The 55,399-nt window shown below is 49.1% G+C and carries 36 protein-coding genes, 3 tRNA genes, 2 pseudogenes and 1 riboswitch; of the genes and pseudogenes, 18 read left to right on the top strand and 23 right to left on the bottom strand.

Annotation, left to right across the window (positions count from 1 at the left end):
- The 5 genes from GMA8713_RS28145 to GMA8713_RS16840 form a co-directional block, all read right to left on the bottom strand.
- On the bottom strand, nt 1-3,428 hold a 3,428-nt coding region (locus GMA8713_RS28145; RefSeq protein ID WP_062712433.1), incomplete at its 3' end, for a calcium-binding protein.
- A gap of 1,415 nt (nt 3,429-4,843) precedes the next feature.
- Nucleotides 4,844-5,329: an acyl-CoA thioesterase gene (locus GMA8713_RS16825; RefSeq protein WP_062712436.1), complete on the bottom strand. Its 486-nt coding sequence runs from the start codon at nt 5,327-5,329 to the stop codon at nt 4,844-4,846.
- A 104-nt stretch (nt 5,330-5,433) separates the two neighbouring features.
- Nucleotides 5,434-6,684, bottom strand: coding sequence for an ABC transporter substrate-binding protein (locus GMA8713_RS16830; RefSeq protein WP_062712439.1), 1,251 nt, complete (start codon nt 6,682-6,684; stop codon nt 5,434-5,436).
- 2 nt (nt 6,685-6,686) lie between these two features.
- Entirely contained in the window at nt 6,687-8,201 is a 1,515-nt protein-coding gene (locus GMA8713_RS16835; protein WP_062712441.1) for an ATP-binding protein, read from the bottom strand.
- Entirely contained in the window at nt 8,191-8,898 is a 708-nt protein-coding gene (locus GMA8713_RS16840; protein ID WP_062712444.1) for a response regulator, read from the bottom strand. The genes GMA8713_RS16835 and GMA8713_RS16840 overlap by 11 nt, the downstream gene beginning before the upstream one ends.
- A 237-nt stretch (nt 8,899-9,135) precedes the next feature.
- Between GMA8713_RS16840 and ptsG the strand changes: the two genes are divergently transcribed.
- The 3 genes from ptsG to GMA8713_RS16855 all read left to right on the top strand — a co-directional run bounded on the left by ptsG (nt 9,136) and on the right by GMA8713_RS16855 (nt 12,113).
- Nucleotides 9,136-10,602, top strand: coding sequence for a glucose-specific PTS transporter subunit IIBC (gene ptsG / locus GMA8713_RS16845; protein WP_062712447.1), 1,467 nt, complete (start codon nt 9,136-9,138; stop codon nt 10,600-10,602).
- 168 nt (nt 10,603-10,770) lie between these two features.
- Entirely contained in the window at nt 10,771-11,658 is an 888-nt protein-coding gene (locus tag GMA8713_RS16850) for a DMT family transporter (RefSeq protein ID WP_062712451.1), read from the top strand.
- The gene (locus GMA8713_RS16855) at nt 11,655-12,113 is read left to right on the top strand and encodes a hypothetical protein (protein WP_062712454.1); all 459 of its coding nucleotides are present in this window, start codon (nt 11,655-11,657) and stop codon (nt 12,111-12,113) included. Before GMA8713_RS16850 ends, GMA8713_RS16855 begins: the two co-directional genes overlap by 4 nt.
- A gap of 105 nt (nt 12,114-12,218) precedes the next feature.
- Here the strand turns inward: GMA8713_RS16855 and GMA8713_RS16860 are convergent, their stop codons facing one another.
- The 5 genes from GMA8713_RS16860 to GMA8713_RS16880 form a co-directional block, all read right to left on the bottom strand.
- Complete coding sequence (locus tag GMA8713_RS16860; protein ID WP_062712457.1) at nt 12,219-13,244, bottom strand: calcium-binding protein; 1,026 nt, start codon at nt 13,242-13,244, stop codon at nt 12,219-12,221.
- A 685-nt stretch (nt 13,245-13,929) separates the two neighbouring features.
- Nucleotides 13,930-16,596 carry a DEAD/DEAH box helicase family protein gene (locus GMA8713_RS16865; RefSeq protein ID WP_062712460.1) on the bottom strand — a complete coding sequence of 889 codons (2,667 nt, stop codon included), beginning with the start codon at nt 16,594-16,596 and terminating at the stop codon, nt 13,930-13,932.
- Nucleotides 16,597-16,756: 160 nt separating this feature from the next.
- Nucleotides 16,757-19,969, bottom strand: a complete 3,213-nt coding sequence (locus tag GMA8713_RS16870) for a glycoside hydrolase family 3 protein (protein ID WP_062712463.1) — start codon at nt 19,967-19,969, stop codon at nt 16,757-16,759.
- A 393-nt stretch (nt 19,970-20,362) separates the two neighbouring features.
- Complete coding sequence (gene manA / locus GMA8713_RS16875) at nt 20,363-21,550, bottom strand: mannose-6-phosphate isomerase, class I (RefSeq protein ID WP_062712466.1); 1,188 nt, start codon at nt 21,548-21,550, stop codon at nt 20,363-20,365.
- 113 nt (nt 21,551-21,663) lie between these two features.
- Entirely contained in the window at nt 21,664-23,571 is a 1,908-nt protein-coding gene (locus GMA8713_RS16880) for a PTS fructose transporter subunit IIABC (RefSeq protein ID WP_062712469.1), read from the bottom strand.
- Nucleotides 23,572-24,248: 677 nt separating this feature from the next.
- Here GMA8713_RS16880 and GMA8713_RS16885 point away from each other — a divergent pair.
- Nucleotides 24,249-25,094 carry an AraC family transcriptional regulator gene (locus tag GMA8713_RS16885; RefSeq protein ID WP_062712472.1) on the top strand — a complete coding sequence of 282 codons (846 nt, stop codon included), beginning with the start codon at nt 24,249-24,251 and terminating at the stop codon, nt 25,092-25,094.
- On the opposite strand, the gene GMA8713_RS16890 is transcribed toward GMA8713_RS16885, so the two are convergent.
- The 3 genes from GMA8713_RS16890 to GMA8713_RS16900 form a co-directional block, all read right to left on the bottom strand.
- Nucleotides 25,086-25,856, bottom strand: coding sequence for a PTS sugar transporter subunit IIA (locus GMA8713_RS16890; protein ID WP_062712475.1), 771 nt, complete (start codon nt 25,854-25,856; stop codon nt 25,086-25,088). The genes GMA8713_RS16885 and GMA8713_RS16890 overlap by 9 nt on opposite strands.
- A complete protein-coding gene (locus GMA8713_RS16895; RefSeq protein ID WP_002541683.1) occupies nt 25,853-26,155 on the bottom strand; it encodes a PTS fructose transporter subunit IIB in 303 nt (100 codons plus the stop codon). The genes GMA8713_RS16890 and GMA8713_RS16895 overlap by 4 nt, the downstream gene beginning before the upstream one ends.
- Before the next feature lie 72 nt (nt 26,156-26,227).
- Nucleotides 26,228-26,608, bottom strand: coding sequence for a cysteine-rich CWC family protein (locus GMA8713_RS16900; RefSeq protein WP_232314466.1), 381 nt, complete (start codon nt 26,606-26,608; stop codon nt 26,228-26,230).
- A 161-nt stretch (nt 26,609-26,769) separates the two neighbouring features.
- On the opposite strand from GMA8713_RS16900, the pseudogene GMA8713_RS26890 reads away from it, so the two are divergent.
- Both GMA8713_RS26890 and GMA8713_RS16905 read left to right on the top strand, forming a co-directional pair.
- A pseudogene (locus GMA8713_RS26890) lies at nt 26,770-26,922 on the top strand (ABC transporter ATP-binding protein); the annotation flags it as partial.
- Between the two features lie 323 nt (nt 26,923-27,245).
- The gene (locus tag GMA8713_RS16905) at nt 27,246-28,595 is read left to right on the top strand and encodes a dicarboxylate/amino acid:cation symporter (RefSeq protein ID WP_062712482.1); all 1,350 of its coding nucleotides are present in this window, start codon (nt 27,246-27,248) and stop codon (nt 28,593-28,595) included.
- A 140-nt stretch (nt 28,596-28,735) separates the two neighbouring features.
- On the opposite strand, the gene GMA8713_RS16910 is transcribed toward GMA8713_RS16905, so the two are convergent.
- Nucleotides 28,736-30,043, bottom strand: a complete 1,308-nt coding sequence (locus GMA8713_RS16910; protein WP_084387765.1) for a bifunctional NUDIX hydrolase/phosphatase PAP2 family protein — start codon at nt 30,041-30,043, stop codon at nt 28,736-28,738.
- 307 nt (nt 30,044-30,350) lie between these two features.
- Between GMA8713_RS16910 and GMA8713_RS16915 the strand changes: the two genes are divergently transcribed.
- From GMA8713_RS16915 to GMA8713_RS16930, 4 genes are all read left to right on the top strand, one after another.
- Nucleotides 30,351-30,441: transfer RNA gene (locus tag GMA8713_RS16915), tRNA-Ser, on the top strand.
- A 43-nt stretch (nt 30,442-30,484) separates the two neighbouring features.
- Nucleotides 30,485-30,561, top strand: a tRNA-Asp gene (locus tag GMA8713_RS16920).
- Nucleotides 30,562-31,139: 578 nt separating this feature from the next.
- A complete protein-coding gene (locus tag GMA8713_RS16925; RefSeq protein WP_062712488.1) occupies nt 31,140-31,844 on the top strand; it encodes a VC0807 family protein in 705 nt (234 codons plus the stop codon).
- 442 nt (nt 31,845-32,286) lie between these two features.
- Nucleotides 32,287-33,495, top strand: a complete 1,209-nt coding sequence (locus GMA8713_RS16930) for a NupC/NupG family nucleoside CNT transporter (protein ID WP_062712491.1) — start codon at nt 32,287-32,289, stop codon at nt 33,493-33,495.
- Nucleotides 33,496-33,525: 30 nt separating this feature from the next.
- Here GMA8713_RS16930 and GMA8713_RS16935 read toward each other — a convergent pair whose 3' ends face one another.
- The 3 genes from GMA8713_RS16935 to GMA8713_RS16945 form a co-directional block, all read right to left on the bottom strand.
- Nucleotides 33,526-34,986, bottom strand: coding sequence for a PAS domain-containing protein (locus GMA8713_RS16935; protein ID WP_062712493.1), 1,461 nt, complete (start codon nt 34,984-34,986; stop codon nt 33,526-33,528).
- Nucleotides 34,987-35,167: 181 nt separating this feature from the next.
- Nucleotides 35,168-36,559 (bottom strand): aldehyde dehydrogenase family protein, encoded by a 1,392-nt coding sequence (locus tag GMA8713_RS16940; RefSeq protein WP_062712496.1) that lies wholly within the window; start codon nt 36,557-36,559, stop codon nt 35,168-35,170.
- 18 nt (nt 36,560-36,577) lie between these two features.
- Nucleotides 36,578-38,215 (bottom strand): acetolactate synthase large subunit, encoded by a 1,638-nt coding sequence (locus GMA8713_RS16945; RefSeq protein WP_062712499.1) that lies wholly within the window; start codon nt 38,213-38,215, stop codon nt 36,578-36,580.
- 353 nt (nt 38,216-38,568) lie between these two features.
- Between GMA8713_RS16945 and GMA8713_RS16950 the strand changes: the two genes are divergently transcribed.
- The 5 genes from GMA8713_RS16950 (at nt 38,569) to GMA8713_RS16970 (ending at nt 43,643) form a co-directional block, all read left to right on the top strand.
- Nucleotides 38,569-38,659, top strand: a tRNA-Ser gene (locus GMA8713_RS16950).
- Between the two features lie 399 nt (nt 38,660-39,058).
- Entirely contained in the window at nt 39,059-40,102 is a 1,044-nt protein-coding gene (locus GMA8713_RS16955) for a hypothetical protein (RefSeq protein ID WP_157515658.1), read from the top strand.
- Between the two features lie 214 nt (nt 40,103-40,316).
- Nucleotides 40,317-41,684 (top strand): alanine racemase, encoded by a 1,368-nt coding sequence (locus GMA8713_RS16960; RefSeq protein ID WP_062712505.1) that lies wholly within the window; start codon nt 40,317-40,319, stop codon nt 41,682-41,684.
- Nucleotides 41,681-42,745: a PLP-dependent cysteine synthase family protein gene (locus tag GMA8713_RS16965; protein WP_062712510.1), complete on the top strand. Its 1,065-nt coding sequence runs from the start codon at nt 41,681-41,683 to the stop codon at nt 42,743-42,745. Before GMA8713_RS16960 ends, GMA8713_RS16965 begins: the two co-directional genes overlap by 4 nt.
- On the top strand, nt 42,738-43,643 hold the full coding sequence (locus GMA8713_RS16970) for a DMT family transporter (protein WP_157515660.1): 906 nt from the start codon (nt 42,738-42,740) through the stop codon (nt 43,641-43,643). Before GMA8713_RS16965 ends, GMA8713_RS16970 begins: the two co-directional genes overlap by 8 nt.
- A 55-nt stretch (nt 43,644-43,698) precedes the next feature.
- Here GMA8713_RS16970 and GMA8713_RS16975 read toward each other — a convergent pair whose 3' ends face one another.
- From GMA8713_RS16975 to GMA8713_RS17000, 6 genes are all read right to left on the bottom strand, one after another.
- On the bottom strand, nt 43,699-44,610 hold the full coding sequence (locus GMA8713_RS16975; protein ID WP_062712516.1) for a LysR substrate-binding domain-containing protein: 912 nt from the start codon (nt 44,608-44,610) through the stop codon (nt 43,699-43,701).
- Nucleotides 44,611-45,412: 802 nt separating this feature from the next.
- Nucleotides 45,413-45,991 (bottom strand): copper-resistant cuproprotein CopI, encoded by a 579-nt coding sequence (copI, locus tag GMA8713_RS16980; RefSeq protein ID WP_062712519.1) that lies wholly within the window; start codon nt 45,989-45,991, stop codon nt 45,413-45,415.
- Nucleotides 45,992-46,045: 54 nt separating this feature from the next.
- Nucleotides 46,046-49,174, bottom strand: coding sequence for an efflux RND transporter permease subunit (locus GMA8713_RS16985; protein WP_062712522.1), 3,129 nt, complete (start codon nt 49,172-49,174; stop codon nt 46,046-46,048).
- The gene (locus tag GMA8713_RS16990; protein WP_062712533.1) at nt 49,171-50,901 is read right to left on the bottom strand and encodes an efflux RND transporter periplasmic adaptor subunit; all 1,731 of its coding nucleotides are present in this window, start codon (nt 50,899-50,901) and stop codon (nt 49,171-49,173) included. The genes GMA8713_RS16985 and GMA8713_RS16990 overlap by 4 nt, the downstream gene beginning before the upstream one ends.
- Before the next feature lie 13 nt (nt 50,902-50,914).
- Entirely contained in the window at nt 50,915-52,291 is a 1,377-nt protein-coding gene (locus tag GMA8713_RS16995) for a TolC family protein (RefSeq protein ID WP_062712536.1), read from the bottom strand.
- 86 nt (nt 52,292-52,377) lie between these two features.
- Nucleotides 52,378-52,767 carry a hypothetical protein gene (locus GMA8713_RS17000; protein WP_062712537.1) on the bottom strand — a complete coding sequence of 130 codons (390 nt, stop codon included), beginning with the start codon at nt 52,765-52,767 and terminating at the stop codon, nt 52,378-52,380.
- Between the two features lie 182 nt (nt 52,768-52,949).
- Nucleotides 52,950-53,047: riboswitch (TPP riboswitch) on the top strand.
- A gap of 66 nt (nt 53,048-53,113) precedes the next feature.
- Between GMA8713_RS17000 and thiD the strand changes: the two genes are divergently transcribed.
- From thiD to thiE, 3 genes and pseudogenes are all read left to right on the top strand, one after another.
- The gene (thiD, locus tag GMA8713_RS17005) at nt 53,114-53,959 is read left to right on the top strand and encodes a bifunctional hydroxymethylpyrimidine kinase/phosphomethylpyrimidine kinase (RefSeq protein ID WP_062712540.1); all 846 of its coding nucleotides are present in this window, start codon (nt 53,114-53,116) and stop codon (nt 53,957-53,959) included.
- A 13-nt stretch (nt 53,960-53,972) separates the two neighbouring features.
- The gene (thiM, locus tag GMA8713_RS17010) at nt 53,973-54,758 is read left to right on the top strand and encodes a hydroxyethylthiazole kinase (protein WP_062712543.1); all 786 of its coding nucleotides are present in this window, start codon (nt 53,973-53,975) and stop codon (nt 54,756-54,758) included.
- Nucleotides 54,755-55,201 (top strand): annotated as a pseudogene (gene thiE / locus GMA8713_RS17015) (thiamine phosphate synthase); the annotation flags it as partial. The gene thiM and the pseudogene thiE, both read left to right, overlap by 4 nt.
- Nucleotides 55,202-55,399 lie beyond the last annotated feature (198 nt).

Here is a 55,399-nt window from a genome sequence, read left to right on the forward strand (position 1 = left end):
TCGTTATCCTGCTCGCCGTAGAGGTGGTCATTACCGTCACCGCCGCGGAGGGTATCATTGCCGGTCCAGCCATAGAGTTTGTCGTCACCGGCCAGGCCGTGCATGTCATCGTGACCCCACTGGCCATGCAGCGTGTCGTTGCCGTTACCGCCGTTGAGGTGGTCGTCACCGTGACCGCCGACTAGGGTGTCGTCGCCGTCTTCACCCCATAGGCCATCGTTACCGTTGCCGCCTTCGAGACGGTCATTGCCCCACTGGCCGTAGAGTTTGTCGTCGTCGTTCCCACCATCGAGGTGGTCGTTACCATGACCACCGACCAGCACGTCATTACCATCCTGACCGTAGAGGGTATCGTCGCCGTCTTCACCCCATAGGCCATCGTTACCATTGCCGCCTTCGAGACGGTCATTGCCCCACTGGCCGTAGAGTTTGTCGTCATGCTCGCCGCCATCGAGGTGGTCATTTCCGTGGCCGCCAATCAGGACATCGTTATGGTTACCGCCGTACAGAGCATCGTTACCGTTATCGCCTTCAAGGCGGTCGTGACCGTCCTGACCATGCAGAACGTCGTTGCCCTCGCCGCCAACTAAGCGGTCGTTGCCCCATTCGCCGTAAAGTTTGTCGTCATGGTTACCGCCATTAAGACGGTCATTACCATGACCACCGACGAGGGTATCGTTGCCGTCTTCACCATATAGCGCGTCGTTGTCATTGCCGCCGTGAAGGTAGTCGTTACCCGTACCGCCGTAAAGTCGGTCATGGCCATTGTCACCAAAGAGGGAGTCGTTATCCTGCTCGCCGTAGAGGTGGTCATTACCGTCACCGCCGCGGAGGGTATCATTGCCGGTCCAGCCATAGAGTTTGTCGTCACCGGCCAGGCCGTGCATGTCATCGTGACCCCACTGGCCATGCAGCGTGTCGTTGCCGTTACCGCCGTTGAGGTGGTCGTCACCGTGACCGCCGACTAGGGTGTCGTCGCCGTCTTCACCCCATAGGCCATCGTTACCGTTGCCGCCTTCGAGACGGTCATTGCCCCACTGGCCGTAGAGTTTGTCGTCGTCGTTCCCACCATCGAGGTGGTCGTTACCGTGACCACCGACCAGCACGTCATTACCATCCTGACCGTAGAGTGCATCGTGACCATCACCGCCTTTGAGGGTGTCGTTACCTAACTCACCGTAGAGTTTATCGTCACCGGTACCACCTTCGAGGGTGTCATTGCCTTCGCCCCCGGAGAGGACATCGTTGCCATCCTCACCATAGATTTTGTCATCACCGGCGTCACCGCCAACGACGTCGTCACCGGTGCCACCTTCGAGGGTGTCATTGCCTTCGCCGCCGGAGAGGACATCGTTGCCATCCTGACCATAGAGCTTATCGTTATCATTGCCGCCGTTGAGGTGGTCGTCACCGGTGCCACCTTCGAGGGTGTCATTGCCTTCGTCGCCGGAGAGGACATCGTTGCCTGATTCACCGTAGAGTTTATCGTCGCCAGTGCCACCTTCGAGGGTGTCATTGCCTTCGGCACCGGAGAGGACATCATTGCCATCCTCACCATAGATTTTGTCATCACCGGCATCACCGCCAATGACGTCGTCGCCAGCGCCACCTTTGATCAGGTCGTTACCATCCTGACCGGTGAGGTTATCATTGCCGTCCTGGCCATAGAGTTCATCGTGACCGTCACCACCTTTGAGGGTATCGTTGCCTGATTCACCGTAGAGTTTATCGTCGCCAGTGCCACCTTCGAGGGTGTCATTGCCTTCGCCCCCGGAGAGGACATCATTGCCATCCTCACCATAGATTTTGTCATCACCGGCATCACCGCCAATGACGTCGTCGCCAGTGCCACCTTTGATCAGGTCGTTACCATCCTGACCGGCGAGGTTATCATTGCCGTCCTGGCCATAGAGTTCATCGTGACCGGCACCGCCTTTAAGGGTGTCGTTGCCTGACTCACCGTAGAGTTTATCGTCGCCGGTTCCACCTTCAAGGGTATCATTGCCTTCGCCCCCGGAGAGGACATCATTGCCATCCTGACCGTAGAGTTTGTCGTCACCGGCATCGCCGCCAATGACGTCGTCGCCGGTTCCACCTTCGAGGGTATCATTGCCTTCGCCCCCGGAGAGGACATCATTGCCATCCTGACCGTAGAGTTTGTCGTCACCGGCATCGCCGCCAATGACGTCGTCGCCAGTGCCACCTTCGAGGGTGTCATTGCCTTCGCCGCCGGAGAGGACATCATTGCCATCCTGACCGTAGAGTTTATCGTCACCGGTGCCACCCTCTAGGGTGTCATTACCTTCGCCGCCGGAGAGGACATCATTGCCATCCTCACCGTAGATTTTGTCATCACCGGCATCACCGCCAATGACATCGTCGCCCTCACCACCATTTATCTTGTCATCACCTTCACCACCCGAGAGGGTATCTTTGCCTTCGTCACCAAAAATGACATCGTTACCTTCATCACCATAAATGGTATCAGCGCCTAGACCACCTTTAATCGTGTCGTCGCCGACACCGCCGGATAGTGTATCGTTGCCTTCTTCGCCAGACAGCTCGTCGTCGTCAGCACCCCCCTCTAAGGTGTCATCACCAGCCCCTCCTTCGAGAAGGTCAAAACCTGAGCCACCAGTTAGGCGGTCATTGCCGTTTCCACCGTAGATTTTGTCGTCGCCACTTTCACCATGAAGCTGGTCATCGCCGTTTTCGCCGTATACAGTGTCGTTTCCGTTACCCGCGGTAATGGTGTCGTTGTATGTAATCGCGCTATCAAGGCTCTGAAAACGAAAGGAGCGCGAGGCTACAGAACTGATTGGAGACTCGCTACCTGTGTCGCCATATAAAATATCATCACCGTCACCACCATCAATCTCATCATCACCAGAGCCGCCATAGACAATGTCTTCACCTTTACCAGCTTCAATCTCATCGTCACCGGCGTTGCCTGACAGGGTGTCATTCCCATCTTCTCCCTGAAGGTGGTCTAAGCCTTCACCTCCGTAAATATAATCATCGCCTGCACCGCCTTTAAGCGTATCATTTCCATCCAGCCCGTAGAGGTTGTCGGAATCATCGCCACCATAGAGCTTATCGTCTCCGGACGCCCCATCTAGAACATCCCGTCCGGTACCGCCAAAAATCGAATCATCACCTGTTCCGCCAGCGATAATGTCATTACCTTCGTCCCCATGTAGCTCGTCATCACCATCATTTCCGAATAGCCGGTCATTGCCAATGCCACCATACACAGTGTCATTTCCGTCGCCACCCGAGACCCTGTCACGACCATCATTACCATAAAGAACGTCATCACCACCGTTTCCATTAATAGTGTCATCACCACCGTTTCCATAGATAGTATCTACTTCAATGGTCCCGTTAAGTGTGTCGTTATTTTCAGTTCCATTAATCGTGTTGGGCATTATTTTTGACCTCATATTGGTTCGCGGCCGAAATAGGCAAATTTAACTTTTAAGTTGTGGGATATTTCGAATGTAACAGTGGTGATAGGGAATATTCAAACCTCTATCGTCTCGAATGTGAGACATGAGTTGTTAGATAATAGGTGTCTGGCGAAATCTAAAGACTGTATGTTTCCATGGTTTCTTTTTGCAATTTACTGAAAACTTTGCAGGCTTAACTAAACGTAATCTCAATAATAACCTCATGAATTTAAACGGTGTTCATTCATTGGCTAAGCTTTTTTACTGAGTGCTACTTTGGATTTTTAAAGATTGATGGTTTCAACTTGGGCTATTTAACCATGCTTTTCTTGTATTGATTTCTTTACCTATTGCCGAGTTTTAAGATATTAGGTTGCTTAATTCTAAAGTACTAGCTTAGTGCTAGGTGGGTGATGTCTACGTAATAGTGGTCGACTGTTAAGTTAATGATTAATAGCAAATAAAAATGATTTTCTCAATTGGCCTATCATAATTTATCGATCCGAGAGAGACTTGACAGGTAATGACCTACTCAAGTGTTAATTAAGGCTGATATTCATGTTTATTGATGCTCTAGTTCTTGTAATATGAAAGTCAGTATCAAAAAAATCGCTGAATAATCTCTCTGACAGTTCCCTACCTCAGAGTGATATTTAAGTTTCTCCTAGTACTTGAGAATCGTCTATTGATATTTGTGGCTAACGATTAACTTCTATGGAACGGCGTGCTTATATTTTTGATGGCTGTGGAGGCTTCGGATTTTTACTATATCAGATATGAATGTCTTGGCATGAAATTTAGCCTGCTAATCGAAATAATAGTATCGAATAAAAACTATATTGTGTGAGGTTTTCTGTAATGAGTGTGGAAGAAGATCGAGTAATAAAGTTGTTATTTTTATTGGAGGTATAAGTCAGAACACTGTGTGCATGGCTCTTTTAAAGTGGTTTAAAAAGCTAAAAACGACCACTGAATTTTTTAGTTTGAAGAAATAAAGTTCACACCGTATGAGGCTGTCGAACGAACTATTTTACGTGGGATTTAACTGAGTTCGTTACACTATAGCTACTATCGTGAGCTTATACCCAAACTACCTGAAGATGCTCTCATTCAGAGGTCATCAGTGCGTTCAATTCGAGGCAAATTTCGCGAGGATTAGTTATTCTGTTTCCGTGGAATTTAACGATGAAGTGGGCGCATTGAGGCCCTCCCTTTGGGCGAGTTGACTGGCGTCATCCTTGTTGTTCCTTTTTGACCTGCAAAGGAACGCCGCGATCACAACGTCAGTCAAACTCTCTGAATCCTACATCTTTAGCTCTTTTAGATATAAACTCCTACTGCATCCAAACATAGCAAAGAAATTTGGAGATACTGAGTAGAGAGCCTATTGTTTCCTACTTAAGAAGTTTTACATGCGCTTCCATCTCTTCGCCGATTTGCTTACGCATGTTCATCAGACGAATGGCAGACTGCTCTAGCTCTTTGTCTTCGTCAGTCTCCGGCATCCATTTCGGGATAGGCGTCGGTTTACCGTTTTCGTCCACGGCCACCATAATGACGATACAGTGGGTCGTCAGACGGTTTTTCATCTCTTTCGGGTCACTGGCCTGCACATCAATTGCAATATGCATGGAAGATGTGCCCGTATAGATGACTTTGGCACTGACTTCGACAAGGTTGCCAACGTGAATTGGTTGCACGAAGCGAATACCGCCTGCGTACGCCGTAATGCAATATTTGCCACTCCATGCCGCTGCATTTGCGTAGGCTGCAAGGTCAATCCATTTCATCACGGCACCACCGTGTACCTTTCCGCCAAAGTTGACGTCTCCGGGCTCTGCCAGAAAACGTAATGTCATTTCCCTTTGTCCTGCACTCATTCTTTGTCCTTACTGCATGAGATCTCTTGGGTATATTCTATTTATAACAAACGCAGTAAAGGCTGTAGAGCTTTATCGAAATTTCTTATGGTTAGCGATTAACGTTAGCCATTGAAGTGCACGCTGGCAGCAATTTTCATTAACTGGCTGATAGCTTCTTCTTCAGTAAAGGTATCGTCATTGAAGTAGTGGTTAATCAACTCAAGCATGGCTTCCTGAAGTTGGGGAGCGACAGCCATGGAATCGGACATGCTGGGGAGTAGGGTGTTGTTTGCTTCGGCATGAACAAACGCCTGTTTGGACGCTTTGGCGCAGAGATCAAATGGCGTCATGTCGACATCTTTGAGAATGGGAATAGAGCCTTTCTTCTGGTTAAAGCGGGACTGAAAATCAGAGGAAACCAAGGTGTTTGCCAGTTGATTCGCCATGTTTTCAGAGGCTTCTGTTCTCAGCCGGAATAACACAAAACTATCGACATTATAGATAAAGGTATTGGCGGTTCCCGGTGCGGGCAGGCAGCCATAATCTTGATTAGGGGTGAGCTTCATATAACTGAGCTCTCCTTTAACCCAGTCTCCCTGAAGCTGCATGGCGGCTTTTCCCTCTGCCATATTCAACGTCGCGGTGTCCCACGAAACAGGTATCGATGGATCGGTCATATAAGGTTTGAGGCGACGGAATGTCTTAAATAGCTCAACGGTTTTTTGATTCGTTACCAAGGCATCATCAAACTCAATCAGGAGTTCACGATAGTAATCACTGCCATAAAGACCCAGTGCTAGCACTTCAAACAGAATCGCCAATTGCCAAGGCTCATTGCCAATGGAAAGGGCAGGGATCCCTTGCTCTTTCAGCGTTTCAGCGACGATAAAGAACTCATCCCAATCCGTTGGTGGAGTCAGCTTGTGTTCGTTAAAAACAACCTTGTTTACCCATAGCCAGTTAACGCGGTGAATGTTGACAGGGGCAGCGACAAAGTGATTTTTGTAGGTGTTGATGCTGGTAGCAATTTCAGGGAGTCTTTCGTCCCACTTTTGCTCGGTGGCGACAGAGTGTAAGTCAGAAACAAAACCCAATGTCGCCCAGGATTGGATTCCCGGCCCTTCGATCAGCGCCATTTCCGGCGGGTTTCCGGCAATGGCTCTGGCTTGTAAAACGGTCATTGCAGTATCACCACCACCGCCATGAACGGGCGAACTTTTTAACGCGATACCTTGTTGTTCGAGCGCAGATCCCAGCTCTGCTAATGCCTCACGTTCGCCGTTCGACGTCCACCAGTGAAGCAACTCTACGGCATCAGCCAATGAAGGGAAACTGGCTGCCAGTAAAGCGGTGGCGAGAAGGGTTCTTTTCATTGTTATTCCTCTCTGGGTAGCGACAGAGTGACAACGAGGCCACCATCTGCGTGATTTTGCAAAACCAACTTGCCAGCATGACCACGAACAATATTGCGTACGATACTCAGCCCAAGCCCTGTGCCTTCTTTCTTTTCCTGATGGATGCGAAAGTAGGGTTCGAACACGCGCTCGCGAAGTTCATCCGGAATACCGGGACCATGGTCTCGGATTTTGATGACCAGATTGCGGGGGGTATCCAGCACGCTGACATCCACGTGATCGCCATATTTCACGCCGTTCTCTATCAGGTTGTGCAGCATTCGTTTGATGGCAACGGGTTTACACAGAAACGATTGGGAAGCAGAGCCCAAAACGCTGACCTGACTTTCTCCAGAGCCATAGAAGGCGCTGATTTCCTCGAGGACAGCGTTGATATCCACCCATTCGACCTGCTCGCGGATATCTGTGTCTTTGATGTAGTGCAGGGCACCTTGCACCATAAACTCGAGCTCGTTGAGTGAACGTTCAAAACGAATTTTGGTTTCTTCATCATCGAGCATTTCCGTGCGAAGTTTCAGGCAAGCAATAGGGGTTTTGAGATCGTGGGATATCGCGCCGAACAGCAGATCCCGGTCGCGTATATAAGCGCGTATCCGACGGTTCATGGTGTTGAATGCATGGACGGCCGCGATGAGTTCGCCGCTTCCTTCTTCTTTGATAATGGGCGCATCCATCTTGCTTCCCATCAATTTGGCGGCGCGGGCTAGATTCTTAATTGGCTTTATCTCCCGGCGCACGATCAGCCAGGTACAAAGCAAAACAAACACCGAGGTCAGCAGGATGAAATTAAGCTGGCGAGCATCAAGAAAGCGTGATTCCAGCGAAACATAAGGTGCAGGAAGGTTGGTGGCCAGATACAACCATTGCTCCGGTGCATCGGGCGTGCTTTGCTCATTGGGGAGCTTGAACTGCATCACCAGCACGGGTGGGTCGTCTTTCACCTTTTCGATGGTGTAGCGGGCAAAGGCGCGGGGAATATCATCAAGTGGCACTTCTGCATCGTAAACCCGCAAATCGTCGCGCTTGATGAAGTTAATGTCGATAGACATTTGCTGGCCAAGCGTTCTTTTCAGTACTTCGCTGACGGTTTGTTCCAGCTCCCGTTTTCTCTCCGATGCCGCTAATCCTCTAGCGTCAATTCTCTTGCTGTTGAGCGAGATAAAAAAACGGGTTCCGCCCATACTGCGATTTTGCTCAAGCACCAAATGGCGGCTAGATTTAGGCAGTTTGCGATAATAAGAGACAGTGAATGCCGCATTGGAGGCAATGCTTTCCAGCGCGGTTTCCAAGCCTTCTTTTTCCTGCAAATAGCTGTATCGATACCAGACCGCGCTGGTCAGTGCCTGCGATGTCAGAATGACCAGAGAAAGCATCAGAATAAAGCGGCTGGCGAGACCCAGCGGCCAGATTCGATTGAGCAGCTTGCCCTTCGTTTCGTGCTTATCGTCTTCTTTTGGCTGAGGCTCAGGCTTCATGAATCACATCCGCACTCAGCATATAACCTTCATTACGAAGGGTGCGGATCAGCAAATGGTCCTGATCTTCCAGTTTGGCGCGAAGACGACTGACCTGAATATCTATACCGCGTTCGAGTGGCATGGCTTCACGGCCGCGAATGGTTTCGGAAATGATGTTGCGGCTAAGGGGTTTGTTAGGGTGGCGAAGGAAAAGACTAAGCAATGAGAAATCAGCGCCTGATAGGGTGGTTTCATCACCGCCCGGCGTCACTAGAACCCTTGCGAGAGTATCGAGCTTCCAATCGAGAAAACAAATATAACGCGCGCCCTCTAAACTCTGATTGAACTGAGAACGACGCAGCAGCGCTTTGATACGCGCCAACAATTCACGTGGGCTGAAGGTTTTGGTGATGTAATCATCCGCGCCCAGCTCTAATCCGGTGACTCGGTCGATTTCATCGGTCACGGCAGTAAGCATGATGATAGGGACGTTGGAGGTTTTACGGATTTGGCTACAGAGCGTGAAGCCATCGTCTCCCGGTAGCATCACATCGAGGATAATCAGACTCGGCTCTCCCTGGGCCAGCACCTTGTGCATCTGCTCGCCATCGACGGCGGTCACAACGTCGAAGCCTGATTTGGTCAGGTAAGCACTGAGCGCATCTCTCAATTCTTCGCTGTCATCGACAATCAAAATCCTTTTCTGAAATGCCATGATTCATCTCCTTGTTTTCCTCTGCACAATCATGGCATTGCGGAAAATTTGGACGTGGGATGGGCGGCGATTATGCGAACGGTTTCACAGCTTTTTCTGGGGTAATTCAACTATGTAACCGTGTTGATACAAACCGATTTCCAAATGATACCTACGGCGGATCTCAGCGAAATAAGATGAAAGCATCCCGACACATTGAGGCCGGGAAACACACACTTCATTTAAGAGGGATCTGTTATGTTCAGCTCATTCTTTGGACAAGCACAAAAAGTCGGGCGTTCGCTGATGCTGCCTGTCGCTGTGTTGCCAGCGGCGGGTTTGATGCTCGGTGTCGGTAACTTTGGTTTAACGCAACAACTGTTCTTCCCAGATGCTTTCTGGTCAATCATGATGCAATCCGCGGATATGATTTTCGGCAACATCACGCTGCTATTTGTCATTGGTGTCGCGATTGGTCTGGCGAAGAACAACGATGGTACCGCCGCACTGGCTGCTGTGGCAGGTTGGATTGTGTTCAATGCCGCCATGGGACAAACCGTTGTACTTCGGGGCATAGAGGAGCATCAGGGGTATTTAACCCAAATGATAGGAATAAACAGCCTGAACACCGGGATATTCGGCTCGCTCCTGATTGGCTCGTTTGCGGCTTACTTCTTTAACCGATTCCACACTATCAAGCTGCCAGACTATCTCGCCTTCTTTGCCGGTAAGCGTTTTGTGCCGATTATTACTGCCTTTGTGTCACTGTTCCTCGGTATCGCCTGTGCCTTTGTCTGGCCGCTGGTGAGTGCCGGCATTTACGGTGGCATTGATGCAGTCAGTGGGCTTGGCCAGCCAACCGCATTCGGTATTTATGGCTTTGTTGAGCGTGCGCTGATCCCACTGGGCTTACACCATGTGTGGAATGCGGTGTGGTTCTTTGAAGTAGGTAGCTTCGTCAACGAAAACGGCGACGTGGTGCGCGGTGAGCTGCAACGCTTCTTTGCTGGTGACAAAACAGCAACTGGTCTTGGTGGCGGCTTTATGTACACCATGTGGGCTTTGCCAGCCGCTGCATTGGCGATGTATCACTGCGCTGCGCCAGAGAAGAAAGTCATGGTAGGTGGCTTAATGGCATCCGCTGCGTTCACTTCTTGGTTGACCGGTATTACTGAACCTGTCGAATTCACCTTCCTGTTCGTCGCACCGGTTCTGTACTTTGTACACTGTGTGCTGACTGGCATTGGCTTTGCCATCACGAACTATTTTGAAATCCTCCACAGTACCGATTTCGCCCACGGCGCGCTTCAGTTCTTCCTCTACTGGGGGCTGTCAGAAAATGCGGCACTTTACGCCATCATCGGCCCTCTTTGGGCGGCGCTTTACTACTTCCTGTTCCGCTTCGCGATTACCACGTTCGATTTGAAAACGCCGGGTCGTGAAGGGGAAAGCGAAGCAGAAGCGGCGACGTCAAATGTCGTTGGTGAAGAACTGGCTCACAGCTTAGTGTTTGCCATGGGCGGCAAGAGCAATATCCAAAATGTGGATGCGTGTATCACCCGACTGCGTGTGAACCTGAAAGACATCAAGCAAGCCAACATCGATTCGATTAAGGCGTTGGGTGCAATAGATGTGGTGGTAGTTGGTGACAATCTGCAGGCTATCTTTGGTACTCAATCTGACAACATAAAAACGGATATGAGTGCGGTACTCGGCTCCTCCTAATTCCCCCAGGAGGGCGGAGTGTCGCTCATATAGGGGCTGGCGAGCTCCTTCTGACTCTTGCGGTGCTTCGGCACCGCTTTTTTTGTTATTTCTCGCAATTTCAATGTTCACCACCGAAACGGAGTGGGATAATGCTCACTGCTTTGTTCTTTTCATTTTTGGTGTGGGATGTTGTCTGAAAGACGCGCTTCTTTGATTTTGTTATTTGCTACCGTGTTAGCAGCCTGGGGTTGGATTTTCTCTAAAGAGGCGATCCAGGGGCTGCCGCCCTTTGGCTTTATTGGCCTTCGTTTTATTGCTGCCTCTTTGTTTTTACTTCCTTTTTGCCTAAAGGCATTCAAACGTGCAGAAAAGGCTGATCTTATTCGCGCGGGTGGTGTAGGGAGTATCCTCTCTTGCGCTCTGCTCTCATGGATTTATGCCATGTCCGTTAGCACCTCAATCGGTGAGGGCGCATTCATCATGAGTCTGTCCATGCTGTTTGTGCCACCTATCGGGTGGTTGCTGTTCAAGCAAGCACCGCCTCGCATCTTCTGGGTGTCGATGCCAATAGCAGTATGTGGACTTGCTCTGCTGTCACTTGGTGGTGTGGGTTGGCAGTTATCTGCAAGCCAAATCTGGTTCCTGCTGGCAGCACTCTGTCTGGCGATTCATTTCAATGCCAACAGCCGTTACGCCCAGCGTATTCCTGCGTTAGTACTGACCTGCGTGCAACTGTTTGTGACAGGTGTAGTCGCCACGATTGCCTCACTGCTGACGGAAACCTGGCCAGAACATGTGCCATCAAATATCTGGGTGTGGTTTGGGCTCAGCGTGCTTGTCGCGACCAGCTTACGTTATCTAATGCAAACCTTGGGGCAGAAAGGTGCGAGTGCAGCAAATGCGGCAATCATTATGATTCTGGAACCGGTCTGGACGGTGATCCTGAGTGTAGTTTGGTATCACGAAGCCATGCCTGCCCACAAGATTGCAGGCTGTTCGCTGATTCTGGCGTCATTGCTGATTTATCGTGGGGCGCAGCCTCTTCGTCATCTCATTCGTAGGAAAGTGAAATGATTGCACAATTGAAATCTGCCTATTTCGGTGAGCTATATGGTATTGCTTTTTTCCAGCACTTTATCGAGCGACGTCGGGATGGTGACAAACAACGAGTTTGGCAACTGTTGTTGGATGTCGAGTTGCTAACTGCAAAGTGTTTGCGAGAAGGGTTCGAGCAATTGAGTGAGTTTGTACCAGAAACTGATCAAGCGATGACGTCTAAAGGCATTAAAGATGCTGGGAAATGGATTGATCTTCCTTGGCAATCTGTAATCGATATCATGGTGGATTGGGTTGCACCTTACCAACAACGCTATCAAGAGGCCACTGACAGTGCGACTGAGCATCTCGAGTTGTTCGAATTAGTCAGTGACCATGAAAATGCAATTTATGATTTTCTGTTATCAGAGCAAAAAGGCGAGATTGATAGTGTAAGCTTCCTCACCGATTTCCTGAGGAAGTATCAATCTTGATGGTGGAGACACTGGTAAGTATGTTGCGTCAGGTTGCTGAAGAGCAGGCGAGATAACAAGGCGGCTGAGCCGCCTTGGACTTAGTAGTTGCTTGAGCGTGAAGGTTTAAACCAATTCGCAACCGGTCACAAACTCGATGCAATTTGCGTCGAAGCAACCCCAAACATTGTTTACCTGAACAGTTGTGCCATCGCAGAAGTCCAGCGTGATACAGCTTCCGTATTTGGTGATGTTGATTTGATGAATAGATGTTGCCAGAGAATCATCAATCTGGATTTTGTCGTCCCAGCAATTGAAGTCGGTGATCTTGTCTTTGCCATCATGGGCATCAAAGTAGAAGGTATCTTTACCTAGGTTACCGGTCAAAATGTCATTGCCCTGGCCACCGGCGATGAGATCATTACCCCAACCGCCATCGAGTTTGTCGTTACCGCAGCCACCGTCAAGGATGTCATTGCCACAGTCTCCGTCCAACTTATCGTCTCCGTTTCCGCCAAACAGTTTATCGTGGCCCCAGCCGCCATTCAGATAGTCATTGTGGTCACCACCGTGCAGATAGTCGTTATCGCAACCACCAAACAACTCGTCGCATCCTGCGCCACCGAATAACTGATCATCGCCATAGTAACCGACTAACTTGTCATTGCCGTTGCCGCCTTTCATGACATCATTACCGCAACCACCATCAAGATAATCATGACCATTGCCACCGAAGAGAGTATCGTGTCCATCGCCTCCCCAAAGTTTGTCGTCACCACAACCGCCTTGCAGGAAATCGTTACCCCATTCTCCTTTCAACGTATCGTTGCCATTTCCGCCATACAGCACGTCATCATCACAACCTCCATAAATCAGGTCATGTCCATCGCCACCTTTAATAGTGTCGCAACCGTTACCGCCTTCTAGTTTGTCGTCACCGCAACCACCATCAATCCAGTCGTTGCCATTCCCACCTTTAATGTGATCGCTACTTCCACTGCCAATGATTTTGTCATGACCATCTCCACCGTCGATGAGGTACTCGTTGCCGTAGGCGACGATGTAGTCATCGCCGCCCTTGCCGTAGATCCAATCTACGTTGCAATTGCTGATGATGGTGTCACCACAGGAAGTTCCGTATATGGCTGTCATTTGTTATTTCCTTCTATCTACATTATTGACGTTGTTTGTGCCCTAATGCATGAAAGGCCTTAACAATATGACAGGATATATGGACATTTTTGTAGGCTGGGAATGAGGAATATAGTTATGAATTATAAAGTGATATTGAATTCTTTTGCCTGAATTTACAGTGTTTTTGGATGGTTTTTCTGTATGAATTTATTGACATTTGTGTGGGGTGAACACACGTAAAGAGAGGCATGATACATAAGTCTTACTAACGCAATGTTTTTATTGCGAAATTCATGAAATTCTAATTCAAAGTACCATAAACAGCTGTGAATTGTGATTCACCCGCGATTGACGCGGGCGTTTATGATGTGGGAGCAACAAGCCACCTGCATGGCAAGGGATAGGTGGCCTGTTGCGAACTCTGCATGGATAGATATCTAAGCAAAGTGCACAGCAAGCTGTACGACTCTGATAGTGAGCGGCTAACTGACTGAATACAATGAACTGTTACCAAAGTCAGACAAAATTGACACATCCAGAGAGCAAGATTTAAAAAGCGAGTGTCAGAGCCTGGTTCTTTTTTGGTTAATTAGTGTTGGTTATCGCATACCTGTTTGTATTGATATGAAGACAGTTTGGTGTCGGCAGAGCGTCAGGTATTTACACACGTCTAGCGGGTTCTTGGTCTCTTGGAATCGGCGTCTTAGTTCCAACGATCTTGGCGCCTGACCTCGTTTTCGAAGTTTGACGAAAAAGCTTTCATTTTTGACTGCAAGAGCGCCTGCCTTCCTTCCGGTGTTCTTGTGTAGATCAGCTCGGAAAGGCTGACGTGTTGACACCAAGCCTTATAGAAGATCATCGCGGTCTCTTTCTTTGCAGCAAACCGGAGGGGGACAGCATGGTAATCGTCGCGCTTGGTGCCTAGAAATTTGCCTTCCCGAATCACCAAATATCTTGGGTTGTCGATCGGCGAAACAATCTCATGCATGCAATCGGCGAATATCGAAGACTCATAGAAACTGCAGCCAGACAGAGAGAGATAAAATTGCCCATCTGCTGTTTCATAGACATTGACTTTCATTCTGCGGATAGAGGTTTCTACAAATCCTGCCTGACAAAGCGCTTCTGCCAGTGCCACACCCATTTGTTTGAGTGCCCCATCTACGGGTAAGAAACGTAGCAAGGTTTTGGTGGTCGCGACGGTTTGCGGAAATTTGTAGATAAGGGTGGCAGTGAGTGCCATAGCCAGCAGTAACAATACGTTGCTAGAGCTTTGGAATAAGTGCACCGTCCAAAAAAAGGTGCCGGACAAGGCGATCAACAGCTGTGAAAATAAATAGCGCCAGCTGTTTTTTAGCATGTATCCATGGAGCGCCTGAATTTGTGGTGTTTTGACTGAAGGTAATACCCGCGCTGAGCCTTCAACAGTTAGCGCCTTCTTCCAGCGCTCACCCGCGCGCTCGATATCGTTAAAGCGCTGGGTCATTTGCGAGTTGTTGGCGAAAATCGGCGAGGTCCCTTTTTGGACATAATCATGTTTTAGCCATCTGGCGGCCATACGGTCAAAGCCGCTTTCGATGGTATCGTCTTTCTCGGATAGGCCGACAAATGTATCAAAGCGTCGCTTGAGATTGTCATAGTCAGACCAACCGGAAAAAGCCTTTATGTTGATGGCGGCAAGATGCCAAATCGAACTGATTTTATCCGGCGCGCTCTTGTCGATACGGATAGCCCGCCCGCGCATTTGATTGGTGAGCATAAACGAACCGACTGAACTGGCGAGGATCAATGAATTGATTGCAGGTGCATCCCAACCTTCGCCCAACAACGAACGTGTGCCGACAAGCACCTTGAGTTTGCCTTCCATCAGCAGCGCGGTAAAAGCGATGGTCAGCTGGTTTAGTGGTGCAGTCACTTTCTGATATTGCCCCTCATTGCCCATGGCTTGGTTTTTGACTTTGTCATGACCAATATGCGCGATGAGGTCGGGCAATAGTGAAGTGGGAATAATACTCAGCCTCCCGGTCAGCAGACCTACCTGCTCACGAATGGGTGAGTCTGAGGTGATGGTTTTAAACACGGGCCAAGCGCCGAGATTGTTTTCTCCGGCATCGATTTCTGATGTCAGGTTTTCGTCGCGGATATAGTCAGTCAAAAAGACCTGCCGCAAGGAATCGCCACGTTTTTTCAGCTCAAGGTGATGAATCTTGCTGCAGGCCTCAACCTTGGCGCCGCTTAACGCAAGCGATCGCTCATTGCGACGTGAACGTTCAAGTGATAATTCGCGTTTGTAGAGGAGCTCATTGGCTCTGAGCTGCTTCTTTAAATCGTCGATAAAAGACTGATGTTCTTCGCCATGCAGGAAGGTATTTGAGAAGAGCACCGTTTCAATTAATACCTGCCACCAATGTCGGCCAAGCTCTGGAATATCAGTGGCTGTAAGGTCCAACAGTGTTTTTAGTTGTGCATCGAGGGGCAGGTTTTTGGCTTTCAGAAAACTCAGCAATGCGATGGCGATTTCAGGTTGCTTTATCACTGCCAGCTCAAACTCGCCTTCACCCAGCCAGGGGTGGGCAAGCACGACGGCTTCGAAGGTTGGGTTGCTGAAAAGTGATTGGCAAAGCGTAGACACCTGCTCATCATATTCTTCGATCTGTTTGCTTTCTTTTTGGGTCGCATTGCAGGCCCAGACATAATCCTGATGGGCGCAGAGTGTGCCGGCTTTCACTAACTCAGGAACAGAGATTTCCTCATCAATCGGGCCGCATAGCTGTTCGTATCGCGTCCATTCATGACCTTGTGCATCATAAGGGGGCGTTGCAGTCAGGGAGACCAGCGTGATGTCGGGGATTTCCTGACACACTTTTTCGAGTGCTCGCCACCACTCATTGCGAAGGTGATGGGCTTCGTCGAGGATCAGGACTTTAATCTTGTGGGTTTGCAGAAGCTGAATAAAGCAGTCAACTTCTTCGCCTTCCAATCCATCGCCATCTTCAAGCGTCGCGGCTTCGTCATCTTCACTGTCCAACACGTCAGAGAGCTTGGTATGCAAAGCCTGATAGGTGATGGAAGTGAGCGTTTTTGGCGCGGTAATAGAATTGCTGACCCAAGGTAATGTCTGTACCGAGTCGGTGTCGCAAAAATCTTTAAGACGGTCAATCCATTGGTCGCGTATCACGCGGGTTGGGGAGAGCACCAGAGTCGGTTTCCCCAATAGGCGGAACACCTCCAACCCCAAGGTGGTTTTGCCAGCGCCAGGCGCAGCGACGATGTGCAGTCGTTGATCGTTGAGATGCTCTTGAATGGTATCGAGCACGCGGGATTGATAGGGTCGCCAGGGGTAGCAAAACGACATAGATTTGAACGGCATGGATTCCTTTCCACATAATCTTCTGACATCAAGATGTTACCGTATCAGGCGCGTCTTCTCTTTTGCATGGGCTGGAAAATCGGAGGTTAGTCGGGGGAATTGTCGAGAAAGACAAAAAAAGCCCGCCGAAGCGGGCTTTGATAGCAATTTCTGAGTCAGCTTATTGTTCCAGTTTGATGTTCCTGATGCGGTAAACCACACCAGCTTGTGAAGCATTCCAGTCGGACAGCGTTGCAAACGGTGTGTTGACCTTGGTGATGTCCAGTGCGCCCGTGTTTAGTTCAGCAACAGGAACCACGACTGAGTGCCATTGACCAGTAGCCAGGCTGCCCATTGGGTAATCGTTGCCCGATCCAGCGGTCGACTCCATCTTCACGACGACTTCATCCGTCTGGGTTTCACCAGGGTTCACTGGCTCTCCATAGCTTTCGATATAAATATCGAACGTCAGGTTGCCCGAAAGGAAGTTGGAAAGGTTCAGTGTTTTACCTTTCACCAATACCAAACCTTTGTAGAACTCTGGGCTGGTTGCATCGTAAGCGACTGTGAACTCATGGGTGGCATCAGACGGAACATTGCCTGTCACCACAAGGTGGTCAGTGAGGTTTTCCCAAGTGTCGGTGCGAGCTTGCCAAGTGCTGATGTTTGGCTCCCACGTTTCCCAAATATCAACGATATCGCCTTCAAGCGGCGGTTCTACAGGGACTTTCAGCTCTTCACAGGTGATGGCGTCTTCAGCAGCATCCAGACTACGTGGCACATAGCGAACCTCACCCAGATTGAACTCAACTTCCTCGTCTGCATAAATCAGGAATGGGGTATTGAGGATCTGGAAGGCCATGCCTTCGTCAGCAAAACACTGCAGCGGGATCTTAATGGTCGTCCACTTGGTTTCGTCCTGACCGCTTGGTGCCGGCAATACTTTGTGGATGGGAACCTGACCCAGACACGGCCACTCACAGTGGGTGGCGAGAATCATGCTTTGCGGCGCGGTGGATTTCATGTCGATATCAAACTGCAGCGTCGCGTCAGCATTCAGATAGCTTTGCTTGTCGACAACCTGCTCATCCGCAGTCTGCATGTAAACCTGCGCAGGCGCTTCACCCGTGAACTTCACATTGATCGCATCCTGCTGGTGGAGGTGATCAATCGGCGTGGTGGTGATGGAGCCAATGGTGGTTGGTGTGCCGTTAGACACTGTCACGCCGACCCAGCCATTCGATGAGCCCGCAATGCGAGGTGTAAATTCGTCATCGGCTGAACGACCAAAGATTTCCAGATTGGTGGTCGCAATACCATCATCTGGTGCGTCCAGACCACAACCGTATTCACGCGGATCAAGTGGCAGGTTATCTAAGTCGATATTCAGCTTGCTGCTTTTTTTCTTGTTGTAAGAAAGGCCATATCCGTAAGCGAACAGCGGTGCGTGGTCGTCATCGATATTTTGCTCCATCTCCGGTGTTTCATAGTTCACCAAGTTTGGTGCTTTTCGGTTGATGGTGGTAGAACATTTGGTTTTTGGCCAAGAGAAAGAAAGACGACCGCGGAAGTCTTTGTCGTCCACACCAAACAGAACGTCAGTGATACCACCTGCTTCGGTGCCCGGCAGCCATGCTGCTACAAAAGCGTCAGAGTGGTTGATCTCTTCATTCACATAAAGTGGACGGCCAGAGAAAAACACAGTGACGACTTTAAAGCCTTGCTCTTTCAGCGATTTAATCAAACGAAGATCTGCGCCATAAGAGGATTTCAGCGTGGCGTATTCAAGCGTCTTGGTTTTATTGATGTCTCCAAACATTTCGGCATAAGGGTCTTCACCAATCACTACGACGGCAGTGGCATCTTGTGGTGCAGAAGAGACTTCCGTAAACACATTCTCTTCACCGACCTGAGCCTGCATCGCCATTAACATGGTGGTGGCACCCGGAAAGTCACGTTCTAGCGTGTTTTCCGTGCCTTGCCAGGTCAAGGACCAGCCGCCTGTTTGTTTTTGGATATCATTGAGCGCGCTACCGACGACCAGATATTGCTTCTGGGTAGAAAGGGGGAGCACTTTGTTTTTGTTCTTCAAAAGCACCAGTGATTGGCTGACGGCTTTACGCGCCAGTTCACGGTGTGAGTCCGAGCCCAGAATGTCCTGTTTACCTGCGAGACGACGTTCGGTTGGCTGAGGCTTCTCCCAAAGGCCTGCGCGCATTTTCACGCGAAGAATACGGGTGACTGCATCATCAATGCGGCTCATTGGAATGGTGCCGTCATTCACCTGATCGATCACATTGCGGTAGAAGGCCTGCCAATCTTTACGGGCTGTCACCATAAAGATGTCGTTGCCAGCGAGGACTGCCTGAGGACAGTTGCCTGCGGTACAGCCGTTGATTTCACTGTGACCATTCCAGTCGGTGACAACCAGACCGTCAAAGCCCATTTTGTCTTTCAGCACATCGTTAACGATGTACTTACTGCCGTGGAGCTTTTTATTGTAGTTGTCTGTGCCCATCACGTCGTAGTTGGCTTCGTTGTGCCAAGAGTTAAACGACGTCATGACCACTTGCGCACCAGCATCCAGGCCCGAGAAGTAGCCCGTTGCATGAATATTACGAAGATACTCTTCGCTATATTCATTCTTGCCGCGGTCGACACCGTCAGTGGTACCACCATCCCCCAGCCAATGCTTGACGTTAGAGATAACGTGACGCTCACTTTTCAGGCCTTTTACGCCGCCTTGCAGGCCTTCAACCATCTTTCCAGCGTACTGATAAACGATTTCGGGATCCTCTGAATAGCCTTCGTAAACACGCCCCCACCGATAATCACGCGGGGTAGCGACAGTGGGTGCGAATGTCCAATCAAGGCCGGTTGCAGCGACCTCGCGTGCAGTGGCTTTACCGATTTGTTTGATAAGTTTGGGGTTGTTAGCAGCACCAAGGCCAATGTTATGTGGGAAGACAGTGGCTTTGAAAACATTGTTGTGGCCGTGCACGGCATCGGTTGCCCACATGAAAGGAATACGGAAACCACGTTCTGCATAAGCTTCTTCAAGGGCAAGATAGTATTTGTCCGCTTCTTCCGCCCAGTCCTGTGCTGTGGCGTATTTATTGCCGTCGGGCCAGCCTCCACCTCCGTTAAGGATGGAGCCCAGTTTGTATTCTTTGGCTTCTTCAGGTGTCACGCTGCGAAGGTCGGGTTGGATCATCTGTCCGACTTTTTCTTCCAGCGTCATTTGCGCGACCCGGCTTTCAACCTCCGGATCCTTTTTGATGGCGCTGTTAATCTGTGGCCAATCTGGGAAATAGGGGACTTTCGATTCGAGAAAGCACCCCGTCAGAATAGCCAGTGACGTTACTCCTGACACTATGATTTTTCCTTTGAGCATAGAGCCCCTCCGAGGGTAGTCAGTTCTATTTAGACTGCGTGCTCACTATCTCAATTGCTTTTTGAAAGCGCTTTCTTTAGGTGTGAGATCACTCCCTCGAGCACACTAATTACTGATACATTTGTTGTTCAGTAAACTAGGCATGGTAGGGGCTTTTCGTTACGTTAAACATAGCAAATTAAGCAATTATCTTAGCGCATTTGGCTTTAGCAACACTTTCTCAGATGGTGGAAAAACGTTGTTAAATTGACTGTTACGCATCTCGTTGACGCATATGCAAAAGTTAGAGTCGGGTAGAAACAAAAAGAAGCCCAGCAACTGCCGGGCGATCTTACTTAGGGGGGATTTGGTACTTATCGTACCCAGGTGTGATTCATTTTTATGTTGCTGAGATCAGTTATAGGCGCGGGCAAATAAGCTTTCGCAGCTCGCCTGATAGTCGCCTACATACGCCGGGATAAATACGGATTCGCCCTTACTCAAAGTGACGCTGTCACCATTCGAGTGGGTTAGAGTCAGTGGGGCATCTACAGCAATCAGGATTTCAGCGCTATGAGTGCTCAGCACTTCATTCAAGGTGTTGCGGTAAACACTGAATTTGAAATCCGGTACAGGAATCGGGTAATGCTGCGCATTGCCTTCAACGTGTGGCGCCAGCAGGATGGTTTCTTCTGGCATTGGCAAGCATCGGGTGCAGGAAATCAGTTCCGGTACATCCATGTGTTTTGGAGTCAGACCGGCGCGAAGCACGTTGTCTGAGTTCGCCATGATTTCCAGACCTGTACCTTTGATATACGCATGCGGCGTGCAGGCATCAAGGAACATCGCTTCGCCCGGCTGAAGAGTCAGCGTATTCAGGATCAATGGTGAAAACAGACCGATATCGCCGGGGTACTGCTCAGACAGCGTCAACAGCAGTGCAAACAATTCATCAGTTTGGTTGGCATCTGCATAGGCCAGTAATTTAGATACCACTGCGTCTTTGGCTTCGCCTTCCAGAGAAAGCAGGGCACCGAAGAAATCACACAGACCTTGTTCGCTTTGGTTGTCTTGCAATGCACTTACCAGTGATGCCAACTCTTCAATGTTGAGTTGGTGGAAAAAGCCCAGAATATCGCTGTAGTCTCGAAAGCCATTCATCGCCGTGTAATCAGTCAGCGCGAAAACCAACTCCGGTTTGTGGTTAGGGTCTTTGTAGTTTCTAAAGCTCGCTGACAGGGGAATACCTGCCGCCTCTTCTTTTGCAAAACCGGCTTCCGCCTGCGCTTTGCTTGGGTGAACCTGCACTGACAGCGCTTTTTCAGCACACAGCACTTTGAACAAGTAAGGTAGTTCACCAAATTGTTGGGTAGTGGATGCGCCCAGAATGTTTTCCATGTCTGAGCTGATGAAATCTGACAGCAGGGTTTCTTTGTTATCGACAGCGATGTTTGAACAGCCATTTGGGTGAGCACCCATCCAGATTTCCGCTTGCGGTTTGTTCTCTGGGTTTGGCATATCAAACAGTTCGGTCAGGGAAGTGTGACTGCCCCAGGCATAGTCCTGGATAACGTTTTTCAGAGGAAAAAATTGAGTTGTCATTGTTCTTCTTTAAGCCTTCGAAATCTGGCAAGGAGTCTATCAAATTATGACTGTGTGTAGCTGATTTCACGCAAATAAAACGCTCCCTGTAGAAGGGAGCGTTCTTCATCTGACTATGCCGTTGCTACTTCGTTTTGCGCTTTCGCCTGACGCATTTTCTTCAGGGATACTGCAACCAGCGCGGTTACCACTGCACCCGCTGCCATACACGCCAACGCTAGTACAGGTTTGTTCATTGCACCCAGAAGGGCAACCACTGGACCACCGTGCGCCACGCTGTTGGTGATACCGAAGGAGAAGGCCATTACCGCAGCAACCATTGAGCCGATAACGTTCGCAGGAATCACTGACATTGGGTCTTGGGCTGCGAAAGGAATCGCACCTTCAGAGATACCGACCAGACCCATGGCACCAGAAGCTTTACCCGCTTCGATTTCAGACTGTTCGAAGATGTTGAACTTGCGGCCAATAACCGTAGCCAGCGCCATACCCAGTGGAGCAACAGGGATCGCACACGCCATCGCACCCATGAACTGTGTTTGACCGCTTGCAATCATGCCTACTGAGAACAGGAATGCCACTTTGTTGAATGGACCGCCCATGTCGAAGCCAGCCATACCACCCAGTACAATACCCAGCAGGATTACGTTACCTGTGCTCATGTTGGTCAACATGGTGTTCAGGCCTTCCATCAGTCCCGCGATTGGCGCGCCGATAACGAAGATGAACAGACCAGCAATAAACAGAGAACCTGTGATTGGTGCAATCATGATTGGCACCAATGGCTGGATAAACTTGTGGTAGTTACGGGTAGCTACCCATTTCACGAAGTAACCAACCAGCAAACCTGCAACGATAGCACCGATGAAGCCTGTACCCGCTTCTGCGCCATAGAACGAACCGTTATTGGCAATCCAGCCACCAATCAGGCCAGGAGCCAGACCTGGGCGGTCAGCAATCGCGTAAGCAATGTAACCGGCAAGGATTGGGATCATCAGGGTGAAAGCAACCACACCCACATCCAGCACTTTGTTCCACATGCTGCCAGGAGGGATCGCCATGCCTGCTTCGGTAGGCTGACCACCAATTGCCAGAGCCAGTGCGATCAGAAGACCACCGGTTACTACGAATGGGATCATGTGAGATACGCCATTCATCAGGTAGCGATACAAATCAGAGCGTGCCTGAGAAGCTTTGCTTTCAGATGACTCAGATGCTTTGTCATCAGCAGAAGCAACGTACGCTGGAGCTTCCAGCGCTTGATTGATCAAGCCTTTTGCATCTTTGATTGGCGCTTTGACGCCGGTTTTGATCAGACGTTTGCCAGCAAAACGGGTCATGTCCACTTGCTTGTCACAGGAAACGATAATCGCTTCTGCGCGGGCAATTTCTTCTGCAGTCGGGCTGTTTTTCACGCCGATAGAACCGTTGGTTTCTACCTTCATTTCATAGCCCAGTTCTGCTGCACCTTTCTCCAGAGCTTCTGCGGCCAAATAGGTATGTGCAACACCTGCAGGGCAACCAGTCACACCAATCAGCAAACCTTTATTGGCTTCTGGTGTTTCCAGTTCTTGTTTTTTCTCAAGTAGCAGAGCGAGCGCCTCTTTAGCGCTTTCGGCTTCCATGAAGCTTTCGATAAAGCCATCTTCAATCAGTTTTGAAGACAGTTCAGCCAGCACTTCAATATGGTGGTTTGCGCCGCCGTCTGGCGAAGCAATCATGAAAAAGAGTTTTGAAGGCAGACCATCTTCAGCGCCGTATTCGATGCCTTCGCGGCTGATACCGATAGCAACCGCAGGCTCAATTACCGCAGCACTTTTTGCGTGCGGCAGGGCAACGCCATCTTCGAAGCCAGTGTTACCCAGTTCTTCACGGGCATGAATATCGGCCAGGAACTGTGCTTTGTCGTTGACTCTGCCCTGAGCATGCAGAAGTTCAATCATCTCTGCAAAAACGTCTTCTTTGGACGTTGCTTTCAGGTTCAGGCAAATCAGATCTTCATTGATTAGCGATGTAATCATGATGTCTATCCCTCAAAAGTTTTTGTTTTTAACGGCTCTTACCAATAGACATATTTTCCCGTTTTCGCGCGTACTGTTTGAAGAGGAGAGATAAGGCTTTTACTGGATATTTGTAACATTAAAAGTGAGGTGTGATCTTGTTCTCAGTAAGAGAAGAGTGACTGATTCGTAAAAAAAGACATTAAATAAGTTAATAAACAATGGTATATATTTTTATTGTCGTAGGTTTGGATGAGTTGGTCGTTTGTGGAAATAACTGGCTGCTAGAGATTAGTAACCTAGAGACAGCATCGAGCGGCCTGTTTTTGGTGAGCCTAGTCACGCATTAGATATGTGCTGTAGAGATTCTCTGGCTGACCAAAGTGTGCAGGCGCATAATCGGCGCGTTAACGGGTTCTAGGGGCTGTTGACCTTTGGTGATGATTTTTGCAGCAGTTTGTGGGGATTTTATGCAAGGCAGAGGCTTCGATGTTTAGCTCGCCTACATGAGAAGCCGATAACGCAGCAGAAAGTCCCCACAAACGCTGCCCAAAGGGTTCTGCCCTAAACGTTTTATGCTTTGTTGAGGTGTATTTGCTTAGAGTGACTAGGCGGTACACACCTCGCCGCGCCTAAAACGTTTAGGGCTAGAACAAAATTTCACCACCAAAGGTCAACAGCCCCTAAATACAACAACCATGAGTCAGGTCTTTCAACTACTGCTGGAGAATCTTCTGGCAGAGCGCGAACACTTCAATCGCATCTGGTTTGCCAGTGATCAAGTAACGCCCCCTCAATTCAGTTATCAGGTCAACTTTCCCCGCGTTGAACTGGTGATCAGCGGTGAATATCCCAACCTTTTGGAAAACCCCGACAAGTCGGTCACTGAATCGAAACTATTGGCAGGGGATGCTTTGTATGTGCCGCCAAACAGCTGGAATAAACCCAACTGGGACACAGACTGCTCCGTTCTGAGCCTTCTGTTCGGCAAGCGCCAACTGGGCTTTAGCTTGGTGAGTAAAGCCAAGAACCAACCGGGTTTTTATGACGTGCAAAAGCACAGTCTCCAAACCCGAACCGGCCATGCGATTGACCACATTCTCGCTGCGCTGAATACACTTGCCAAAGAGCCCGTGCAAACGCCGATGGATGGATATCTGCTCCACGCGCTGTTGAGCTATTGCCAGCAGATGCTTATCGCGCCCGCCGCTGGCACCCGTAACCGGGTGGAAGATTTGTATCAGGGGATTTGTATCTACATTCAGGAGAACTTTCACCGCCACATCACGCGTGAGTCGATAGCGCACCGCTTCAATATCACGCCGAATCACCTGTCGCGGCTTTTCCGACAGCAAGGCCATATGCGGATGGCGGATTACATTACCTGGGTGCGGATAGACCGCGCTAAGTTCATGTTGAAACGTTATGACTTTCGGTTGGGGGAAGTGGCAACCCGTTGCGGCTTTCAGGATGTGAATTACTTTTACCGCGTGTTTAAGTCCAAAACTGGCATGACACCGTCTGAATATCGGGGCTCAGACTGACGCATTGGAAAGGGAATGGACGATGATGGTTTCCAGAATATCCGTATCCTGATTATCGGTCAGATAGCGGCAGAAATGTTCTTCTAATAGCAATTGAGAAAAACCTGAAAAGGCGACCACATGCTCGCGAACCGGCGGCGCAGGGAGCATCATTCCTATCACCCGAGTCACATCACCTCGATGAGAGCCCCAATTCAATGGTAAGGATGTGGTCGCTATCATCAGATGCGCCTTGCTGACATTCGGCGAAATGATATGAGGCAGTGCAATGCCATTGCCCATACAGGTCGCTGAAACACTCTCCCGTTTATACAGCGCGTTGAACAAGTCTTCCTGATTGGCAGATTCATTCGTTGATACTCTCAGCGCGAACTCTACCAATAACGCGTGTTTATCCAATGGAGATCTATCAATGCGGTGGATGATGCCCGTGAAGGGTAGGGTGACATGATCTGAAGGCTCAAATGGCGCGCTGTTTTTGCCACCGGAAAGTACGTGAGCATGTTCATCCAGAAAATCGGTGAGCACCATGGAAGCAAGCTCGGCGTCAGATCCTTCAATCAATAACTGGCAGAGATCGCCAGGTTTGATACTCAGGCTCATCATTCGAATAGGATGTTCGACGCTGGCTTGTTTGCGCTGGGAGATATTGCAGAACATGGTGACGGATCGGAAATAGCCCGCCAGCGTTTTCAGACGGTTCAGTCTCCATGCTGCCAAGCCTTCTTCATCAACAAAGAAGGTGATCCTCCGAGTGATCATAACGTCTTGCAGCGCTCCAATACTTTCACGGGATCCGTCAGGACTTCTTCAATGGTCACACAGTGGATTTTACTGCCAGTGAAACGGGCGCGGTCTTCTACTTCAATGTCGGAGGCAATCAATACCACATTCGCGCGGGCGATATCCTGAATGCTGAGTGGGTTCTCAATACCCATCGCGCCCTGGGTTTCCACTGCGATTTGAATACCGATTTGTTGCGCTGCTTTTTTGAGTTCAGCAGCAGCCATATAGGTGTGGGCGATACCTGTAGGGCAGGCAGTGACAGCAACGATTTTCATTTTTCTGGATTGTCTTGTTTGAGTGAAAAAAAGCGGCGTATTTTCAGCTAAGAATTTCAAGCAGTCCGTGATTTAGCCCACGTTGTTGTAGCCTGATGGTTCTGCTTTGCCGTATGGGCAGTGGCGGCAGCCATTGCCACAACAGGTGCCACGGCGTAAATGGTACCAAGCCGAGAATACATAAAGTCCACGTTCGATGGTGTAATCCAGTCCTTCTACTAACTCTTTCTGCTCGCGATAGGGCTTTGCCAGACGAATCAAGTCATTGGTGCTGTATTCCTGATAGAGGGTTTCCAGCTTCTCGTTAATGCGTTTAGCCAGACAGGTTTTACACAGACACGAGAGGTTGTCCTCTGCTGCTGGAGGGAGAATATTGGGATACTGCATGCACCAGCATTGACCAGACTCAGCAGTGCATTCAAGCGCGCTTCCGCACTCAGGACATTGACTCATGCTTACCACGGATTCGAGAAATGAGCGGGAATTGTACCTGAAAGGACGCTTGCGATCCTTCCCCAATACTCTGCGATCTAATTCACTCTTTGAGAACTTATTTTACTGTAAAAAGAAATGATAATAATTTGCATTCAATATTGTTTTGGGAGTGAATCGACATGGCAAGTGAACACGCCTTTCATAATGACCCTTTGTTAAGGGTTCGAGATCTTTGCGTTGACTACATCACGGATGATGGTCATTTCCGTGCGGTGAAATTGGTCAGTTTTGATATTTGTCGAGGTGAAGTCTTCGGCTTGACGGGGGAATCCAGTTGACTATTGATTGCCTTTTTCTCATACAACAAATTTAGTTAACATCCTGTTAACAGAAACTGCATTTACACTCAATTTCAAGACAAAGCCTTCTTTGAATTCAGGATATATCTATTGCCAGTCGTGGACTTTCCTTACATAAGTCTTTCGCTGCGGATTGATTTTTAAGCTAATCAAATCATTTTCTCATTGAGTGAGTGGAATATCTCTCCTTTTGACTATTTATGCGTAATTAGCTTGTGCAGATTTTGCCAGTTGACAGTTAGTTAGACAAAAGAAAGGGTTTTCACGACTGCATAACTAAAATCATGGAGGTAATTATGGTAGACGCTGCATCAAACGGTGATGGCAAGATGAGCCTAACCGCCAAGGTTATTGTCGGCTTGGTAGCCGGTATTATTCTTGGACTCGCTATTAACATTCTGGGCTTAAACCCAGCAGATGGATTTGTTGACATCTACATTACAAACGGTTTGTTCCACGTTGTGGGAAAAATGTTTGTTAACGCGTTGAAAATGATGGTCGTTCCGCTGGTACTTTTCTCGCTAATTTGCGGGGTTTGCGGGATTGGTGACATTAAAACGCTTGGCCGGGTGGGTTCTAAATCCTTTGGTCTTTACATTCTGACTACTGCTGTTGCGATAGCCGTTGCAATCACAATCGCATCAATCAGCGGTATCGGTACTGGCATGCAAATGGCGGCTGATACCGCATTCTCGGGTCGTGAAGCCCCGCCACTTTCTCAAGTACTTATCGACATCATCCCAAACAACCCAGTGAATGCGCTTTCTGAGGGTGAGATGCTGCAAATCATCTTCTTCGCGATCCTGATGGGTGTGTGCATTTTGATGGTGGGTAAAGAAGCGAAGAAAGTGGTTGAGCTGGTGGAAGTGTTGAACGAAATCATGATGAAGATGGTTACGCTCATCATGGAGATCGCTCCTTACGCAGTGTTCTGTTTGATCGCCAAAGCCATGGCTAACCTAGGTTTAGGACTTTTCGTTGAACTGATTGGCTACGTGGTCGTGCTGATTGCTATTCTGTTACTGCACCTCTTTGTGGTTATCCCGACCATTCTGAAAGTCTTCTCTGGCTTGAACATCGTGACCTTTATGAAGAAGGCGCGCAACATGCAGGTATTCGCTTTCAGTACTGCAAGCTCGAACGCGACTATTCCTGTTACGCTGCGTACCGTGACTGAGCGTATGGGTGTGAAGAACTCTGTCGGTTCTTTCACCGTTCCGTTCGGAGCAACTATCAACATGGATGGTACGGCGATCATGCAGGGTGTGGCGACGGTATTTATCGCCAATATCTATGGCATTGACCTGGGTGTTGGTGGCTTCCTGACCGTTATCTTAATGGCTGTGCTGGCTTCCATCGGTACCGCGGGTGTACCAGGTGTTGGTTTAATCATGTTGTCGATGGTATTCGCGCAGGTTGGTCTGCCGCTGGAGGGCATTGGCTTGATTCTGGGTGTTGACCGCTTGTTGGATATGGTGCGTACTGCGGTTAACGTGACTGGTGATGCGGCGGTAAGCTGTATTGTTGCGAAGAGCGAAGGTAAGCTGAATGAGTCAATCTTTAACGACCCGACTGCTGGTGTTGTTACGCATGTGGAAATTGACCACGATGCGGAAAAAGAATTGGCAGATATCGCCAAAGGCTAATAAGTCTGACAGACAAAAGAGCGCCTATAGGCGCTCTTTTTATGTGTAATTACCGGCTGAATGTCAGTTGGTTATTTGCTGAGATTAGGGTCTGTTGATCAATGGTGGTTAAATTTTGCTGCAAAAATCATCACCAAAGGTCAACAGACCCTAGGAACCACCCAAGACAAGAGGGCAGCCAGGACGGCAAAGCCAAGCGTTGTCACTGCGAGGATTTCGATACTCGAGTTAGAGAGTAGTCCAACTCCACCAATGAACAGAGCAACCATAGCGACACTGCTAAGCGACCAGATGAATCCTTTTTTGCCCAAAGGTGTTTCAAAAGTCGGCTCTCGCTTTTTTATCAGCAATAGCATCAAGGAAAAGGCAAGGGAGAATGCCGCGCAGTAAAGGAAAGTTGGTTGGATTTGAGTGGCTGCCAACGGAAGGGCGACAACACCAATAAGTGCCCATAATGCCGGAGACACAATTTTATTATCGCGTTGAGCTAGTGCCTCTGAAACTGCCACAACCAATGTACCTACCACTGCGCCTGCCAGCACATCCGTGACATAGTGAACACCAAGATAGACACGGCTTAAGGCGACCAGTACCGAAGGCACTAGCCAAATTGCCAGATTCCCTTTACCCGCTTGCTTTAGCCATAGATAAACTAACCCCCATACGGTAAAAGCTATTGCGGTATGTCCACTTGGGAATGCAAAGCCTGAAGCACCTGTAAGCTGAAGGTCTGGGAACAGATAAAAAGGTCTGGGAACGGCGAAATGCAACTTCGCGAAGCTGACAATCAAGGTGATGGCGACTGTCGTAAACATCAGTTGAGAAACGCGTTTCACCCCGCCAGACGCCATTGCAATTGGGATAAGCACGAAGAATAACACGCTGCTTCCCATTGCCGAGGACGCTGTAAGCAGTCCACCAAAAATGGAAGGCATTGCCTTGATGGCTTGTTGTAGCGCTTGGTTAAGTGACGCATTCCTGACGTTGAACTCACTACTGAGGTGACTGAAATCGTCAAAATGGGAGGTTTGGCTTGGAGTGGAGGTTTTGATCCATGTTGGGATCGCTTTTATTTGGTCTGGAAATCGCACTTCATTGATGTGGATTGAAGCAGGCTTCATCATCGCGACGTTTCGCACTTCCCGGCCAAAATGTTCAGCATGCCAACTAGCAACCATTGCGTTGCCATCTGCTTGATTGTGAATACTAACGGGGGACAGTGCCCGACAATCAAACAGAACGGCTTTGTCCAGCCTTGCGAATTCTTTTATAACCTCAACAGTTATACCTGTCTCTTCCAATGTTTCCCGAATAGCTGCATCGGCGGGATTATCACTGTCCACAAAGCCACCTGGTATTGAAATACGGTTATTTAGAATGTCCTTGGTGACAAGGACGCGGCCCTGATTGTCGGAGACCAAACAGGCTGCACCTCTTATGGTTTCCATTTGTTCGTTAGCAAATGCGGGTAAGTAAAAGGGCAAAAAAGCAAAGAAAAAAGGTAAGTAGTTTTCTTGTCATCGTCTCGTTCGAATTGTTTTAGTTGTTGGGCATTCTAGCAATCATGGACAGGGAGGGTATGAGAAAGTTTAAAATTCGTTTTGAACGTTAATTTCGCTTTTTTGAGATGTTGTATTTTCTGGCTTGCAGCATGTTTTTGTGGAAGTTTTGGCTGATTTTTAAGCACTCGAATCAAAACTTGAAAAAAGGGGGTTTACAGCTTTCGGAGACCTCGCTAATATTCGCGGCACTTACGGAGAGATGGCTGAGTGGTTGAAAGCACCGGTCTTGAAAACCGGCATACGTTAATAGCGTATCTAGGGTTCAAATCCCTATCTCTCCGCCACATTCTGGAAGTTGGGCTGTAAAGCCGGATTTCATCAAGAATTGGAGCGGTAGTTCAGTTGGTTAGAATACCGGCCTGTCACGCCGGGGGTCGCGGGTTCGAGTCCCGTCCGCTCCGCCAACACAATGAAGCCTCGACAGAAATGTCGGGGCTTTTTTGTATTTGTCAGATTCCAAGAGAGGGGACTCTCACGAGCCATGCGGCTTGAGTCCCGCTGGAGCGCCAGCCCGGCCGTTCCGCCAACACAATGAAGCCTCGACAGAAATGTCGGGGCTTTTTTGTATTTATCAGATTCCAAGAGGGGGACTCTCACGAGCCATACGGCTTGAGTCCCGCTGGAGCGCCAGCCCGGCCGTTCCGCCAACGATTAGAGCCTGATGCGAAAGCGTCAGGCTTTTTTCTTATACGCGCCCCAGAAAGTGCTGAGCACTTTGGGCCGCGTCCGGGAGCCCGGCGCGCTCTAGTCCGTCCGCTCCGCCAACAAAATGAAGTCTCGACAGAAATGTCAGGGCTTTTTTGTATCTCAAAATCCCACTCACTTGACCTTGTTCGGAACTTTTCACATCAAATAGCTGCCTGAAGAATAAGGGGAACGACACATGTCGTTACACAGGATGAGGTATCCAACCTTTACATCTTGCGGTTGTCAGGGAACAATCGACTAAAGCTAGAAATACATAGCCCCAAATTGGAAGATTATGAGTAATACCGAAACTAAAAAGCCGAAAAAGCCGAACGCATTGTTCGAAATTGTCTTTAACGTATTTTTGCCTTCATTCATTTTGATGAAGTTTAGCGGTGAAGAACACCTTGGCACCGTGATGGCGTTGGTTGTGGCGCTGGCTTTCCCGGTAGCATATGGTGGTATGGAACTCATCCGCAGTAAGAAACTGAACTTGATTGCTGCACTGGGCTTTGTCAGTGTGCTGTTGACGGGGGGGATTGGCCTTCTCGAACTGGACACTCAATGGCTGGCGATTAAGGAAGCGTTGATTCCCGGTCTGATTGGTCTGGCGGTACTCTTTTCTACCTTCACGCCTTACCCTATTGTGAAGAAGATGATTTTCAACGACACGCTGCTTAACCTTGAACTTATCAAAGAACGTTTGGCACAAACTAACAATACCGAATCGTTTGAGCGTTGCCTGACAACGTCCAACTATCTGTTTGCCAGCACCTTCGTTTTCTCATCAGCGATGAATTATTTCCTCGCAACCTGGATTGTTACCAGTCCGGCAGGCACTGCGGCATTCAATGAAGAACTGGGCAAGATGACGCTCTATAGCTACCCAATGATTGCGATCCCAAGCATGTTGATGATGCTGGGTATTTTCTACTACGTTTGGCGTCAGGTACGTGCGATGACCAAACTGGAGACTGAACAAATCTTCCATTTGAAGTGAGTTTAGCTCAATGATAAATCGACAAGCCCGGTTTTCTAGCCGGGCTTTCTCTTTGTTAGTTTTTATCCAAAGCAGCCTTTTGTGCTTGTTCGGTAATCAAACCATGAAATTTAACAAAAGTGATCATTGTCACACACGGTTTGGCTTTGCTATATTCTCCGCCCGGTTAAAGCGAGCGCTTTTCGTTAACGAATGGCGTGAATAACCAAGCTTTCAATCGGCTGCAAAATGGAAACTTGCCCCAAGGAACTGGGCCCAGCGTAACTGTGAGCATGAATACCCAAACAAACTACATCCTGTATCTTCAGGTCGTTTGGGTATATGGGCCTTTGATATTCGCCTTTGGGTAAGACAGCAATTGTAGCCTCCTGCCAAGTTGCCTTTCCCTGCGCGCGTTTTATCAAAACCTGCCAAAATCCAGATACTTAAGCAAGGTAACATAATGCAAATCTTCTACAGCTTGGCCGGCGTATTGGCCCTGTTGGCGTGTGCTTACGCACTATCAGACAGTCGTCGTGACATCAATTGGCGAACTGTTCTTGGCGCTTTCTCTCTTCAGGCCGGATTCGCCGCGTTGGTTCTCTATTTCCCCCTTGGTCAATCTCTTCTTGGTTCAATCAGCCACGGCGTTTCAGGATTATTAGCTTTTGCGGACGAAGGTATCGGCTTCGTTTTCGGTGATTTAGCAAGTGGCAATTTCATTTTTGCTATCCGCGTTCTTCCTCTGATCATCTTCCTTTCCGCCATCATTTCTCTTCTCTATTACCTTGGTATCATGCAATGGCTGATCAAAATGATTGGCGGTGCAATTCGACGTTTTCTGGGTACTTCTCAGGTTGAGTCTTTGGCTGCGACCAGCAACATTTTCCTTTCACAGAGTGAGTCTTCACTGGTTATTCGCCCATTCCTGAAGAACATGACCCGTTCAGAGTTGTTTGCCATCATGGTGGGTGGTATGGCTTCTGTCGCTGGCTCTGTTCTAGGTGGTTATGCTGCTCTGGGTATCGAATTGAAGTACCTGATTGCGGCGAGCTTTATGGCTGCTCCGGGTGGCCTCTTGATGGCAAAGATGCTGGTGCCAGAGCGTGAAGTTGCGATTGACCAATCAAACATCGAGCTAGAGAAGAGTACAGATGTTAACGCGATTGATGCATTGGCATCAGGTGCAATGAACGGTGTGAAAGTGGCCGTGGCTGTCGGTACCATGTTGATTGCCTTCGTCAGCGTGATTGCAATGGTAAACGCAGGGTTTGAAATTGTGGGTACTTGGTTTGGATATGATGGCCTCACGCTACAGTTAATCTTCGGTTACCTTTTCTCTCCACTGGCATTTGCAGCGGGTATTCCTTGGAATGAAGCGCTCAGTGCGGGAGCACTGATTGGTCAGAAGACAATTCTTAACGAATTCGTTGCATTCATGGATTTTGTAAACGTAAAAGACGCGCTGACAGAGCACAGCCAAACCATTGTCACCTTTGCTCTGTGTGGTTTTGCCAACATTGGTTCGATTGCGATTAACCTAGGCTCAATCGGTGCTATGGCGCCGGAGCGTAGGCAGGATGTAGCAAAGCTAGGCTTCCGAGCCGTTGTGGCGGCGACTTTAGCTAACTTGATGAGTGCTGCGCTGGCAGGCGTGTTTATTGCGTTATAGCTTGTTCAAGCCAAAGAATGAAGAAGTCCACTACGGTGGGCTTTGTTCCTCGTCTCCGAGATAGTTTTCACGGGTAAGATCATCTCTAGTCCGGCCAACCACCTCAAAGTGCGCAATGTAGAATTTCAAATCTTCGTGCTCATTGTGTTTTGCCTTCATTTTTACGTTCACATGGACCAAATGTCCGGCCTTGTGCCTAAGTTTAAGCGCACCTTCCCAATTGCCACGCTTCAACAGTGACAACCAAATTTTAGTGTGGAGTGGTTTATCTGTGGGGTTTTCTGTGAGTGAGTGTGGTTTTTCACCTATTACATCTTCTGGCTTACAACCGAGCATGTCACGAAACGCTGGATTAATACGAACAACATGGCCTTTAGCGTCAGCAATCAACATCGGGAACGCAATATCGAACGCCTGGGTGGTCTGCTGCCTTTCCTCTTCTCGAGCTTTCTGCTGAGATATATCGCGGATGTAGGAAACGAATAGATAGCCTGTTTTTGTTTTTGAAGAGGAGATAGAAATCTCAACGGGAAACTCCCGGCCACTTTTTCTCATCGCGGGTAATTCTATGCGTCGATCTAGAACTGGGCCTTCTCCAGTTTGAAGTAAGTGTTTCATGCCAGAAATGTGCTTATTCCGTAAGCGTTCGGGAATGATAGTGTCTGACAACCTTAGGCCTAAAATATCTTCTCTTAACCAACCGAATAACCGTTCTGCCATAGGGCTGAATTCTAAAACTGTATCTTGTTCGTCAACAACGATGATTGCATCCAGTGATGCGCTGTAAATTGCCTGACTGCGTTCTTCTAATAGTTGGGTCTGCTGGTAGGAAAACGTATGGTCTCGAAGAGAGGATTGGAGTTTACTGTAGCTACGGTCCATCTTTTTTCGAAGGCGGTTCACTTCATCTACTGTTGCTTCCACTTCGCCTGCATTAAACAAGCTGAATCGCGGCTTTAGTTCTCCTGACTCTTGAATCTGGTGCAGTTTCCGCAAGGGGAGGGTAATGGAGTACAGTAAAAAATAGATAACGACAATGGCGAACAACCCAATACCACTGGTCCCCCAGATAAGCATTTGCCCGACAGGCGAGGCCATGTTGTCACTGTAATGGTTGCGATAACCGACGATCACCGTACCAAGTTTCCCATCGGCATTCTTCACTTCTTGGAAAACCACTGTAACGCCATCTTCCGGAGTCTCCAAGCTCCGGCTATGCGCAATCAGTGTATCCCCCTGATCAATAGTCAGATAGGTCAGATCTTCATGCGCGACGAAGCGATCAGTCATCTCTCTAATGATTGTTTGGTTCTTTTCAAGCAAAGGAATTTCGAAGGTAACAGCAACAAGCCCGGCGAGTTCTTTTGCGCGGTAATTCAGTTCCTCTTTACGCGCATCGCCCAGATAACCGATTGCTATTGTGATAAACGTAAGGATGACGGCTGTAAAGATGAACGCGGTTAAGAGAATCGCCTTGGCTCGGATATTCACGCCGTCCCCTGTGATTTAAAATTGATATTCCTGATTTAACTATAAGACATTTTGCTTGGGCTATCCGATATGGTGGGAATTCAACGAAACTGGGATGTAAAGGAATAGGTGACCCACCCAGTGTTTAACGCCGTCGCTGGTAACAAGAGTGGGTCAGAGGGATAGCTTTCAATAGGCCTTCTTACAAATGCTTACTCTTAAACACGAGCATCTTGTCCCTTGTCATCTCATGCATGGAATATTGAATACCACCAAGACCCACACCAGAAGCGTCGCGGCCGCCAAATGGCATCCAGTCGACACGGAATGCTGTGTGGTCGTTTACCATCACTGCAGTTGCGTTGAGTTGTTGAGTGACATTCAATGCGTCTTCTAAATCGTTGGTAAACACCGCTGCTTGAAAGGCATATGGCAATCCATTTGCACGGTCAATAGCCGTTTGTTTGTCAGCATAAGAGTACACGCATACCACGGGGCCAAAGATTTCCATTTGGGAAACGCGGACGTCATCCGGTGGGTTGAGTAATACGGTTGGCGCGTAGCAACTCTCGGAGATTTTCTTGCCACCACAAAGCAATTCAGCACCGCCTTTTACTGCTTCCTGCACCCACTCGTCAACACGATCGACTTCGTGCGGGAGAATAAGCGGACCGACTTCTATATCCGGATCCAATGGATCACCGACCTTCATTTTTTCTGCTGCCTGGGCAAGTCTTACCGCCAGTTCGCGGCAAAATCCCTGCTGCGCGTACACTCGCTGAACAGATACACAAACTTGTCCTGCATGGTAGAAGCCACCTTTGGCAAGCATAGGTACGACCTCATCAATATTGGCGCTGTCATCAACAATCACAGGGGCGGCACCACCATGTTCCAGTGCACAGCGCGTGCCCGGTGCGAGTTGCGATCGCAGCATCCAGCCCACTTTTGCAGAGCCGATAAATGAAAGAAAGTTAACCCGTGAATCAGAGACCAGTTTGCTGGAAGCGTCGTTGTCGCAAACCAGTGCCTGACACCAACCTTTGGGTAAGCCCGCTTCATGTAGGATCTCAACTAATCTCAGGCAAGATAGGGGGGTGGTAAGCGCGGGTTTTACAATCACAGGACAACCTACTGCCAATGCAGGAATGACCTGATGTACGATTAGGTTGAGTGGGTGATTGAAAGCACTCACAGACGCTACGACACCAATTGGCTCACGAATCGTGAAAGCCATGCGATTTACTGATGCCGTGGTTTGTCCCATCGGGATCTGCTCACCTTTGATTTGCGGAATATGTTCAATGGCCAGCTTTACGCCGTTGATGGCACGCAGCACTTCTACTTTGGAGTCGATGTAGGGCTTACCTCCTTCTTCCGCAGCCATGCGTGTGAGTGACTCTACCTGAGACGACATTATTTCAATCACACGTTCAAGAATCTCAATACGCTGATATGGCGGCATCCATGTGTTTCTGTCGAGAAACAGCGTGTGCGCTGTCGCCAGCGCTGTTTCTACATCGTCGGCTGTCTGCATTGGCAGCGACCGAATCAAACCGCCATCATAGGGGCGATAGACGTTCAGTTCAGACATGATGTTTACACTCTCCCTTTATCCGATAGAACGGCTTTCCTTGATAAGAACATTCAAAATGGAGTGGTTTAGTGAATAGTCCACTGGCAAATCAATGAGGTGAACGCCTTTGGTATTTAGCGCATGTTTTAGAATCGACTGGAATTCGTCATGGCTGTCAGGACGGTGACCAATCGCGCCGAAGCTGTTGGCGTATTTCACGAAATCAGGGTTACCGAAATCCAAACCAAAGTTGTCGAATTCCATGCCTTCCTGTTTCCACTTGATCATGCCGTAGGCACTGTCATTCAGTATGATAACGACCAGATCCAGCCCCATACGAACTGCGGTCTCGATTTCCTGCGAGTTCATCATGAAGCCGCCATCACCGTTGACTGATACCACTTTCTTGTCCGGATAGAGCTGCTTAGCCACCATGGCTGAAGGCAAGCCCGCGCCCATTGTGGCGAGGGCGTTATCTAATAAAAGAGTATTATTGCTGTGGCACTGGTAATTGCGAGCAAACCAGATTTTGTAAACGCCGTTATCGAGCGTGACGATGTCTTCATCATCTAACTGGTCACGCAGGATTTTCACCAGACGTTGGGGAAGAATAGGGAAGCGTCGATCTTCAAAGTACTTGGTAGTACGCTCATCAACATGGGCTTTTACGCGGCCGAAATAGCTCATATCTTGTGAAAGCTTGCCGACTTTCTCCGTCAGGCGGCCCACTGATGAACAGATATCACCTACGACATTGAGTTGCGGGAAGTACACTTCATCAGTGCGCGCCGCAAAGAAGTTGATGTGAATGACTTTGGTGCCGCCTTTCTCCATAAAGAACGGAGGCTTCTCGATGACATCGTGACCGACGTTGATAATCAGGTCAGCTTTTTCAATCGCACAGTGCAGGAAGTCATGGCTTGAAAGGGCTGCAGTGCCGATAAAACGCTCATGACGCTCATCCACCACACCTTTACCCATTTGAGTATTGAAGAAATAGATACCCGTTTTTTCGATGAATTCTTTGAGAGCTTGGCTGGAACGTTTGCGATTAGCACCCGCACCAATCAACAACAGCGGCATCTTGGCGTTTTTGATCATTTCTGCTGCTTGATCGAGACATTTCTCGTTCGCATCAGGCCTCCGGTGATTCACCACATCAAATATCGTTGCGCCTGAATCTTCTTCGGCAATATCTTCCGGAAGTTCGAGATAACCAGCGCCCGGACGTTCTTCCATGCAAACACGGAAGGATTCGCGCACCATTGCGGGGACATTATTGCCGTCTACGACTTGTTCGGAATACTTGGTAATTGGCTTCATTAGGTTGACGACATCAACAATCTGGAAACGTCCTTGCTTACTCTTACGAATCGGCTTTTGACCGCCAAGCATTAGCATCGGCATCGCGCCTAATTGAGCATAAGCAGCCGCTGTAACAAAATTCGTTGCACCTGGACCAAGTGTTGAGAGACAGACTCCGGGTTTCCCGGTTAATCGACCATATGTCGCTGCCATAAACCCTGCGGCTTGTTCATGACGAGTCAGGATGAGTTCAATCTTGGAATCTTTCAGCGAGTTCAGAAAATCGAGATTTTCTTCACCCGGAATGCCGTAGATATAGTCAACACCCTCATTTTCCAGCGCACGCACAAATAAATCTGAAGTTTTCATTGTCGTCTCTCTTATCGTTGGCCAATTAGCCTATGCTCCACAAGATGACCTCCAGACCTTTCTGCGACGTTTAATGTTAAGCAGGAAGTGCCTTCATCTCTTCGGTTGTCAAAGTGATACGCCTATCAATAGCGCAAGGCTTTTTTCATCATTGTAGTCACAACCATGAGAAACTGACCAAATTAGAGGGTTAATTGCGCCTTTCGGCTTGGATGTTGGATCTTTTGGCTGGATATTTGTGGAAATTTTCGTCTTATACCGTCGGTGCGCTTAAAAAAGAGGCACTTAAATTCGAATGTGTAGAAAAGGGGTTTACACTCTTCCGCGCCCCCGTTAATATTCGCCGCACTTACGGAGAGATGGCTGAGTGGTTGAAAGCACCGGTCTTGAAAACCGGCATACGTTAATAGCGTATCTAGGGTTCAAATCCCTATCTCTCCGCCACATTAGAAAAGGCCGCTGAACTATCAGTGGCCTTTTTGCATTTTTAACCCTCGCAAGAGATAGGGTGCAGAACCCTAGACCTGGGTTCAGCCTAGCGAAGAGAGACAACGTTGTTGGCAACAACCCAAAGGCCAAGGGAGCTTGTGCCCAAGTAAATCCCGCTATCTATTTTTCTCGGTCCGCCATACTGGATTTAGCTTTGCTAACAGAGCTATCTTTTGTGAAGTGCTCTCAATGTGCAACAAAAAATCTTAAAAATCATGGAGGTGCATTTCCTGCATTCGCAGTTGCAAACAATTCCAAATATCCCCCAGCCTTAGCTTGTACGCTGTCATCTACTCGAGCTGACCCAAGAAGTTAGCGTTGTTTATAGCCTCGCTGTTGATTTAGGGGGGAGTGATGACACAGCCAACATACGCCTATTGCCTTCGCCCGTTGTCATTTCAGGACAACGGCACTTTTACCGCAGACCTCTGTTATCAGGAGCGTACAGATACAGTTGTGCTTTCCTGGAGTAATATGTTTTGCCTCGCCGGCATGCAAGATGGTTCCGCCCGCGCAGCGTCGAAATTCTTACCGGCTTTGTTTCCATTGAATCGTTGGGGAGATGCTGAAAGTACGAGCATGCTGGTTCGTGAATTGCAGTCTTCGGCTTGCCATATGCTGAGGCTCCATGCACCACCTTCAGAAGCGGTTCGGAAAGAACTGGAAAAACTTAATTTCAGCGCGCTTCAACTGTGTAGATTGAGCGGCTATTCCCAGGGTAATTTCAGTCGTACAGTTGAAAGCAAAAAAGATGCGGATATGGCGCTAAGCCTTGTTCTTTCAACGCTTCACCGCCTCCGTGCTTTGACCATTATGTCAGGACAGCAGGGAAGGGCATCAGCAACAGACAGCAAAGACCAAATGCTGGCTTCATTTAGGGTCAAACTCCGTAATGTGGAGGATATGAGCCGCCCTTTGGCGGGAACAAAGCGCGCTGATTTACCCTCTGTAGTCTTCGACCTTATGGGATATGGGGTCGTTCGCCTGACTGTCATAGACATGGTTCAGCTGATGATAGGCGAACGTCTTCCACCACCGCTTGCCTGCCTCGAGGAGCGACTGGGTCAGGACGAGCAAATGAAGGCTGAACTGGTGCGTGTCAGTTATGAAGTACTTCTCAAAAAATGGATAAGTAAATCGGTCTGGCAACATGTCCTTACGGAGTTTGGGCTTAATACCGGAGACATCTATCAGCTTGGCGCGCCATTTACTGAAGCGGTTTTATCGGATACATCTTCGGCATTTGACTGTCCGCAGCCACCTTGGCTGATTTGGATTATCCCTTTTCTGACCAACTCTGGCGTAGGTAACATGACTCCTAAGCATGCAGATTATGCGCCGCAGATTCCCGTTAGTGAAATTATGCCTCCACCCGTTTTGGTTAGCTCCAGCGAGTAGGAAAAGTGTCACCAAAGCAAAGGAATGCAAAAAATGCAGACTAATGTGCACTTAATTCTGTGGCGTGAGATGTCCTGAAAATTAATCATAGAAACCGACAATCTGGTGCAGTTAGGAATAAGTGCCTCAGATTGTTCGGGTAATTGAACACAGCCAAGATGCTTGAATTTTTCACGCGGCTGTCCTGATTTGTAGCCTGGACGCTGGAGACGCAATGAATCATATCAGTATGGATACTGGGGTGGAGGTGGCAGTACTTAACGACTTCGACATCCTCTTTCCGGCAAAAGAGGATCTGTCGCTTCCTTATCGCCAACTTTTTCCACTTATCACCAACGCGGCAAACACACCATTTCACGCTATTCTTCCCCACCGCATAAAGGAAAATATCAATAGCTTAAAACAGGTACTTTCCCATCAATTGGGAGCGCAGTTTCAAGTGCTGTACGCCATGAAAACCAATCGCTCGGCTGCATTGGTAAAAGCGGCCGCTGAGGAAGGAATTGGCATAGATGTATCATCCCTTGAAGAATTCCAACTAGCTCTCACTCAAGGCGTGAATGGGCGACAGTGTAGTTTGTCGGGGCCATTTAAGTCGGAAGCGTTTCTGACACTGGCGCTTAGACAGGAAGCCAGAATTGTTGTCGATAGCGATGAGGAGTTACTTCAAATTCAGTGCCTTGCGTCATCAATAAGGAAGAGTGCCCGAGTATTACTTCGCTGGAACGCAGAGCAGCCCCACACTCGTTTTGGAATGAACAAAGAGAAGCTCAAAGCAGCTTCATTGTTTGCTGACAGCCTGTCAAATATTGAATTGGAAGGGGCGGGATTCCACCTTTCTGGTTACTGCCCCCTTGAGCGAGGCAAAGCGTTATCCGAACTGCTTGATATCGCAGACGCGTTACGCTTTGGGGCCGACATTCGCTGGAAGGCAATAAACATTGGTGGTGGATACCCGCTCCGCTATGTCGAAGAAGCTACTTGGCGACGTTTTCAAAATGCTATCGATAAAGAGGATTTTGCTGCGGGCCGTATGCCAAAAAGTTTCTACCCTTACTGGCATCCGGATACCATGGAAACCGCTGTGGAGAAAGTCCTGAAAGAAGGCGGCAACGCAGCACGCCTCAAAGCCAACAGAATAGAGCTTATTGTTGAGCCCGGAAGGGCATTAACTGATGGGGCTGGTTTTACCACTTTCGAGGTGCTTGGTACCAAAACGACCAATGCGGGAGATTACTGTGTGATTGTCAAAGGGCTGAGCTTTAGTTTCTCTGAGACCTGGTTCAACTCAGAATTTATCGTCGATCCTTTACATCTTCCAGTTTCTGAGGAGAGCACAGATAGCTTTATCCCTGTTCGTGCATACATCGCAGGGCAAAGCTGCCTTGAGGAAGATGTACTAACTTACCGAAAAGTCCCCTTTTCTCAAATGCCCAAAGCGGGAGACTTACTGGTTTTTAATAACACCGCTGGCTATCTGATGGATCTGCTGGAAACCCGCTTTCATGGTTTGCCTATCCCTAACAAAGTTGTACTGGATAACAAGGAAGATTCTTTTTTAATCGAGGAGGTAAGGGGATGAAACTCTGCACAGCAATGCATCAAATGATTGGGGAAACCCCAATGCTTGCCTTGAAATTTTCCCATAGTGATTGGACGCTTTGGCTGAAAGTGGAAAAGAATAATCCCGGGCAAAGCATGAAAGATCGTATGGCAAGGGAGATGCTTTTTGATGCGCTGCGATCAGGTCGATTGAAGCGCGGCGGAACAGTGGTGGAATCCTCTTCCGGTAACACTGCCACTGCACTCGCTTATATGTGTGCAGAAATTGGCATCAACTTTATCGCCGTTGTCGATCACCATGCAGCCCCCGACAAACTCGCAGCGGTAAAAGCCTATGGTGGCAAAATACATCTGTTGGAAGGTGATTTTGCCGATGATGAAGTGGCAACGGTTGCCCGCATTGAAACTGCACGAAATCTTGCCGCTTCTATTGATGGCGGCCTGTTTATGGACCAGTGCAATAACGCTGCGAACCCAGCGGGTTACACCAATACACTCGCAGTGGAACTCCAAGAACAGCTAGGTGATCGTTTAGACGGTCTTGTTTGCTGCGTCGGTACAGGCGGCAGTATCGTCGGTGTTGGCGAAGCACTTCGCGTCCGATACCCATCTTTAGAAATTATTGGTGTGGAACCGGTTGGTTCAGTGATCTTCGGTTTCCCAAGTGGGCCTTACTGGCAATCTGGAACAGGCATGCCAGAAGGGGATGTGATGGGGCCATTTTACGACCCTGACCTTCTTGACGAAGGCGTTCGCGTCAGCGATGCGGAAGCTTTCACGACCTGTAGATATCTCGCCCGTGAGCACGGATTGTTGGTGGGTGGTTCAGCGGGTGGCGCAATTTACGAAGCCATTAAACGCTGTGCGAAGCGCCAAGGCAGCGGCAACATGGTTTGCCTGATTTGCGATGGCGGTGAAAAGTATCTCAACACGGTTTATAACGACGAGTGGTTGCACAGTAAGGGGCTCTATCATGGCTCTGTCTATGAATACCTAAGCGATGTAATCGCTAAACCGCAGCGCATAGAAACGCCATGGTTTGACGCCGAGCAAGAGGACAAGGAGGCGTCTTTTGCATAGAGAAACACATTGGAGTGGACTGGCGATGATATTCCTGGCTGTCCTTTCTGCGACGGCCATGGATGCTTTTATCAAGCTTGCTGGTGGTGATATAGGCACTTGGCAGTTGCTGTTTATGCGCTGGATAATCGGCGCTTTAGTCATCTTGCCTGTGGTGACCTACTACTGGAAAAAGCGCGAGACGATTAAAGATCGCCGTATCTACTACTGGCGTTTTGCGCTCAATCTGGTGGGTTGTTACACCTTGTTTTACTCTTTGGCCAACCTACCGTTTGCCACCGTGATTACCATTTTGTTTGCAGAGCCTATTTTCATTATCCCGCTGGCTGTTGTTTTACTCGGTGAAAAGATTTCGCTGAAGAATGTTATCGCGAGTTTAGTAGGTTTTGGTGCGGTGTTTTACATCAATCGACCTGAAGACGCGGGAAGTGGCTTCAGTGTGATTGCGCCGATTGTGGCGGCACTGACACTTGCTGTCGAACATGTTCTAAACAAACGCCTTGGCTCACAAGAAAACCCTCAGTTTATGCTGTTCTGGTTGGCGGTACCGTTGGCCGCGGTATCTCTGCCAATGACAGTGTTTGTGGAAGGCTGGGTAGATATCTCGGCCTTGCAATGGGGTATCGTACTTCTCGCGGCAGTGTTGGGTAATGCCTATAACTATTTCATTATTATGGGATTCCGCCGAGCGCATGTGTCTACAGGTAGCGTGTTGCTTTATCTGTCAGTTCCTATGGCATTTATTATTGGTGTGGTGTTTTTTGATGAAACCCCAACGCTGTCCGGTGTGGTTTGCGGAGCGCTGATCTTAGGGGCAAGTATGTTGGCAAATATGCGAAGGCCAGGAGAGAGGGGCAACGAGGAAACCATCGCATCAGAAGTTCCCGTAAACTCCTAACGATATTTATTTGAAGCTCTTCAATACAGTAAAAACTCGCCCTAGGGCGAGTTTTTTATGCGACGTCAGCCTGTGATAAGGCGGGGAGAACGAATTGGCAGTTTTCCGTCAGCCACCTTTCAAAAAATCGATAGGCATCCTCATCCGGCATAACACGAGAACCAGCGAGTTTGTAGCCAAATCCAGTTGCCACGACCTCTGGTGTCACCATCACCAATTCCCCACTGGCAATTTCCTTTTGGATGAAGAGGGGATCTACCACGGCAATACCACCAATCTCCTTAACGATGGAAATTGCGCTGCTGATGGAATCCGTCATCATGCGCTGCGAGCAACAACTTTGGGAAATATCTATATTCAATTTGTTCAGAAAGATGTTCCAGTCGGCTTCAGTCGATGTAGGGTGAACGATGCGTCCGTGTTTGAGCAACTCAGGCCAAGAAGGATCGTTGAGGGTTTTAAGGTATTCCGGTTTAGCGACAGCAACGAGCTGCTCATTGTAGAACTTCTCATCCTTGCTATTAACGGTATAAACCACTGCCATATCAAAGTCTTCATCGGCAAAATCGATGGTGTGGCTATAGGCAACATGAAAGTGAAATTGACCGAATTCGCTAACCATTGAAAAGTTATCGTGGGTATTGGGGAGTAACCAGCGCAATCCGAAAGAGATTGGGAGTTTTACATTCAATGAATCATCTTTTTTTAGCGTTGAACAAGCCGAGTTGATGATTTCAAATCCATCATTTAATTGCTTTGCCAATTGCTTCCCGGCTTCGCTCAGTTTTACGTTCCCCTTACTGCCAAGCACCAGTCGCTGATCAAAGTAATTTTCGACAGTCTTAATGTGCTTATAGACGCCTGTTGCATCGATACACATTTCTTCTCCGGCTAGGAAATAAGACTGGGTTCTGGCAACAGCCAGAAAGACTTCAAGACTTTTGTAAGAGGGGGTACATCTTGACATTGGTTATTTATTGACTCCTGTTCCAATAGTGGAAGGATTATATGACCTATGTTGTATTGATGTTGCAACGAATGTCCGAGTTTTTGGGTTGGATGTGAGAGATGAATCTAATTTCAACAACAGTCATGTTACAGAGAGTAGTGAGTCGTCATTCTATTTGACCCTGTATTTAGTGAATTTGTCGGAAAATTTTACATGTTGCCCACATTATTGGTCAATTTACCCCGAGATTGTGGTGTATGCTTATTTGGTCATTTTGTTACAGGGTGAGTCAATATGTAGCAAAAGAATACTCACTAACCTGACTCACTTTCGGCTTTCTCTGCACCCACCTATTTGACGTAATCAGCAGAAAATACCCGGGAGTTTTCGTGATAAGAAAAGAGCCTTGAATATTGGTGAGCTTTGCCATGACACCTACTTTTTATTTGTGTGATTGGCTTTCTATACCTTGCAAAATCGGGCTCTTAAACTGAGACTATTCCATTGAGCTTTGATCCATCAAAGCTGGGTAGGTGCAAATCGTGCTAGCATCGCTATCTCAATGAAATACCCGCTGAGCATACTTACTTTTCGAACCTAGTGAATGAATCATCTTTACCAAAAAGAACAGATGCCTTTTGGCGATGAACAGAGATATGTTTACAGCCACCAAAATGCGAAAGAGTCCAAATTGTTTATCAACATGTGTTGAGTGCGAAAGAGGCTTATTTCTTTGCCGCCCCCCTCTAATAAATCTTTAATGACGCCTTTTCCTACAAAAATGAAAGAGCCGCATCATTGCGGCACTTTGTCTGATGAGTTATAGCTTCACACTCTTCACCATGCCTGCTTCCGCATGGCCTGGGATGTTACAAGCAAATTCCACATTATTGTCACCATGGAAATGCCACAGCAGTTGCTTTGCTTTACCTGGTTTAACGGTCACAGTACTGCCCGAATCATGATCGTGATGGCCTGTCATGGTTTTCATCATCTCACGGTGTTTTAATTGCTCTTCCATCGAACCGATAGAAAACTCGTGGTCGATTTTACCCGCGTTCATCACCACGAACTGCACCACGTCATTGGGTTCAATCTTCACATCTTTCTTGAAGTTGATGCGCATGTCATCAGTCAGGATAACGTGAACTACTTTGTCGGGCTTCGCACCGTTAGCAGGCATACCTACCGCTGACATGCCTTCCATGTTCATCATGTTTGAATGGTCCATTTTAGAGTGGTCCATATCACCATGACCCATGGCGCTGTGATCCATTTTTCCATGATTCATCGTGCTGTGATCCATCGAACCGTGGTCCATTTTCGAATGGTCCATCGTGTCAGCAAATACACCAGTGGTAACCAGAGCCAGAGAAAGTGCAATCAGTGTCTTTTTCATCGTGTTTTCCTTTTAAAAATGGTTATCACTGGGCTGAAAAGCCCAGTGGATTTGTTATGCGTTTTGGGTGACTTCTTTGTTTTTCCAAAGCTTGAAGATGGCTGGGAGAACCAGCAGGGTAAGTAACAGAGCAGACGCCATGCCACCAATCATTGGTGCAGCGATACGCTGCATGACCTCAGAGCCTGTGCCCTCGCCATACATGATGGGGATCAGGCCGATTATGACTGTAAGCACCGTCATCATGACCGGACGCACACGCAGGCCTGCACCTTCGCGAATCGCGTCGGTCAGATCTTTCCCGGTCAGTGGTTGGTTTTCTTCCTGCGCATGGAGTTTGCGGTAGTGCCATGCCTGATTGAGGTAAACCAGCATGATGACCCCAATCTCCACGGCAACACCGGCAAGGGCGATAAAACCAACACCAACAGCAACGGAGAAGTTGAAGCCAAGGTAGTGCATCAGCCACAAGCCGCCGACCAGAGAGAGTGGCAGGGTAGCCATGATGATCAGCACTTCACCGACGCGGCGGAAACTCATGTAAAGCAGCAGCATGATGATGGCGATCGTCACAGGAACAACAACGCTCAGGCGTTCTTTGGCGCGTTCCATGTATTCGTATTGCCCTGACCAAGCGAGTGAGTATCCCGCTGGCAGTACTAACTGTTCTGCGACGGTTTGCTGTGCTTCTGCCACATAAGAGCCCAGATCACGTCCATCGATATCGACAAACACCCAGCCGTTAGGACGCGCGTTTTCCGTTTTGATCATCGGAGGGCCATCTTCGTAGCGAATATCCGCGACGTCCGCCAGCGCAATACGCGCACCGTTTGGTGTTACCAAAGGCAGCTCCTGAAGCTTCACCACTGAGTCGCGGTAATCTTGCGGATAGCGCACGTTGATGGGGTAGCGCTCCAAGCCTTCGATGGTTTCTCCGACATTCATGCCACCCACAGCTGTAGTAATGACCTGCTGAACATCTTTGATGCTGAGGCCATAACGGGCGGCGGCACGACGTTTGATGTCGATGGTGACGTAACGCCCGCCAGCAACGCGTTCTGCGTAAACTGAGGCTGTTCCTTCAACGCCGTTCAGGATTGGCTCAAGTTGGGAACCAATGGTTTCAATTACTGCCAAGTCTGGACCCGCGATCTTAATACCAATCGGTGTCTTGATTCCTGTTGCCAGCATGTCGATACGGGTTTTAATTGGCATCACCCAGGCGTTGGTTAATCCCGGGAATTTCACCAGATCATCGAACTCCTTACGCAGTGAATCTGTCGTGACACCGTCACGCCATTCTTCACGTGGTTTCAGTTGGATGACGGTTTCAATCATGGTCAGCGGTGCAGGGTCAGTTGCGGTCTCGGCGCGGCCAATCTTGCCCCAGACAGATTCTACTTCCGGTAGGGTTTTGATGAGCTTGTTAGTCTGTTGCAGCAGTTCGCGCGCTTTACCGATGGAAATGCCAGGGTAAGTGGTTGGCATGTACATCAGGTCTCCTTCATCCAGCGGTGGGATGAATTCGCTGCCGAGCTTACTGGTCGGGTAGTAAGCTGATGCCATCAGTGCGATTGCTACCACAATCATGGTTTTCGGGAACTTCAGGCTGAGGTTCAATAGTGGGCGATACAGCGCCACCAAACCGCGGTTCACCGGGTTCTTGTTCTCAGGTAGTACCTTTCCGCGAATGAAATAACCCATCAGCACAGGCACGAGCGTGATCGCCAAACCCGCAGCGGCAGCCATTGCGTAGGTTTTGGTGAATGCCAGCGGCGAGAACATCTTGCCTTCCTGACCTTCCAGGGCGAACACAGGAACAAAGCTCAGCGTAATGATCAGCAGCGAGAAGAACAGTGGCGCACCGACTTCTTCTGCGGCTTTGCTGATCACCTGCCAGCGGTTTTTGTCCGTCAGCGGCGTTCGTTCAATATGCTTATGGACGTTCTCTATCATCACGATCGCGCCGTCCACCATGGCACCGATGGCGATGGCGATACCGCCTAACGACATGATGTTGGCGTTAATACCTTGCCAGTGCATCACGATAAACGCAGAGAGAATACCGATTGGCAAACTGATGGCGATAACCAGCGACGAGCGGATATGGAACAGGAACAGAGCACAGACCACCGCAACCACGATGAACTCTTCCGCGAGCTTCTTCCAAAGGTTCTCAACGGCCGCATCAATAAGCGTCGAGCGGTCATAGGTCGGGACGATTTCCACACCTTCCGGCAAGCTGCGTTTGAGGTCTTCCAGTTTGGTTTTAACGTTGCCAATCACCTCGCTGGCGTTCTCACCAAAGCGCATCACAATCACGCCGCCAACCGCTTCACCTTCACCGTTAAACTCGGAAATACCGCGGCGCATTTGAGGGCCGATGTTGATATCCGCGATGTCACCCAGCAACAGAGGCGTGCCTTTGTCGGTTACCTTGATAGGCAGTGATTGAATATCTTCCACGCTGGAAAGGTAACCTGTGGTGCGTACCATGTGCTCAGCTTCAGCGATTTCGATCACCGACGCGCCCGCTTCTTGGTTGCCGTTCTGGATTGCCATGTTGACCTGTTGCAAGGTCAGGTCATAAGCACGCAGTTTAGCAGGGTCAATTTGCACTTGATACTGCTTCACCATGCCGCCGACAGTGGCCACTTCTGATACACCTTCGACCGTTTGAAGCTCGTACTTCAGGAACCAATCCTGCAAGCTGCGAAGTTCAGCCAGATCGTGTTGCCCAGTTTTGTCCTGCAACACGTAGCTGTAAATCCAGCCCACACCGGTAGCATCTGGGCCAAGGGTGGGTTTGGCGTTGGGTGGCAGTTTGGGTGCAACCTGGCTTAGGTATTCCAACACACGGGAGCGTGCCCAATACATGTCGGTATCATCATTGAAAATGATGTAAACGTACGAGTCGCCAAAGAAGGAATACCCGCGTACGGTTTCCGCGCCCGGCACCGCCAACATCGCGGTAGTGAGCGGGTAGGTGACCTGATCTTCCACTACCTGTGGCGCTTGGCCGGGATAGGTGGTTTTGATGATCACCTGAACATCAGACAAATCAGGAATGGCATCAACAGGCGTATTTTTTACGCTGTAGAGACCACCCAACGTCAGGAATAAGGTCGCGACCAACACCAGAAAACGGTTGGCAATCGACCAGCGAATAATCGCGCCAATCATTGATTACCTCCATTCAGCTCCAGCGCTTTCAGTGTGTAGTCAGAACCGTTTTTCTGAACCTGAAAACGTACCGTCTGACCTTCTGCAAAACTGCCAAGGTCAACGTCTCCATCCACCGAGAGGTTCATTTCTCCTGCTTCCCAGTTCCACTCATCTACCGGCTGGTGGTTGAGTGTGATCATGCCGAAATCTGCCATTAACATGGAGATATCGCCGACGACCCACACTTCATTTGGTGTTGTGGTTTCACTGACTTTGTAATCAACAATTTCGTATTGACCGGAAGCGCCTTTCTGCATTTCGAAGTCGATTGCCTGACCTGCAGAGAAGTCGCCCATTTCGATGCCTTCTGCAAAGGTGAAATCCATCACCATGCCCGGCCAGTTCCATTCAGGAACGGGTGCATGGTTGATGGTCAGCATGCGGTGGCCTGCCATCACGTTAGTGATTTCGCCTTTTGCCCACTGGGTTTCAGGTGGTGGTACTACACCCTGATCTTGAGAAGAAGAGATGCGCGCTAAATCTGCAGATTGGCTAGACTCAGAATCCAGCATGAAGTGTGCAGAAGTGACAATGCGATCTTGCTCTGTGAGCCCTTGCAGCACCTCGATCTTATCGCCTGCTTCGCGACCAACCTCGATGCGGGCAGAGCGATATTTACCTTCACCTTCGGCTAATACAACGCGGGTCATGCCGCCAGAGCGGATCACTGACGACTTAGGAATAGTCAGTACCGCCTCATCGGTCACTGGTTGCAATGCAATATTGGCGAACATGTTCGGCTTGAGATCGCCATCCTGATTCGAGAATTTCAGGCGAACGCGAAGGGTACGGGTTTTTGGATCCAGAATCGGATAAACGTAGTCGACCTTACCTTGCCATTCCTGACCGGGAATCGCGTCGAGCGTCATGGTGGCTTTGCTGCCTGCTTTCACCCAGTGGGCCTGACGTTCGAAGACTTCGGCATCAACCCAGACTTCTTCCAATGGGCCAGCACTGATTACCGCTTGTGCAGGGGAAAGATAACCCCCTTCGCGAATGTTCAGGCTTGCGATGACACCGTCTGCGAGTGCCTTTACTTCAATAGTTTGTGAGGCTTTGCCACGCTTTTTAATTTGCTGGATCTGTTCGCGGTCGACGCCAAGTGAAACCAGACGTTCGGTCGCGCCTTTGACCAGCCCATTTCGGCCAGTGCGGTAGGCGTTGAGCAGTTCTTCCTGCGCTTTGACCAGCTGAGGAGAGTAGAGCGTGAAAAGCACATCGCCTTTACTGACTTTCTCTCCGACTGCGTTGATGTAAAGTTTCTCAACCCAGCCCGCGACACGGACGTTGGTTTGCCATAGCAGGCTCTCATCGAAGGCGATGTAACCGACGGTTTCGATGCGTGGAGATAGTTGGGATAACTCAACGGCCGCCGTTTTCACGCCAAGGTTATTTTCAACAGCAGGGTCGATTTTCACTGTGCCGGGTTTGTCGTTACCCCCAGCCAGGTCTTCGGCGTAAACCGGGATCAAATCCATCCCCATCGGTGATTTACCCGGCTTATCGCGCTGATAGTTAGGGTCCATCGGTGCGACCCAGTACAGAGGCTCTTCTGAGCCTGCAGATGAAGTGCTTTCTGCCATGGCCGACATATCGTGGCCATGCCCGGCCATAAATTGATTCGCGCTAAACCCAATCACGCCACCGACCAGTAACGCCAAAGTGGCTACTTGCATTGTTTTCATTGTTCTTTCCCCGTTACTGATGAGCGTTTCTTGTTGTTGGTTGTACGATATCCGGCGTTTCGACTCGGTAGTCAAAGCCACCCAGCAAAGCAGCAAGGTTGCTGTTCACTAAGTTCAGGTCAGTGATAAGGCGCTGTTTTTCCAACGTGAGTGTCAGCTCATCCCTGGCAGCGGCAATCACATCGCTGAACTGTGCGGTGTTGTTCTGATATCCACGTTCAACGGCTTGAGTACGCGCCTTTGCTTGTTCAATCAGGGTGTTTCGGTAGCGCTCCAAACGCTGTTCCAGGTTTTCCCTGTCAACGAGCAAGGCATTCACCTTGGCGTTCATCTTTGCGAGGAGAAGATCTTTCAGGGATTTGGCTGCACCTACCTGGTATTGGGCAGCGGCATGGTTTTTATCCTGACGGTTATCCGTAAACAGCGGTAAATCCATGGTCAGGTAAGCGCTGACCAAATCGGAAGCCGGTTGACCGTTCATGCCGTTTGCCTGTCGGTAGGCGTACATGACTTCTACACCAAATTGCGGCGCATAAGCTTGCTCAGCAATTTCCACCTGCGTTTCGCTGGCTGAAATGGCGGCATCGGTCATTTTGACCGTAGGGTGATCGACCAATAGCGCGTAATGTTCAGTGCCGTCTGAGCGTTCAATGCGTTGATTCAGGTGTTGCCAATCGAGTTGGTTTGACGTGAGAAGTTGACCATTTTGTGCCAGCCATTCAGCGCCCAGCCATTCGGAAAACTGCGAGGTAATGCGGCGCTGCATTTGGGCATTGGCCTGAAGCTTTTCATCCAGCTTACTCACTTGCAGTTGCGCGTTCAGCAAATCCTGAGCTTCGTTTTTACCAATCGAATAATTGGTTTGAATGAAGTTGGCCAGTTCACGCATCAGGCGTTGGTTTTCTTTCAGAATATCTTCGGCTTGTTGCTGATACCCCAGTTCCAGCCAAAGTTGGGTAATACCATTGGCAATATCGCGCTCGCGGGCGTCGACCTGAAGTGACATACCGTCGGCCTGCTGATTGGCTTTTTTCTGCTGTAGCGAGAGGGTTTCACCACGTTCGAATTGTTGCATCAGACCCAAAGAGATATTGGTCATTGGGTCTTGGTCGAACTGAAAACTGTCGACAGGTAACCCGCCAAACCCGACTTTAAGTTTCGGGTCCATCAGCGTTGCGCTGGCAATGCCGGTTTCACGCATGGCTTGAGATTGCGCATAAAACTGTTTGCGACTGGCATCGTAGCGCAGCGCCTGTTCAATCAATTGTGTCAGAGAATCTTGCTTGGCCGTTATCTCAGCTGGTGTTGCCACGCTGTGGGCAAAAACGGGTGCAGAGACAGAGACCAGAGCATATACCGACAAAGCCAGTAAGCTTGGTTTGAATTTCATAACTAAATCCATTTCTGGCGTCGAAAAGCGACGCGAAAACACACTCAGCGCCTTATTTCGGGCGCAATAAGGTCAAGATGATGGATTTAGGATATTGGAGGTCTGTAGAGAGACTGTGGTTGATAGACCGTCTGGGCTGACAGGTCGGTATTCATCAGTGCCAGTTTGGCCTGATTGACGGGGGATGTTTGTTGGTCAGTGAAAAGTGCAAAGGCAGAGAAGCAGGTTGATGGGCAACAGTTGTGGTCCATGCCTGCTGCTGAGCCGCAGTCAGGGGCAGAGGATTCGGTCATCATGGTGTGACCGGCATGCGGGTTAGCTATTTGCTCTTTCATTTCGCAGGCGACAACAGGCTGATGATGTTGCGTCATCATTTCCATTGCATTCATTGGGGAGCCAGATGCAATAGCCGACACCAGCATGGCAAGCAGGCTGATGATGGATATCCAGTATTTTCTGAGAGAAGAAATACGCATCTGACTTCAATAGCGAAACAACATTCGATTTAGAATAAACCTTCCCCCTACGGTAAGGTCAATGATTTTCCCTATCACTCGCTACAGACTGCTGGTTTTTCCCACCAGTGCGTGGTTTTCCACAGAACAAAACGTTGAATCTTACTTAGTGATTGCGCTAAACATCGAACTTGTTACTATCAGAGACATAGTCGGGGAGCCATTTGGCTGAGAACGCATCGCGTGACCCGTTGAACCTGAGGCAGTTAGTACTGACGTAGGGAACTATGATTTCGAACGATATGCATTCCTTCAGATTTCTTCTATCGCTCGTTCTCTGTTCCCTGAGTCTTTAAAGGGAACCCATATGAACACATCTTCCAATCCCATATTATCAAAATGCACTCCTATTGTGTTGACCATTGCAGGTTCTGATAGCGGTGGCGGCGCAGGTATTCAAGCAGATATCAAAGCCATGTCAGCGACAGGCAGTTATGCGTGCTCGGTGATCACAGCAATTACCGCACAGAACACCCGTGGCGTGTCTGCCATTTTTCCTATTCCTATTGAGCATGTAGCCCACCAGTTGGATGCGGTGTTTTCCGATCTTAATGTGGTCGCGGTGAAAGTCGGTATGTTGGCAGATGCCAATATCATCAAAGTTGTCGCAGACAAAATCCGCCATTATCGCCCTCAGTATCTGGTGGTTGACCCTGTGATGGTCGCAACCAGTGGCGATTTGCTGTTGAAGCAAGAGGCCATCAGCACGCTGAAAAGTGAACTGCTGCCGTTGGCCAATATCATTACGCCCAATTTGCCGGAAGGCTCCGCATTAACAGGCGCGGAGGTGCCCCAAACAGAGCAAGAGATGAGTGAGATGATTGCAGACCTGCGCGCTCTGGGTGCTGGGTCGGTGCTTTTGAAAGGTGGGCATTTGGAGTCCGACGAAAACAGCAATGATCTTTTGATTTTCGAAGACCAGGTTGAGACTTTCTCTGCCAAACGCACGCAGACCAAGAATACGCACGGCACAGGTTGCACGCTGTCTTCGGCTATTGCGTCTTATCTGGCGCAAGGCAATGAGTTAAGTCAGGCTGTAGCGCTTGCAAAACGCTATATCTCTGAGGCCATTTCTCACGCAGACGAACTCGAAGTCGGGCAGGGCCACGGCCCAGTAAATCACTTTTACCAAGGACACGGCGCGGTGCGCTGAAAAGGAGCAGGCGATGAACACAGAAACGATCGTAGCGGGACTTAAACAGGTTAGAGAGTCCAAACCGCTGGTGGTGAACATTACTAACTATGTGGTGATGAATAACTCTGCCAACGCGTTGCTGGCGCTCGGGGCGTCCCCAATCATGGCGCACTCCCAGCAGGAAATGGCAGAAATGATGTCATTTGCCGGTGCCTTGGTGATCAATATCGGTACGTTGGACAGCGCTTGGACGCCGCGCATGATTCATGCTGTTGAGCAAGCCAACCTGAATAAGAAAACCGTGGTGCTGGATCCTGTCGGTTGTGGAGCCAGCGTGCTTCGCACTGAGACTTCAAGACAAATCGCAGCCTGGGCTGAATCCCTCATCATTCGGGGCAATGCCTCAGAAATCATTGCATTGGCCGGAGAGCGAGCGCAAAGCAAAGGTGTGGATGCGCTGGACAGCAGCGAAGCCGCAGTTGGGGCAGCGCGGTATTTGGTTGAAGCTTACAACTGTAACGTTGTGGTCTCTGGCGCGACAGATTACGTCGTGACATCCCAAGGGGAAACCCAGCTCAACAACGGCCATGAAATGATGCCTTACGTAACGGGTATGGGTTGTTCGTTGTCTGCTCTCACTGGCGCATTTGCAGCTGTCGGGGAGAACACCGGACTTGCAGCCGCAGCCGTCATGGGCGTGGTAGGAGAAATTGCCGCTGAAAGGGCAAAGGGACCGGGCAGTTTGCAAGTTGAGATCTTGGATGCACTTTACCAACTGGATGAAGCGACGCTTCTCAAACGCCTGAAAATCTCATGAACACAGAAAAGACGTTAAACCCATATCGCTTGTATCTGGTGACTGATGACCAACAGGATTTGGACACGTTGAAAAACGTGGTTTCCGAAGCCGTGGCAGGTGGTGTCACCATGGTACAGGTACGAGAGAAGCAAGGTGATGTCATGGCGTTTATCGAGCGGGCAAAAGCGGTGAAAGCGATTCTGGCTGGAACCGGCGTTCCACTTATTATCAATGACCGCGTTGATGTTGCTTTAGCGGTTGATGCGGATGGCGTGCACCTTGGCCAATCGGACATGCCAGCAGAGATTGCCCGTGATTTGATTGGTCCTGACAAACTACTGGGGCTATCTATTGAAACCGAAGCCCAGCTTGAAGAAGCCGATAGCTTACCTGTCGATTATCTTGGTCTCAGTGCGATATTCGCGACGCCAACAAAAACCAATATTAACAAAGAATGGGGCGTGCGACGTGAAGTCGTATGAAGCGCTGTTCACCGCTTAACGAGTGAACCATCTGTATCACCAGATGAACCTAGGAGCCTGAATAAAGTAGCGGCTCTGACAATGTAACGAAGAGTGGTCATAGACCAATCGGGATAGGAACCGCGAGGGGATGATCCTCCTGATAACCACAAATTGGGTGAGTGCTAGGTAGTCAGT

Source organism: Grimontia marina, assembly GCF_900060185.1.
GTDB lineage: Bacteria > Pseudomonadota > Gammaproteobacteria > Enterobacterales > Vibrionaceae > Enterovibrio > Enterovibrio marinus.

What these genes read in the sequence shown, in the direction of transcription:
- GMA8713_RS16825 (WP_062712436.1), bottom strand. Translation starts at nt 5,329, where the DNA reads ATGAGTGCAGGACAAAGGGAAATGACATTACGTTTTCTGGCAGAGCCC.
- GMA8713_RS16830 (WP_062712439.1), bottom strand. Translation starts at nt 6,684, where the DNA reads ATGAAAAGAACCCTTCTCGCCACCGCTTTACTGGCAGCCAGTTTCCCT.
- GMA8713_RS16835 (WP_062712441.1), bottom strand. Translation starts at nt 8,201, where the DNA reads ATGAAGCCTGAGCCTCAGCCAAAAGAAGACGATAAGCACGAAACGAAG.
- GMA8713_RS16840 (WP_062712444.1), bottom strand. Translation starts at nt 8,898, where the DNA reads ATGGCATTTCAGAAAAGGATTTTGATTGTCGATGACAGCGAAGAATTG.
- ptsG (WP_062712447.1), top strand. Translation starts at nt 9,136, where the DNA reads ATGTTCAGCTCATTCTTTGGACAAGCACAAAAAGTCGGGCGTTCGCTG.
- GMA8713_RS16850 (WP_062712451.1), top strand. Translation starts at nt 10,771, where the DNA reads ATGTTGTCTGAAAGACGCGCTTCTTTGATTTTGTTATTTGCTACCGTG.
- GMA8713_RS16855 (WP_062712454.1), top strand. Translation starts at nt 11,655, where the DNA reads ATGATTGCACAATTGAAATCTGCCTATTTCGGTGAGCTATATGGTATT.
- GMA8713_RS16860 (WP_062712457.1), bottom strand. Translation starts at nt 13,244, where the DNA reads ATGACAGCCATATACGGAACTTCCTGTGGTGACACCATCATCAGCAAT.
- GMA8713_RS16865 (WP_062712460.1), bottom strand. Translation starts at nt 16,596, where the DNA reads ATGCCGTTCAAATCTATGTCGTTTTGCTACCCCTGGCGACCCTATCAA.
- GMA8713_RS16870 (WP_062712463.1), bottom strand. Translation starts at nt 19,969, where the DNA reads ATGCTCAAAGGAAAAATCATAGTGTCAGGAGTAACGTCACTGGCTATT.
- manA (WP_062712466.1), bottom strand. Translation starts at nt 21,550, where the DNA reads ATGACAACTCAATTTTTTCCTCTGAAAAACGTTATCCAGGACTATGCC.
- GMA8713_RS16880 (WP_062712469.1), bottom strand. Translation starts at nt 23,571, where the DNA reads ATGATTACATCGCTAATCAATGAAGATCTGATTTGCCTGAACCTGAAA.
- GMA8713_RS16885 (WP_062712472.1), top strand. Translation starts at nt 24,249, where the DNA reads ATGAGTCAGGTCTTTCAACTACTGCTGGAGAATCTTCTGGCAGAGCGC.
- GMA8713_RS16890 (WP_062712475.1), bottom strand. Translation starts at nt 25,856, where the DNA reads ATGATCACTCGGAGGATCACCTTCTTTGTTGATGAAGAAGGCTTGGCA.
- GMA8713_RS16895 (WP_002541683.1), bottom strand. Translation starts at nt 26,155, where the DNA reads ATGAAAATCGTTGCTGTCACTGCCTGCCCTACAGGTATCGCCCACACC.
- GMA8713_RS16900 (WP_232314466.1), bottom strand. Translation starts at nt 26,608, where the DNA reads ATGAGTCAATGTCCTGAGTGCGGAAGCGCGCTTGAATGCACTGCTGAG.
- GMA8713_RS16905 (WP_062712482.1), top strand. Translation starts at nt 27,246, where the DNA reads ATGGTAGACGCTGCATCAAACGGTGATGGCAAGATGAGCCTAACCGCC.
- GMA8713_RS16910 (WP_084387765.1), bottom strand. Translation starts at nt 30,043, where the DNA reads ATGGAAACCATAAGAGGTGCAGCCTGTTTGGTCTCCGACAATCAGGGC.
- GMA8713_RS16925 (WP_062712488.1), top strand. Translation starts at nt 31,140, where the DNA reads ATGAGTAATACCGAAACTAAAAAGCCGAAAAAGCCGAACGCATTGTTC.
- GMA8713_RS16930 (WP_062712491.1), top strand. Translation starts at nt 32,287, where the DNA reads ATGCAAATCTTCTACAGCTTGGCCGGCGTATTGGCCCTGTTGGCGTGT.
- GMA8713_RS16940 (WP_062712496.1), bottom strand. Translation starts at nt 36,559, where the DNA reads ATGTCTGAACTGAACGTCTATCGCCCCTATGATGGCGGTTTGATTCGG.
- GMA8713_RS16945 (WP_062712499.1), bottom strand. Translation starts at nt 38,215, where the DNA reads ATGAAAACTTCAGATTTATTTGTGCGTGCGCTGGAAAATGAGGGTGTT.
- GMA8713_RS16955 (WP_157515658.1), top strand. Translation starts at nt 39,059, where the DNA reads ATGACACAGCCAACATACGCCTATTGCCTTCGCCCGTTGTCATTTCAG.
- GMA8713_RS16960 (WP_062712505.1), top strand. Translation starts at nt 40,317, where the DNA reads ATGAATCATATCAGTATGGATACTGGGGTGGAGGTGGCAGTACTTAAC.
- GMA8713_RS16965 (WP_062712510.1), top strand. Translation starts at nt 41,681, where the DNA reads ATGAAACTCTGCACAGCAATGCATCAAATGATTGGGGAAACCCCAATG.
- GMA8713_RS16975 (WP_062712516.1), bottom strand. Translation starts at nt 44,610, where the DNA reads ATGTCAAGATGTACCCCCTCTTACAAAAGTCTTGAAGTCTTTCTGGCT.
- copI (WP_062712519.1), bottom strand. Translation starts at nt 45,991, where the DNA reads ATGAAAAAGACACTGATTGCACTTTCTCTGGCTCTGGTTACCACTGGT.
- GMA8713_RS16985 (WP_062712522.1), bottom strand. Translation starts at nt 49,174, where the DNA reads ATGATTGGCGCGATTATTCGCTGGTCGATTGCCAACCGTTTTCTGGTG.
- GMA8713_RS16990 (WP_062712533.1), bottom strand. Translation starts at nt 50,901, where the DNA reads ATGAAAACAATGCAAGTAGCCACTTTGGCGTTACTGGTCGGTGGCGTG.
- GMA8713_RS16995 (WP_062712536.1), bottom strand. Translation starts at nt 52,291, where the DNA reads ATGAAATTCAAACCAAGCTTACTGGCTTTGTCGGTATATGCTCTGGTC.
- GMA8713_RS17000 (WP_062712537.1), bottom strand. Translation starts at nt 52,767, where the DNA reads ATGCGTATTTCTTCTCTCAGAAAATACTGGATATCCATCATCAGCCTG.
- thiD (WP_062712540.1), top strand. Translation starts at nt 53,114, where the DNA reads ATGAACACATCTTCCAATCCCATATTATCAAAATGCACTCCTATTGTG.
- thiM (WP_062712543.1), top strand. Translation starts at nt 53,973, where the DNA reads ATGAACACAGAAACGATCGTAGCGGGACTTAAACAGGTTAGAGAGTCC.